Origin of the sequence: Kitasatospora sp. NPDC101447, from assembly GCF_044767225.1 — a bacterium.
Lineage (GTDB): Bacteria > Actinomycetota > Actinomycetes > Streptomycetales > Streptomycetaceae > Kitasatospora.
The window spans coordinates 374,963-430,291 of record NZ_JBIWNL010000005.1; the positions used below are offsets into that span (position 1 = coordinate 374,963).

Consider the following 55,329-nt stretch of genomic DNA (forward strand, 5'->3'; position numbering starts at 1 on the left):
GGCCAGGGGCTGAGCAGCGGGTCGGCCGCCAGCCACGGACGGTCGGTGAGGACGTGGCCGCGGACGTCGTCCACCGGCGGCAGGCCGACGGCCGCCCGGTGGGTGTCGATCGCCTCGCCGAACAGCGCGTTCAGGTCTTCCGCGTTCTGGTCCCAGAGCACCCGGTTGTCGGTCGTGTCCGGCGGGAGCGGCCGGCCCGGCCACGCGAGCGGCGGGTGGTGCGGCGACGGCAGATAGCTCGGGAAGAAGGCGACGAACAGGTAGGGGATGCCCAGTTCCTCGGCCGCCGACCGGGCGGCGGCGGCTGCCGGGATCAGACCGGTCGCCACCACTGCGTCGCATCCCTCGGCTGCCGCGACGACGGATTCGTACGTGGCGGCGACCATCCGGGCCGCGCGCTCGGACAGGCTCTCCGCCGGGGGCTTCGCCGTGCCGGTCACCGCCTTGGTCGCCGTCTCGCGCAGCGACCGGCCGAGCGGCACCAGGGGGATGCCGACGCCGGCCGACAGTTCCGCGAAGTCGGGTGGGGCGCACACCCGTACCTCGGCGCCGAGGTCACGCAGGGCGGTGGCGAGTCCGAGCATCGGCTCGACGTCCCCGCGCGAACCGTACGCCACCAACAACACACGCATGTCCTGACTCCCGATGGTGTCCGTGGATTCGGCCTCGCCCGGCCGGCTGCCGTCCGAGCTGCCGTCCGAGGTCTTGCTGTAGCCGAGGGCCTCGACGATCAGGCCGTCCCGGACGAGGGTGAGCGTCACGCCGCGGACCGTGTCGGCCGGGCCGTCGCCGAAGCGGCAGCGCCAGCGGACGGTCGCCCGCTCACCGGTGACGACGACGGCCTCCGGCTCGTACTGCCTGGTGCGGTCCTCGGCGAGCGCCCTGCACAACTGCAGGCACGCGGCGCGGCCTTCGTAGCGGGCCCCGTCGGGGGCGGGCTGTTTCGTCTCCATCACGCAGTCGTCGGCGAGCAGGTCGACGAGCAGCGAGACGTCGTGGTGGATGAAGGCGCGGTTGAAGCGGTGGACGACGTCGGCCGTGGTGCGGAACGACATGCTGCCTCTTCCCGGGCCGTCAGGCCGGACCGGTGATCGCGTGTTCCGCGGCGCGGCTGACGTGTTCCCACGCCGCCCAGGTGTTCATGCGGGTGCGGGCGATGTCGAAGGCGAGGTCGTAGACCATGCTGCCCAGGAGGAGGCGCAGCGGCGGCTCGTCGCTGTCGACCAGCTCGATCAGCGCGGCCGCGGCGAGCTTCGGATCGCTGTCGACCGAGCCCTCGGCGAACTGCTCGGCCAGCTTCTCCCGGAGCGGCGCGTACGCCTCCAGGGGACTCGTGCTGTGCATCGCGGTGTAGAGGTCGGTCCAGTAGCCGCCGGGCTGGAGGATGCTCACCTTGGCCCCGAAGGAGGCGGCCTCCGCCGCGAGGGCTTCGCTGAGGCCTTCCAGCGCGAACTTGCCGGCGCTGTACAGGCCGGTGCTGGGGAAGCCGCCCAGGGCGGCGATGCTGGAGACCTGCACGAGGTGACCGGAGCCCTGTTCGCGCAGCACGGGCATGACGGCCTGGCTCACCCAGAGCGCGCCGAAGAAGTTGACGTCCAGCTGGGCGCGCGCCTCGGCTTCGGTGAACTCCTCGACCATGCCCATCGAGAGCATTCCGGCGTTGTTGACGACGATGTCGAGCCGTCCGAAGTGGCCGACCGCCGCGGCGACGGCGGCGAACACGGCTTCCCGGTCGGTCACGTCCAGCGTGAGGGGCAGGACCCGGCCGGGGTGGGCGCTCGCGAGCTCGTCCAGCGCGGTCGTGGTGCGGGCGGCGACCACGATGCGGTCGCCGGCCGTCAGGGCCGCCTCGGCGAAGGCGCGGCCGAGACCGCGGCTGGCGCCGGTGATGAACCAGACGCGGCTGGTGGGTCGGGCGGGGGCGTGCACGGTCGGTGCTCCTGTCTTCGGGAGATCGTGAGGGTGTGGGTGGCCGGGCGGACGCGGCACGCTGTTCAGGTGCGCGGTGCGGACGCGGCACGCTGTTCAGGCGCGCCGGGCGGACACGGCACGCTGTTCAGGCGCGCGGTGCGCTCCGGACGGCGAGAACGGTGAGGAGGGCGAAGAGGGCCCCGGCCGTCAGGACGGCGCTCGTGCCGAGGCCGGTGGCGACGACTCCGCCGAGCAGGGCCCCGAGGGCGATGGCCAGGTTGTAGACGGAGGTGTTCAGGGCGGTGGCCGCCTCGGCCGAGTCGGGTGCCGCCTTGAGGATCCACGTCTGGACGCCGACGGGCACGCCGCCGAAGGCCAGCCCCCAGCCCAGCAGCAGCAGGGTCCCGCCGACCGGGGTGCGGCCGGCGAGGGGAAAGACCGCGAGGACCGCGGTGAGCAGGACGCTGAGGGTGACGATGGTCGCGCGGACGTTCCGCTCCGCGGCCGCGCCGGCGAGGAAGTTGCCGAGGATGCCGGCGACGCCGAAGCCGAGCAGGAGCGGGCCGATCGCGCCCTCGCCGATCCCCGAGACGGTCCGCAGGACCGGGCTGACGAAGGTGAAGGCGGCGAAGTGGCCGCCGACCAGGAGGAACGTGGCGATGACGCCGGCGCGTACGACGGGGTGGCGGAACTGCTGCGGCAGGGTGCGCAGCTGGACGACCTGTCGGGCGGGCATCGAAGGCAGCAGGAAGAGCAGGCCCACCAGCACGAGGAGGCCCAGTGCGCCCGCGGCCACGAACGCGGTGCGCCAGTCCGCGAGACCGCCGATCAGCGTCCCGGCCGGTACGCCGAGGACGTTGGCCGCCGTTGCGCCGCCGAAGACCACCGACATGGCCCGGGGGACGAACCGGTCCGGCACCAGCCGCACGGCGAGGCCGGCGGCGAGCGACCAGAAGCCGCCGATGCTGATCCCAATGAGGAAGCGCGCGCCCAGCAGGACGGTGAAGTCGGGTGCCACGGCCGACAGTCCGTTGGCCAGGACCATCAGGGTGATCAGGCCGATCAGCGCGACCCGCCGGTCGAGCCGTCCGATCGCCACCGGGAGCAGCGGCGCCGTGACGGAGGCGACCAGGCCGGGGACGGTCACCATCAGGCCCGCGGTGCCCTCGGAGACGTGGAGGTCTCCTCCGACGAGGGGAAGCAGCCCCACCGGCAGTGACTCGACCGTCACCAGCGCGAACGTCCCGACCGCCATGGTGACGACGGCGAGCCAGCTCGTGAGAGGCACCCGGTCGCCGCCTGACGTGGTGGGTGACTTCTCGGTGTCGACGATGGTCATGGCACTCCGGTCCGGTAGGGGTTGGGGTCTGCTGACGATCCTTCAGTCGACCGTCGAAGCCATCAACGTCCAAGATCAGTAAGATCCGATAAATCGTGCTTATGACGGGGGGTTCGACAGCATGGAGATGCGCGAGATCGAGATATTCCTGACATTGGCGGAGGAGCTGCACTTCGGCAGAGCAGCCGCCCGGCTGCACCTCACCCAGGCGCGGGTCAGCCAGGTGATCGCCCGTCAGGAGCGGCAGATCGGCGGTCTGCTGTTCGACCGCTCCAACCGCCGTCAGGTCCGCCTGACCCCGCTCGGCCGGCAGCTGTGCGCCGATCTGCGGCCGGTCCACACGCACCTGCGGGACAGCCTCGAACGTGCCCGGTTGGCCGCCCGCGGCAAGACCGCACGTCTGCGGGTCGGCATGATGCCCTTCAACGTGCCCGACCTGCACCACTACTGGGAGGGGTTCCGCTCCCGCCACCCCGAGTGGGAGCTGCAGATCCGCAGGGCGCCGTACGTCGAACCGTTCGAGCGGCTCCGCGACGGCGACATGGACGTCTTCGTCACCTGGCTACCGGTGAACGAGCCCGATCTCACCACGGGCCCGGTCCTCTTCCACGACCCTCGTGTGCTGGCCGTCGCCGCGGACCACGAACTCGCCGGACGACCCCAGATCTCGGTCGAGGCGCTGGGGGACTTCGGCCATGCCATGCCCCCCGCGATGCCCGACTTCTGGGAGGACGGCTACCTCTCGTTCTACACGCCCCGGGGCAAGGAGATCGAACGCATCGAGTCGGCCACCAACGCCGACGAGCTGATCCATCTCGTCATCACCGGCGAGATCGTCCACCCCTTCCCGTCCCACGTCACCCGCTACTGGTCCATGTCCCATGTGCAGTTCGTCCCCATTCCCGAGATGGGGACGATTCCCTACGGTCTGGTGTGGCGCCGCGACACCGAGAACGAGCTCATCCGGGCCCTCGCCCGGACCGTCCGCGACATCGGCGCGCTGCACTTCTGAGCGCACCTGTGCGCGTCCGAGCGCATCCGAGCGCAGGCCGACGCCGGCTGCCGGTGCTCCGGCAGCGGTCCGGTGTGGTGCCGCGGACAGGATCCGCAGGACACGCCGCGGGTGCCGGCGCCCCCTGGGGAGCCGGCACCCGGGGTCGGGTCGGCGTCAGTAGACGAGGATGTCCCAGTGGCTGCCCTCGTTGCAGTACAGGTTGCCCGAGGCGGCCTTCCACTGCGGGTAGCCGTCGCCGCGGTAGCCGATGTAGGTGAAGCTGTTCTGGATGTAGCCGTCGATGCAGGAGCTGCGGGAGATGTCGACCTTGTAGCCGTTGTAGTGGCTGTAGGTGCCGGAGGCGTGGCCCACCTCGGTCCCGCCCGTGATGTTGATGGCGCAGCCGCTGGCCTGCTTGAGGGTGATGACGGTGCTCACCGTGCCCGAGTTGATCTGCTCGAACGAGGTGCAGGTGGAGTTGGACCTGGTGGTGCAGCCACCGCTGGAGCTCCAGGTGATGCCGGCGTTCCTGAACTGGGCGGCGGCCGTCGCCTGCGACAGCTTGGTGCCGCTGGCGCCGGCCGTGGGCGCCGAGAGGGCGAGGCCGGCCAGGGCCAGGACGACGACGGTGGCGGCGGTGCGTGGCTTCATCTGCATCTCCCGGTGAGTTGGTGTTCCTCCGACTCGACCTCCGCCCTCCTGCTGCGCCCCGGTGGGCGGGCGGGAGGGCGGGAGGTCCGGTGCCGGGCCCACGGAACCGGCCCGGACGAAAGGGTCGTACGCAGTGCTGTGACGCGGCAGTGCTCCGGCGCGAGCGCCGGCATCGCACCAGGATGGCCCACCGCTGTCTATGCGAGTAGACCCCGGTCTGTGAATTTCGCGTGACGGGGAGCGGCCGTCGATGCATCATGACGGAATCCGTTGGCCGGGGCTTCGCCATTGACATGTCTCATAGCGGTTTCTGAAGCCGCCAGGTCACTGCCGCAGGGGTGAGCGGGCCCAAGCCACGCGGTAATTGGTCATTTATGATCTTCTTTCGGAAATATTGAAATGTCAGCAGCCAATTGCGGATATAGGTAAGCGCCCGGAGTCCTGATGCGCTGGGGTGGAGCAGCACCGCCGGTACGGCAAGGCAAGGGAGCAGGCGTGGGCGACGTGGTGGGCCGGAGACCGGACGAGGACACGGCTGCGGGCCAGGGGACGGGCTGCCGGGGTGTCACGACGGCCGCGGGGACGGCTGTCGGGACGGCTGTCGGGACGGTGGAGGAACGCTTCCGTTCCTTGTTGGAGGCGGCGCCGGACGCGATGGTGATCACCGACGACGCGGGGACCATCACCCTGGTCAACGCCCAGACGGAGGCGCTGTTCGGGTACCCGCGCAAGGAACTGCTCGGACGCTCCGTGGAGTTGCTGGTACCCACCCGCTTCCGGGACCAGCACCACCGGCACCGCGACGAGTACGCCGCGAACCGGCAGGTCCGCCCGATGGGCGCAGGACTGGAACTGCACGGCCTGCGCAAGGACGGCACCGAGTTCCCCGTCGAGATCAGCCTCAGCCCCCTGGAGACCGCGGACGGCCTGCTCTTCTCCGCCGCCGTACGCGACGTCAGCGACCGCAAGGCCGCCGAAGCCCGCTTCCGTGCACTGCTGGAGGCGGCGCCGGACGCGATGGTGATCACCGACGACGCGGGAACCATCACCCTGGTCAACGCCCAGACGGAGGCCCTGTTCGGATACCCGCGCAAGGAACTGCTCGGACGCTCCGTGGAGTTGCTGGTACCCACCCGCTTCCGGGACCAGCACCACCGGCACCGCGACGAGTACGCCGCGAACCGGCAGGTCCGCCCGATGGGCGCAGGACTGGAACTGCACGGCCTGCGCAAGGACGGCACCGAGTTCCCCGTCGAGATCAGCCTCAGCCCCCTGGAGACCGCGGACGGCCTGCTCTTCTCCGCCGCCGTACGCGACGTCAGCGACCGCAAGGCCGCCGAAGCCCGCATCAACGAGCTCGCCGCGCTGGTCGAGTCCTCCCAGGACGCCATCCTCGCCAAGACCCTCGACGGCCGCATCACCTACTGGAACGCCGCCGCCCACTCCCTGTACGGCTACACGGCCGCCGAGGCGCTCGGCCGCCATGTGGCCATGCTGGCCACGCCCGAGCACCGGGAGGAGATCACGGCGCTGCTGAAGCGGCTGGGGGACGGCGAGAAGGTCGAGCACTTCGAGACGCTGCGGGTCACCCGCAGCGGCCGGCTGATCGACGTGGACGTGACCCTGTGGCCCACCCGGACCGCCGACGGCACGGTGACCGGCGCCTGCGCCATCGTCCGCGACATCAGCGACCGGAAACGGGCGGAGGCGGAACTCACCGCCCTGTACGAACAGCAACGGCACATCGCCCTCACCCTGCAGCGCAGCCTGATGGGCACCCCACCCGCCATCCCGGGCCTGGCCACCGCCAGCCGCTACCTGCCCGCCACCCAGGGCGCCGGGGTCGGCGGCGACTGGTTCGACCTCATCCCCCTGGGCGCCGGCCGCGTCGGCGTCCTGATCGGCGACGTCATGGGCCGCGGGCTGGAGGCGGCCGCTGTCATGGGGCAACTGCGCTCCGCCGCCCACGCGCTGGCCAAGACCGGCATGGAACCCCGCCAGCTGATGCAGGCCCTGGACGCGGCCGTCACCGACCTGGAGCTGCCCGACCAGCTGGTCACCTGCTGCTACCTCGTCATCGCCCCGGACACCGGCGAGGTGACGATCTGCTCGGCCGGGCACCTGCCCGTCCTCCTCGCCGCCCCCCACGAGACCATCCGGGCACTGCCGGCCCCGGTGAGCGCCCCGCTGGGCGTCGGCGGCATTCCCCACCAGCAGGCCTGTCTGGCCGTACCGCCCGGCGCCACCCTGCTGCTCTACACCGACGGCCTGGTCGAGATCCCCGGCGGCGACATCGAGGCCCAGATCACCGAGCTGGTCGCGACCGTCGGCCGCGCCTTCACCGGCAACGGCGGACTGGAAGCCGTCGCCGACCGCGTCCTGTCCGCCGTGCTGCCCGACACCGACGGCCACTACGACGACGTCACCCTCCTCCTGCTGCAGCTGCCCGCCGCCCCGCTGGCCACCGCCACCACCGACCTGCCCACCGTTCCGTCCTCCGTCGGCGAGGCCCGCGTCTTCCTCACCAAGACGCTCACCACGTGGGGCTGCGCCGAACGGACCGACGACGCCTGCCTGTTGCTGTCCGAGATCCTCACCAACTCCGTCCAGCACGGCCAGGGGCCGATCGAACTGCTGCTGCGCCGCACCAGCACCGAACTCACCGTCGAGATCGGCGACCGCAGCTCCCAGCTGCCCCACCCCCGCCTCGCCACCAGCGACGAGGAGTCCGGCCGGGGGCTCATCATCGTCGACGCCCTGGCCGACGGCTGGGGCGTCCGCCCCAGCGGCAGCGGCAAGACCATCTGGTTCACCCTCCAGCTCTGAGCGGCCCGCCGGAGGTGCGCGCGCGACCGCCGCGCGGGCATAGGCATTGGGTCCGTGACCGCCACGCGGCCATAGCAGCAGGTCCGCGGCCGCCTGCCGCATCGCGCCATCCTGTTCGTGTAGCGATCGTCACAAGGGGTGCGTCAACGCCGCAGGCCTTGCGGCGCGGTGGCCGCCCGGGCGTAGGATCTTCGGTTTCCGCACACGGGACTCGCCCCGAACCGAAGCTCTGACTTCTGTAGAAGATGCAACATCTTTCACACGACCGGCTTGAAACGATCACTTTCCGCCCCCAGGCCGATCACACATCCGAGCTGTTCGCTCACGACTGGTAGGAATGATTCCGAGCGGGCCGATCGCCACCGGACCGTCCTGACCGGCGCCGACGACGCGTCCGGCAGTCGACGCTGCCGACCGGTCCGCCAAAACGGGGGCACTGAAAGTTCTTCACATTTTCCACCTGGGGGGCACAGCCATGTCCGAAGACACCACCACCGAGATCACCCGCCGGCGGATGCTGCAAGGCGCCGTCGTCGCGACGGCCGTCGCCGCCGGCGCGGTCGCCCTGGGCCTCACCGGCCCCGCCGTCGCACCCGCCAACGGCGCCGACACGGAGGGCGGCGACAGCTTCGACGAGGTCTTCCGCGGCCGCCGCATCCAGGGCATGCCGATGTCCGGCGACGGCCACCACGCGATGAGCGGCTACATGGTGCTGATCGACGGCCGCGAACTGCACATGATGCGCAACGCGGACGGCACCTGGATCAGCGTCATCAACCACTACCAGACCTTCACCACGCCGCGGGCGCTGGTCCGGGCCGCCGTCGACTCCCTGAACGGCGCCGACCTGGCCCCGCTCGCCGCCTGACTCCCGACCGCCATCCGGCCTCCGCACCGACCACCCTCGAAGGAAGAACCATGGCAGTCCGCAAGAGCCAGTCGACCCTGACGCCCGCCGAGAAGCGCGCCTTCGTCAACGCCGTCCTGGAACTCAAGCGCCGAGGTGCGTACGACGCGTTCGTCAGCACCCACAACGACTTCATCATGAGCGACACCGACTCCACCGAGCGCACCGGCCACCGCTCGCCCTCCTTCCTGCCCTGGCACCGCAGCTTCCTGCTGCGCTTCGAGCGCGCCCTGCAGGAGATCGACGCCACCGTCACGCTCCCGTACTGGGACTGGACCACCGACCGCACCCCGAACTCCTCGCTCTGGGGAGCGGACTTCCTCGGCGGTGACGGCACCGGCACCGGCGGCCGGGTGGCCACCGGCCCGTTCGCGCAGGGCTCCGGCAACTGGACGCTCACCGTCCGGCCCGACAGCCGCAACTACCTGATCCGCCGGCTGGGCCAGGGCGGCCAGGACCTGCCGACCCGGGCCGACGTGGACGCCGTGCTGGCGATCGCCACGTACGACGCCGCGCCGTTCAACAGCGCCAGCGCGGGCTTCCGCAACAGCCTGGAGGGCTGGGCGGGCGTCAACGTGCACAACCGGGTGCACGTCTGGGTCGGCGGCACCATGAGCACCGGCATGTCGCCCAACGACCCGGTGTTCTGGATGCACCACTGCATGATCGACCGCCTGTGGGCCGCCTGGCAGAGCCGCCACCCGGGCCAGGGCTACCAGCCGGTCCGCAGCACCAGGAATGTGGTCGCCCTGAACGACACCATGAAGCCGTGGAAGGACGTCACCCCGGCCGACCTGCTGGACCACACCAAGTTCTACACGTACGACAACGCGTACTGATCCGGCCGGTACGGCGTCGGGGGCCGGAGCAGTGCACACTGCTCCGGCCCCCGGCGCCGCCTCGGCCTCGGTGTCCACCCGGGCGAGCAAGGATCCGGCACCAGCCCGCCGTTGCACTCAGGCGACCGGCAGTTCGTCGTTCTCCCGCCGGGAGGCTGTGCCGAGCACGGTGCGTGCGACGTCTTCCAGGGATCCGAGCAGCGGGTTGGGGTCGTCAGCGCGCGTGACGAGCACGACCTCGCAGGGATCGATGTCGACGACGGGCACCATGACGAGGTCCTCGCGCGCAGCGGCGCGTCGGTCGCCGGCGGGGAAGATCGCGACACAGTGGCCGGTGGCGACGAGTTCCAGCTTGTCCTCGTAGCTGTCGTCGTTCGCGGGCGCGGGTGGTGCCGGGCGGTCGCCGACCGGCCTGGGCGTGCTCCAGAGAACCGGGGTGCTGACGCAGGCCACCAGTTCCTCGTCCGACAGAGCCCGCAGGCTGACGGGTTTTCCGTCCGCCAGGTGATGACTCGCCGGCATGACGAGCACCCGCGACTCCTCGTGGAGCCTGGTCACCCGGAAACCGTCCGCGGGAAAGGGCAGGGGTCCGTAGGCGACGAGGGCGTCGAGCCGCCCCTCGGCGAGGGCGTCCGTGTCCCGCCAGTCGAGGTGCCGGGTGCGCACCCGGCCGTCGGGGTGCCGGCGGCGCAGTTCCTGCACACAGGCGGTGATGACCAGCCCTTCGGCGTAGCCGACGGTGATACCGGGGGACCGGCCGGCGGCTCTGGCCGCGTCGGCGGCGTACTCGGCTTCCTGGAGCAGTGTCCGGGCCCGGGGAAGGTAGGCCTGACCGGCGTCGGTGAGGCTGCTGCCCTGCGGCGAGCGGTCGAAGAGCCGGACACCGAGCTGAGCTTCCAGCCGCTGGATCTGACGGCTCAACGACGGCTGCGCCACGTGCAGCTTGGTGGCGGCGCGGCCGAAGTTGCCGTACTCCGCCACGACCGTGAAGTAGCGCACGAGCCGCAGATCGACGTCCATGCGCCCAGGGTACGTGGCGTGCCGCCATGCGCCCGGGGCATGACGGCATGCGGAACAGGTCTTGGACACGGTGTGCGGGTGGACATTTGGCTGGAGGGCATGACCACTTATGACGGCAAGAAGATCGTGATCACGGGCGGAAGCAACGGCATCGGCCTGGCCGCGGCCCGGTTGTTCGCGGACGGTGGGGCGCACGTCCTGATCACCGGCCGCACCAGGTCCTCCCTTGACGCCGCCGTGGAGCAGTTGGGGAAGAAGGCGATCGCCGTCCGCAGCGACGCCGCGTCCCTGAAGGACATCGAGGCGCTGGCCGACACGGTCCGGGAGCGGTTCGGCACGGTGGACGCGCTGTTCGTCAACGCCGGCGTCACCGCGTCCGCGCCGTTCGACTCGACGACGGAGGAGATGTACGACGAGCTGTTCGGCATCAACGCCAAGGGCCCGTACTTCACCGTGCAGGCGTTGGCGCCGCTGATGCGCGAGGGAAGCGGCGTGGTCCTCACCACGTCGGTGGTGAACGTCCTGGGCCTCGACGCGCTCAGTGTCTACTCGGCGAGCAAGGCAGCCCTGCGGTCGATGACCCGCACCCTGGCCCGCGAGCTGCTCCCGCGCAAGGTGCGCGTCAACGCCGTGAGCCCCGGCCCGATCGACTCGGGCATCCTGGACCGCTCCTCGCTGCCCGCCGACGTGGTCGAGGCGACGAAGGACGGCTTCCGGAGCACCATCCCGATGCAGCGGCTGGGGACTCCCGAGGAAGTGGCCGCCGCGGTCGCGTACCTGGCGTTCGGTGCGACCTTCTCGACGGGAACGGAGTTCCCCGTCGACGGCGGGGCTTCGCAGCTCTAGGTGTACTGACCGCACAGGTTAGCCGGGGTGTCGGGGCGCGGCGGAGAGCGGGCGCCCGCCCCGGCGGGCGCCCCGTCTCCCGGTGTTCGGGGCTGGCTGACGACCGGGGCTGCGGGTCCGCCCCGGGGCCGGGTTCAGGGTCGGCCGGTGGTGGATGCGCGGATGTTCAGGGCCCAGTCGTGGCGGCGTACGACGCCGGGCTGTGCCGTCCCGGCCAGCAGGTCGCTGAGCAGGGCCGCGCAGGCGCGCCCGTACTCCGCGGCCCGCAGGTCGACGGCCGTAACCGGGGGGCTCGAACCGCGCGCTGCCGCGCCGTCGACGCAGACGGCCACCAGCAGGTCGGTCCCCGGCTGCAGGCCCGCGTGGGCCGCGGCCGCGAGGACGCCGGGCACCGCGCCGTCGGGGGCGCACACCACCGCGTCCAGGCCCGGGACGGTGGCGATCAGGTCCGCGGTGGCGGCCTCGGCCTCGGCCGGTGTGGCCGCGAACGGTACCGTCCGCACGACCACGTCGACGCCTTCGCGTCGGCTCCAGTCGCCGGCTGCGGCCCGCAGGGCTGCCGCCCAGTCGGAGCCGGGGCCGGGGGCCAGCAGGGCCGGGCGGCGGGCTCTCCGCTCGGCGAGGTGGTCCAGCAGCGCGGCCAGCGAGGCGGCGTTGTCGCAGACGACGGCACCGCTCGGCGCGACTCCCCCGCCGAGGTAGCGCTCGCCGGTGACCACCGGCACGCCCGCGTCCAGCAGGTCCGGGACGGACGGGTCGTCGACCTCGGGGTCGATCACCAGCAGGCCGTCCACCCGGGCGGCGAGTCCCCCGCCGGACGCCGTGCCGGGCGCCAGCAGGACGAGGTCCAGGCCGTCCTCCCTGGCCCGTTCGACCGCGCCGAACGCCAGGTTCATGTAGTAGTCCAGGCGGGTGGCGGTGCGCGGCAGGTGGAGGCCGATCGCGCCGGTGCTGGAGCGGCGCAGGCTGCGCGCCGCGGTGTTCGGCCGGTAGCCGAGTTCCCGGGCCACGTCCAGGATGCGTTCGCGCGTGGTGCCGGACACCCGGCCGGAGCCGCCGAGCGCGTTGGAGGCGGTGCTCTTGGACACTCCGGCCGCCCGGGCCACATCGATCAGGGTCACGGGGCGGCTGGTCACAGCCCGGAAGTCTAGACGCAGCCCTGCGCCGATCTCCTGTTCCGGTCCGCCGCTCCCTTGCTGGAACGTTCCAGCACTGCGTAAGGTGCCCGTACCGGAACGTGCTGGAACGTTCCAGCACACGGCTGCCGACCTCGTGCAGGACGGCTCGCACGACCGCCCCGCCCCGCCCCGCCCCGCCCCGCCCCGCCCCGACCCGACCGACCAGGAGACACCCGCATGACGCGCGGATTCGATGTTGTGGAGACCGGTATCGCCGAGCTGCGCGCGGCGCTGGAGAAGGGCGAGACCACCGCGGTCGGCCTGCTCGACGCCTACCTCGCGCGGATCGACGCGTACGACCGGCCCGGCACCCCCACCGCACTCAACGCGATGGTCGTGATGAACCCGGACGCCCGCGCCGAGGCGGAGGCCTCCGACGCCCGCCGTGCGCGCGGCGAGACGCTCGGCCCGCTCGACGGCATCCCGTACACCGCGAAGGACAGCTACCTCGCGAAGGGGCTGACGGCGGCGGCCGGCTCGCCCGCCTTCGAGCACCTCGTCGCCCAGCGCGACGCCTTCGCCATCGAACGGCTGCGCGCGGGCGGGGCCGTCCTCATCGGCCTGACCAACATGCCCCCGATGGCCAACGGCGGCATGCAGCGCGGCGTGTACGGCCGCGCGGAGAGCCCGTACAGCGCCGACTGGCTCACCAGCGCCTACGGCTCCGGCTCCTCCAACGGCTCGGGCACCGCGACGGCGGCGTCCTTCGGCGCGTTCGGCCTCGGCGAGGAGACCTGGTCCTCGGGCCGGGCGCCCGCGTCGAACAACGCGCTGTGCGCCTACACGCCCAGCCGCGGCGTCATCTCGGTGCGCGGCAACTGGCCGCTGGTGCCGACCATGGACGTCGTCGTCCCGCACACCCGCACCATGGCCGACCTGTTCGAGCTGCTCGACGTCATCGTGGCCGACGACCCGGAGACGCGCGGTGACCTCTGGCGCGCGCAGCCGTGGGTGCCGCTGCCCGCGGCGTCCCGGGTGCGCCCCGCCTCCTACCCGGCGCTCGCGCCCGCCGACGCACCGGCCGCACGCGCCTCGCTCGCCGGCAAGCGCGTCGGCGTCCCGCGGATGTACATCAACGCCGACCCGGACGCCGGAACGAACCCCGAGGGCGGCATCGGCGGCCAGACCGGCCGGCCGATCGACACCCGCCCCTCGGTGATCGCCCTGTGGGAGGCCGCCCGCCGCGACCTGGAGGCGGCCGGCGCCGAGGTCGTCGAGGTCGACTTCCCCGTCGTGTCGAACTACGAGTCCGACCGCCCCGGCGCGCCCTCGCTGTTCACCCGCGGCCTGGTCGGCCGCGACTTCCTCACCGTCGAGATCGAGGACCTGTCGGCCTGGGCGTGGGACGACTTCCTGAGCGCCAACGGCGACCCGCGGCTCGCCGGCCTGGCCGAGGTCGACGGTGCCCGCATCTTCCCGAAGCAGGAAGGCGAACTCCCGGACCGCTACGCCGGCTTCGACGACTCGATCGGCGACTACCCGCGCTTCGTGCGCGAGCGCCCGTACGCGTCCTTCACCGACATGCCGCACCTCGAAGAGGGGCTGCGCGGGCTGGAGGAGACGCGCCGGGTCGACCTGGAGGAGTGGATGGACGGACTGCGCCTGGACGCGGTGGTGTTCCCCAGCGTCGCCGACGTCGGTCCGGCCGACATGGACGTGAACGAGGCCTCCGCCGACCTCGGCTGGCGCAACGGCGTGTGGGTCGCGAACGGCAACCTGGTGCCCCGTCACCTCGGCATCCCGACCGTGACCGTGCCCATGGGCACCATGACCGACACCGCCATGCCCGTCGGGCTGACCTTCGCGGGCCGCGCCTACGACGACAACGCCCTGCTGACCCTCGCCGCGGCCTTCGAGGCGACGGGCAGCCGGCGCACGGTCCCGTCGCGCACGCCGCGACTGTCCGCGCAGTGACGCGCCGGGGGGGGGGGGGGGGGGGGGGGGGGGGGGGGGGGGGGCGCGGGGGGGGGCGGGGGGGGGCCGGCCGGCCGCGGGTGGTGCGGTGTGGGGGTCAGTCGGTGACGGCCGCGGTCGCGGACCGGCCGGGGGCGAGGGTGACGGTGGCGTAGGTGTAGGTGACGCCGTCGACGACCTCGGTGCGGGCGTCCCGCGGCTTGCCGTCGACGGTGAGGTGCGCGTGCCGGCCCCGGAAGCGGGCCTCCCAAGTGAGCGTCTTCGCACCGGTGTTGGTGACGGTGCTGGCGCGTTCGCCGTCGTGGCGGACGGTCACCGTGCCGTCGCCGACCGGGATGCCGGCGATCTGCAGCCAGCCCGTCGGGGCGGGCAGCCGGGAGGTGGTGGCGAGGGTGCCGGCGGCCGCGTCCGGTTCGACGCCGAGCAGGCCCTGGACGGTCTGGGCGAGCAGGGTGAACGGGACCTCGGGGTAGTCGCCGTTGAGCATCCGCCCGCTCGCGTGCTGCTCGCCGGCGTTCTCGTAGACGTAGCGCATCCACTTCCAGGCGGTGGCGCCGTCGTTGCCGGCGAAGAAGGCGTCCGGCAGGTAGGTGTAGGCCTCCAGGTTGGCCGAGCGCTCGGGGCCGGAGTCGGCGGCGTCGATGGCGGCGAGGAGGCCGTCCCGGCGCGGCCCGGGGTCGAGCAGCTGCTTGACCGGCATCAGCACGCTCGCCTCGTAGCCCCAGCCGGTGATCGGCGTGCCGGTGGTGTCGTAGCCGTGCACCACCTCGCCGGGCCGGCCGGGGTCCACGCTCCAGGTGGTGTTGACGTACGTGCGCAGTGCCTCGGCGGCCCGGCGGTACCCGTCGGCCGAGGCGGCGTCGCCCCGGGCGTCGGCGAGCGTGGCGGCGGCGAGGTAGGCCTGGTACTGGGCGCCCAGCGCGTCGCCGGCCTCGGCGTAGGTGCCGGTGGCGTTCTCGGCGTAGCCGGCGGTGCCGGCGAAGATGCTGCGGCTGGTGGCCTGCGGGATCGGCAGGCCGCCGTTGTCGATCGGGCCGGGGTGGCGGGCGATGAACGGGCCCAGGGTGTTGCGGACGTAGGTGCCGAGCGTCGCGTCGTCGGCGTAGTCGCGGTCGCCGGTCCAGCGGTAGGCCTCGCCGGCCTTCTGGACCAGCTCGAACGGCGCGGGCAGCTCGCGGACGAAGCTGTTCGGGCTCCGGTAGTCGATGGCGCCGTACGTCCGGGCGTCGAAGTCGAGCGCCCAGACCGGGTACAGCCCGTTGACCTCGGTGGCGGAGGCGGCGAAGCCGCGCAGCATGGTCTTGTTCTCGGCGTCGAGGCCCAGCAGGTGCGCACCGACCAGCTGGTGGGCGAAGTCCCGGCTGTAGAAGGCGGAGCGGAAGGGGTAGCCGGCCCAGTAGGTGGCGTCGTAGGTGGTGCTGCCGGTGCCGCCGGGGTGGTTCTCGTCCATGTCGAGGACGCCGGTGGCGCCGGACTGCTGCACCCAGCTGTTGGCCTTGGTCTTGGCCCAGTCGAACAGCGCGACGACCTCGGGGTCGGAGGAGCTGGCGACCGGGTCGTTCGGGGCGGACGGGGCGACGGCGGCGTCGTCGACGTTGACCCAACCGGTCGGCGAGGAGCCGATGGTGAGGTCGATGCGGTCGCCGGCGGCGACCCGGATCCGGGGGAGGCTGTACTTGGCGTAGGTGGGCTGCTCGGGGAGGGTGAGCGAGCGCACGACGGCGCCGTTGACGCGGACCGCGAGGGTGCCGCCGGCGCCGCCGGTCGCGATCCAGGCGGAGAGGTCGTAGCCGCCGGCGGTGACGGCGGTCGTCCGGTGGGTGACGGAGTAGCCGGAGCCGGCGTCGAGGTAGGCGAGGCGGGTGCCGCCGTGCGGGTTGTTGGTGGCGATGCCGGTGTGCTCGGTGAGGGTCCAGCCGTCGGCGCCCTGCTCGAAGCCGGGGTTGGCGAGCGCGAGGGGCTCGGTGCGGGTGAGGGTCCAGCGGTGGGCCGGGCGGGTGTCGCAGCGGCCGCGCGCCGCGGCCCGTCCGGTCCCCGGCGCGGGGCCGGTCCCGGCGTCCTGTCCGGCGCTGAGGCAGGAGCCGGTGCCGCGCGCGGCGAGGGTGTACGTGCCCTGCGGTCCGCGGGAGACGGTGAAGCGCTCGGCGTCGGGGGAGGTGCCGCAGTCGGCGGTGGCGGGCGGGCGGCCCGGGCCGTCGAGGGTGAGGCAGCGGCCGGTCGCGGCGTTGACGATCAGGAACTCGCCCCCGGTGCCGCGCAGTTGCCAGCGCTGGCTGAGCAGCCGTTGGCAGTGGGCGCCGACGACCGGCACCGGGCCGGGGCCGGACTGCGCGAACTGCGGGCCGAGGCAGCTGCCGTCCAGGGCGGAGCCGAGGACGTAGCTGCCGCCGTCCACGAGCGGCGCCCGGTCGGGCGCCTGGTCGCCCGCGAACGCGGGTGGGCCGCCGAGGGCCTGGGCGGCGAGGACGGCCAGCAGCAGAAGACCGGACGGTAAGGCGCAGGTGCGGGCACGGGGCGGCATGGCGGGTCCTCTTCCGTCGGGTGGGTTGACTGCCAGGCGTTTGAACGTTCAAATCGATGCGCAACAGGTCGCATGTGATGGGTGACATTTCACATGTTCAGACAAGCCCGCGTCAACGGCCCGGACAGCACCGGCTGCGCGGCGCGGCGACGGCCCCTGCCCGACGGGGGTGGGCAGGGGCCGTCGCCCGGCACGCGGTCCGGGCTCAGCGTCCGAGGGCGGCGAGCGTGTCGTCCAGCGTGGGGCCGCCGGGGCGCGGGCGGTTGCGCGGGAGCCTGGCGAGCACCGAGCCCATGGCGCAGGTGTTCGTCAGCGCGGAGAAGGCCAGCCCGGCGCCGACGGCCGCGGAGACCCAGCGGGCGCGCGGCAGCACGAGGTCGACCAGCAGCCCGGCGAGAACCAACGATCCTGCCACCAGCCGTATCTGACGGTCCATCGCCCAGGTCCTACGGGCGCCGGGCGCCTTGTCCAGCGCCTGCCCGGCGCCGGACCAGGCGTTGGTGCCGCCGGACAGGGTGAGGGTCGGGATGCCGGCGTCGGCCAGCCGGCGGCAGGCCTGCTCGGCGCGCGGCCCGGCGGCGCAGACGACGGCGAGTTCGTGCTGCTCGGCGGCGTCGCGCAGCGCGGGCAGGGCGCGGTCCAGCCGGTCGAGCGGGATGTTCAGCGCGCCGGGGATGTGGCCGGCGGCGTACTCGCCGGGGGAGCGGACGTCGATGAGGGTGAGCTGCCCGAGGCGGGGCTTGAGCTGCTCGACGGTCAGCGGCGTGGTCATGGGGGTCCTTTCGGGCGGGGGTGGGTCGCGGCCCGGGGTGGGTCGCGGGGGGAGGGGAGGGGGAGGGAGGAAGGGGGGCGATGCCCGACTCGGTGGGGGTGCCCCGGTTCCGCGGGGCGATCAGCTCAGTGAGGTGATCAGCATCAGCGCCGCGACGCCGAGCAGGGCGACGGCGAAGGCCTTCTGCAGGGTGCGCCCGCTGAGCTTGTCGGCGAGCCGCTTGCCGTCCCAGGCGCCGAGGATCGCGGCCCCGGTGAAGGGCGCGGCCACGGCCCAGTCGATGGCGCCGGTCGCGCCGAGGCGGGGCAGCAGGGCGGCGAGGGAGTTGGCGCTGATGACCAGCAGGCTGGTGCCGACCGCGTCGGCCATGGTGAGGGCGAGCACCGAGACCAGGGCGGGGACGGCCAGGAATCCGCCGCCGACACCGAGCAGGCCGGTGACGGCGCCGAGCCCGGCACCCGCCGCCGTCGAGCGTCCGGGCGTTGCGGCGGAACGTTCCTGCGCGTCCGGCTTGGCCGGCTTCAGCATCCGCCAGGCCGCGAGCGCCGCCAGTACCGCGAAGGCACCGGTCAGCAGCGCGCCCGGCAGGTGTGCGGACAACGCCCCGGCGGCGGCCGCCACGGGCAGTCCGGCGGCGGCGAACAGTGCGCCGGTGCGCCAGCGGACCCGCCCCGCCCGGGCGTGGGCGAGCAGCCCGGTCAGCGAGGTCGCGGCGACGATCACCAGGGCGGCCGTGGTGGCCAGCGCCGGGCTGAAGCCCAGCAGGTAGACCAGGGCGGGCACGGCGAGCATGCTGCCGCCCCCGCCGAGCCCGCCCAGCGCGAGCCCGACCACGGCGCCGGCGGCCAGCGCCAGCAGCAGCGAGGTCATGCCACCCGCCCGGCTTCGCCGTCCGGGGTGGTGACCGGCAGCCCGGCCAGGGCCCAGGCGTGCATGCCGCCCGTGACGTTCAGCGCCCGGACGCCGCGCTGCGCGAGCAGTTCCACCGCGTGCCGGGAGCGGTGCCCGGAGCGGCAGAGGGCGAGCACCGTACGGCCGGTGGCCGCCGGCGGCAGCGGGGCGCCCGCCGCCAGGGCGATCAGCGGCTGGTGCAGCGCGCCCGGGGCGTGGCCGGCGGCGAACTCGTCGGCCTCCCGGACGTCGAGCAGGACGGCGTCGCCGGTGCGGGCGAGCTCCCGGGCCTGGACGGGGGTGGCCCGGTCGGTGTCCGGGTGGGGTGCGGGGTGCCCGAGGGCGGGCGGCAGTTGAGGCAAGGGAGTCTCCAGTGGTGCGGGCCGGACGGCACGTGGGTCCGGGCGGAGCGGGGGGTGTCGCGGCCGCCCGTGCGGGCCGTACGGCCCGGTGCGGCGGCGGTGTCGGCGCTTCCCCGGCCCCGCCCGTACCTGGTTTCGGTGGCGGCGGCCGGTCCCCCTCGACGCCACCATAGTACCCCCGGGGGTATTATCGAAACTGTTCGGCGATACCCCCGCCGGTATCGGCCTCATGGCCGCCGCATGCCGGAAGGAATACCGAGGGGGGTATCGCGACCACTGTCCCGGCGCCCGACGCCTCCAGGAGGGCCACCCGTCGAACGCGTGGCCGGCTTGTCAGACCCGACGAGGAGACACCCCGTGATCTTCAGCCAGTACTACCTCGACTGCCTCTCCCAGGCGTCCTACCTGATCGCCGACGAGACCACCCGCCAGGCCGTGATCGTCGACCCCCGCCGGGACGTCGACGAGTACCTCGCCGACGCCAGGGCGCGCGGCCTGACCGTCGTCGGCGTGATCAACACCCACTTCCACGCCGACTTCCTGGCCGGCCACCTCGAACTCGCCGCCCGCACCGGCGCCTGGATCGGCTACGGCCGGCGGGCCGAGACCGAGTACCCCATCCGCCCTCTCGCCGACGGCGAACGCATCCCCCTCGGCGACGTCACCCTGCAGATCATGGAGACCCCCGGGCACACCCCCGAGTCGATCAGCATCCTCGTCCACGAGTACGCCACCGACGAAGTCCCGTACGGCGTCCTCACCGGAGACGCCCTCTTCATCGGCGACGTCGGCCGTCCCGATCTGCTCGCCTCCGCCGGCGTCACCGCCGAGGAGCTCGGCGCCATGCTCTACGACAGCGTCCACCGCAAGCTGATGGCCCTGCCCGACGAGGTCCGCGTCTTCCCCGCGCACGGCGCCGGATCCGCCTGCGGGAAGAGCCTCTCCACCGAGAAGCAGTCCACCATCGGCGCACAGCGCCTGACCAACTACGCCTGTCAGCCCATGGACGAGGACGCCTTCGTCCGCATCGTCGCCGCCGGTCAGCCCGCCGCCCCCGCCTACTTCGGCCACGACGCCGCCCTCAACCGGCAGGACCGCCCGCTGCTCGACCGGACGAACGCCGAGCGCCCCCTGTGCCCCGAAGGCTTCAGGGAGGTCCGCGCCGCGGGCGCCGTCGTCCTCGACGCCCGCAGCCCCCAGGACTTCGGTGCGGGGCACCTCCGCGGCGCCGTCAACGTCCCGATCGACGGCCGCTTCGCCGAACAGGCCGGCACCGTCCTGACCCCCGACTCCACCATCGCGATCATCGCGCCGCAGGACCGCGAGGACGAGGTCGTCACCCGCCTCGCCCGCATCGGCTTCGACCGCATCGCCGGCTACCTGCGCAACCCCGGCACCGCCCTGCCCGCCCTCGCCGACGAGGTCACCCCCGCCAGCCGCCTCACCGCCGACCAGCTCCGGACCGCACTCGCCGGCGCGCAGCCCCCCACCGTCCTGGACGTGCGCAGCTGCAGCGAACGCGCATCAGGAGCCATCGAAGGGTCCCTGCACATCACCCTGGCCGACCTCCCCCGCCGCCTGGACGAGATCCCCACCGGCCGCCCCCTGGTCGTCCACTGCGCCGGCGGCCACCGCTCCTCCATCGCCGCCAGCCTGCTGCGCCACCACGGCCGCGCCGACACCTCCGACCTCATCGGCGGCTACCACGCCTGGGACGCTCTCACCCACCCCGCCCGGGGCTGAACCCGGCGGCCGTCCCGGCCCGCGGCGTGCCCGGGGCCGTTCGGGTGCCGGGGGCCGGGTGCCGGGTACCGGGTGTTGGGCGGTGGGCGATGGGCGGTGGGCGATGGGCGGTGGGCGAACCGCCGAACCGCCGAACCGCCGAACCGCCGTCACGATGCGGGCTGTTCGTCTCCGTCTCCGAAGGCCTGTTCGACCCACACCGTCTTTCCGGTGGTGGCGAACCGGACGCCCCAGCGGTCCGCGAGCTGCGACACGATGTAGAGCCCGCGGCCGCACTCGTCCGTGGTCCGGGCGTGGCGGAGGTGGGGGCTGGTGTCCGCGCCGTCGCTGACCTCGACGCTCAGGCTGTCGGCATGGATCAGGCGCAGGCGGCACGGCGGATCGCCGTAGCGGACCACATTGGTCACCAGCTCGCTCACCACGAGCTCGGTGGCGTACACGGCCTCCTCGGGCAGCCCCCAACGCCCCAGCTGCGCCCGCACCAGCGAACGGGCCCGGGCGGGGGCTTGCTCGTCGGCGTCCAGGACCCATTCCACGGCGGCGTCGCGGGCCAGTCCGGCGGCCCGGCCCAGGAGCAGGACCACCGCCCCCGCCTGCCCGGCGTCGCCCGACGCGAGCAGGACTTCGTCGCACTGGTCGCGCAGCGGGCGGCCGCCGGGCACGAGGCGGGCGTGCAGGCCCCGGGCGCCGAGGGCGGCGTACAGGGCCGGTGTGGTGAGCGCCAGCACGGTGCCGTCGGGGACGGACATCCGGCTCGCGGCGAAGGGGGCGGTCTCGGAGGTTCCCAGGGTGGGTCCCTCCGGGAGGTCCGCCTCGGTGAGGGCCCCGTCGGGGGAGACGAGGACCAGGCCGGGGTTGCCGGCGCGGGCCGCGGTGAGGCTGCCGGAAGCCGGGTCGTAGACCGCGCAGAGACAGCTCGCCGTCAGCGCCCGGTCCCGCAGCGGGTCGGTGGCCGGCAGCGCGCGGCGTTCCGCGGCCAGCTGCCGCGTGGTCTCGTCCAGGCGGGCCAGCAGCTCGTCCGGTTCGAGGTCGAGGGAGGCCAGGCAGCGCAGCGCGGTGCGCAACTGGCCCATCGTCGCGGCGGTGTGGATCCCGTCGCCGCGGACCTCGCCGTCGCCGTCGCCGTCGCGGTGGACGTCGTCGTCGCCATGGACCTCGCCGACGACGAGCGCGGTGCGGGCGCCCGGCAGGGGGATGACGTCGTACCAGCCACCGCCGGCCCGATGCGTCGGCAGGTGCCCCTGCGCGATCTCCAGGCCGGCGACGGACTGCGGTGCCCGCGGCAGGAACCGTCGCTGCACCGTGGCGGCGACCGCGTGCTCGCGGGTGTAGCGGCGCGAGTTGTCCAGGCACAGCGCGACGTAGTCGGTGACCGTCGCGGCCAGTGCCGCGTCCTCGTCGGTGAACGCGGGGGAGCCCTCGCACCGGTACAGGGTCAGCAGGCCCAGGAGCGTGCCCCGCAGGATGAAGGGCGCCACCAGTACGGCGACGGGCGTCGCCCCGCGCAGCGCCGCGGCGTGGTCGGCGGTGGCGTGCAGCCAGGCGTCCCCGCCGGCCGGCCTGACCGTGACCGGCCTGCCCCGCGTCAGCGCCAGCCCGAAGGGTGACGCCGCGTCCGGCACGTGCGAGGACCCGAGCGGCCCGCCCGAGCGGTCGCTGCCGCGAGGTCTCACCGCCAGGCAGTGCAGGGCCACGAACCCCGGCGGCGGGAAGAGCGGGGGATCGTCGCCGGTCATCAGCGCGTCGACGACCTCCACGACCGCCGCATCGGCCATGCCGGCCGCAAGGACGTCGGCCAGTTCCCGGCAGATGTCGACGGCCTCCAGCGAGGCACCCACCTGCGCCCGGATCGCGCCCAGGACCTGCGCGCCCGCCTCCGCGACCGCCAGTTCCGTCACGTCCACCACGGTCGCGGCCAGCCCGTAGAGCGTCCCCGCCTGCGACCGCAGCCGGAAGAGCGACACCGAGTACGTACGCGTCGGCGCCGGGGGCGGGTCGACGAAAGCGCGGATGCGCCGTTCCAACGCGGGCCGCCCGTCCGTGAGCACCGAGCGTGCCAGGGCCTCCACGGCGTCCGGGTCCTCCAGCGGGAACACGTCCCGGAGCGGGAGACCGACCAGGTCCCGGACATCGCGCCCCCGCATGGCAGCAGTCGCCGGATTGCTCCGCACCAGCCGCAGGTCGGCGTCGAAGATGTGCAGTCCCAGCGGAGACCTGCTGAGCAGAGCCTCCAGCGTCAGCCCCTCCGCCGGGTTCTCCGCGGCGCTCACCGGCCGGACCGCTCCGTCGTCCCCGCCGCAGGGCGGAGGGACCGGTCGCCCCGTGGACGGTCCAGCACAGAAGAGCACCCGACGGCCTCACGCTCGGTCATGGTCACCATGATCCCCGATCCGTGGTCCGCCGACGACATTTCGGACACCAGCGTGCCACCGTCGGGGGACGTCACCGGCAGGGCCGGGGCCCGGCGGTCTCCCCGCCCTCGTGCCGGCCGCCGTCAGCGGTTGCGGAACTCCGGCGGGCGGGATTCGGTGGAATCCCGGCGAAGGAAGCGGCGCGACCGGCTCTCGGCGCCTGCGCCCGCTCGACCCTCTCTTCGTGAATCCCGCGGTCCCACCGGCGGGACCGACCTCCCAGATCCAGGAGACCGATCATGCCCTTCGTCAACGTCGGCCAGGAGAACTCCGCTCCGATCGACCTGTACTACGAGGACCACGGCGCGGGCCGGCCCGTCGTGCTCATCCACGGCTTCCCGCTCAGCGGCCGTGCCTGGGAGCGCCAGGAGCGTGCACTGCTGGCCGCCGGGCACCGGGTGATCACCTACGACCGGCGCGGCTTCGGGCGCTCCGGCCAGCCGACGACCGGGTACGACTACGACACCTTCGCCGCCGATCTGGACAAGCTGCTGACCGCGCTCGACCTGCGGGACGCCGACCTGGTCGGCCACTCCATGGGCGGCGGCGAGATCGCCCGCTACCTCGGCAACCACGGCTCCGGGCGGATCCGCCGCGCGGTCATCGTCTCCGGCGTGCCGCCGTACCTGCTGAAGACCGACGAGACGCCCCAGGGAGTCCCCCAGCAGGTGTTCGACGACATCGCGGCCGGGCTCGCCGCCGACCGCCAGGCGTACTTCACCGAGTGGAACAAGAACTTCTACAACCTCGACCTGACGCTCGGAAGCCGGATCAGCCCCGAGGCGGTGCAGGACGCCTGGAACACCGCCGTCGGCGCCTCCCCGGCGGGGACGATCGCCTGCGTGGCCACCTGGCACACCGACTTCCGTGCCGACCTGCCCAAGATCGACATCCCGGTGCTGATCCTGCACGGCACCGCGGACCGCATCCTGCCGATCGACGCGTGCGGCCCGCGCAGCCACGAGCTGATCAAGGACAGCCGGTACGTGACGATCGAGGGTGCCGACCACGGCCTGTGCTGGACGTACGCCGACGAGGTCAACGAGCACCTGCTCGCCTTCCTGGCGTGACCGGCTCGCGCCCCGTTGCCCGGCCGGCCCGCGTTCTGCCGGCCCGCGTCCTGCCGGCCGGGGCCCGGACCGCCTCCGCGGGGCTCGCGCAGCGGAAGTCCCACGACCGGGAGATGATCGGCAGGACCGGGAGACCGCCGCTGGCGAAAGCGGCAAGAGCCACGACCACAGGAGGACGGCCCGTGATTCCCGAGAGCGCCTTCGACGCACTCGTCCCGCCCAGCGGCACCGGCTGCGTCGAATGCGACGAGGCCGGCGGCTGGTGGGTCCATCTGCGACGCTGCGCCCTGTGCGGGCACATCGGCTGCTGTGACGACTCGCTCGCCAAGCACGCCACCGCCCACGCCAGAGCCAGCGGCCACCCGGTCATCCGAAGCTTCGAGCCGGGGGAGACGTGGTTCTGGAACTACGACACGTCCGAGTACTTCGAGACCGGGCCCGAGCTGGCACCGTCACACAGCCACCCGGCCGACCAGCCGGTGCCCGGCCCCGCCGGCCGGGTCCCCGCCGACTGGGCCGACCTGCTCGGCGCCTCCTGACCGGCGCCGCCGCGCCGCCACGGCACCCCGCTGGTGGTGGACGCCGAGGCCGGCACTCCCCTCCAGGACGTCTTCCGGCGGCTCGCCCCCGTCCACCGGTCGCTGCTGTTCGCCGTCGGGACGGAACTGCGCGCCCGACTCCCCGCCGACCTGCCGCTGTTGCTCCGACTCGACGCATGGAACCAGCCCGACGACTTCGGGGAGACGCCGCCCAGCGGGCCCGAGACCTTCCGCCTCCTCGCCGAGGTCCTGGATTCCGGCGACCCGACCCGCTACCGCTCGACCCTCGCCCCCGACACCCACTGGTCGCACTGGCCCGACGCGGGGACGCAGTAGTCCCGGGGCCGGGCGTCGGGGCGGTCCCGGAGCATGCCGGGGCCGCCTTCGGTGCGGTTCCGGCGCGGGGCGCAGGATCGGCGGGCGAAGTAATTGAACGCGTTCAGAACTCTGGGCTACGCTGGTCCGCGGAGATGAGGGGGGAACGCATGAAGATCGTCATTCCCGGCGGATCCGGCGCGCTCGGCGCGCTGCTCGACCGCAGCCTGACCGCCGCCGGACACCGGGTGGTCACCCTGAGCCGCAGGCCCGTCGGACCCCGGCAGGTCGGCTGGGACGGGCGCACGCTCGGCGCCTGGGCGGAGGAGGTCGACGGCAGCGACGTCGTGGTCAACCTCGCCGGGCGCAGCGTCAACTGCCGCTACACGGAAGAGAACCGGCGCGAGATGATGGACTCCCGGGTCCTCTCCACCCGCGCCGTCGGCCAGGCGATCGCCGCCGCCCGGCGCCCGCCCGCGGTCTGGCTGCAGATGAGCACCGCCACCGTCTACGCCCACCGCCACGACGCCCCGAACGGCGAGCACGACGGCCTGATCGGTGGCGCCGAACCCGACGCCCCGGCCTCCTGGCGGTACAGCATCGACATCGCCCGCGCCTGGGAGGACACCCAGAGCGAGGCCGACACCCCGGCCACCCGCAAGCTCGCCCTGCGCACCGCCGTCGTCCTCGGCCCGGAACGCGGCGGCGCCCTCGATTCGCTCTCCTGGCTGGCCCGCCTCGGCGCCGGCGGCGCGATCGCGGGCGGCGCGCAGTACGTCTCCTGGATCCACGAACGCGACTTCGCCCGCGCCGTGGACTTCCTGATCGCGCACGAGGAGCTGACCGGCCCGGTCAACCTCGCCGCGCCGAACCCGCTGCCCCAGCGCGAGTTCATGCGCGACCTGCGCACCGCCTGGGGCATGCCGCTGGCCCTGCCCGCCGCGCGCTGGATGGCCGAGATCGGCGCCTTCGCCCTGCGCTCGGAGACCGAACTGCTGCTGAAGAGCCGCCGGGTCGTCCCGACCCGCCTGCTCGACGCGGGTTTCGACTTCGCGTACCCGAGCTGGCCCGCCGCCGCGCGGGACCTGGTCCGGCGCCTGCGCGGGCGGTGACGGGCGGCGCACGCACGGTCGGTTCGTCACGGGCCCGTCACAGCTCCGGCGGCCCGCTTGTCCGGGCCGCGCGTCGGCCGCGAGGCTGGGAGCACGCGCGGGGAAGGGGGCGGGATGACGACGGTACGGCTGGCGTTCATGCGACGCCGGGTGGAGGCCATCGGGGTCGGCTGTCTGCTCGCCCTGATCGCGGTGATCGTGCTCAGCGGGACCGGCGCCACGGGTGTGGGGCCGACCCTGCTGATCGGCGCCGCGATCGCCGCCGCCGCGGCCGTCGGCGGGCCGCGCACGTTCTGGCTGCGGGAGGAGGAGACCGGCCTCACCGTGGTCCGCCTGCTCGTGCCCAAGCACTACACCTGGTCGCAGATCGGCGGCATCGCCATGGACTTCGCCGAGGAGCCCGAGACCAGTGCCCACCAGGTCCGGCTCCGGCTGCGCCTGGTCGACCCGCCGGGCCGGTCCTGCGGCCCGTTCCTCGGCGAACTCACGATCACGGACGACGACCGGCCGCGCGGAGTCGAACCGCGCGCCCTCGCCGAGCTGTTCGCCCTCTTCGGCCGGCACGGACTGCCCGTCGACCGCCCGGAGTTCGCGAACGCCGTGCTCTCCGCCCACGCACTCCCGCCGCTCCCGCCCCCGGCCGTACCGACCGCGCCGGACGGGCCGGCCGCCGCGAAGGAGTAGCGCCACCTCGGCGGACCGCCGGGCCAGGCTCGACGCCTCACCGGCCCCGGCGGCAGGACCCCGACGGCGTCGGCAGCCGTGTGGAAGGCGCGGACGCGGTAGGGCGAGGCGCCGTTCCACTCCAGGAGGAAGGCGATCCGCCGCAGCGCCTCCGTCGGGTCCACCGCCGCGACCGCCTCAGGGCGCCGCGAGGGTGAGCGCCGCGAGCTCGTCGACCACGGCGGTCAGCCGGCCGTGGCGGCGCAGGGCGCGCCGCTGGCGGTCGGCCCCGGTGCCCCGCCGGTGGATCCGGCCGAGCGCGGTCTCGACCGCGGTCAGGTCTCCGGCGGCGGCCAGGCCGGGGGCGGCCCGTTCCAGCAGACGGTCGGCCAGTGCGGCCATCGGGGTGAGCCGTCCGGTGAGCGGGTCGATGCCGTCCCCGGCCAGGCCGGTGCGGGCGGCCTGCCAGTGGGCGTCGCGGACCAGGCCGGCCGGGCACGCCGGAGCGGGTCGGCCCTCGTCGATCTCGTCGAGGAGGACGGTGGTGAGCCCGCGCAGCAGCGCCGCCAGCAGCAGGACGGTTCGCAGGTCGGCGTTGACGTCGGCGACCCGCACCTCCAGCGTCGGGACGTGCTCCGACGGCCGGGCGTACCAGTACACCATCCGCCGGTCGAGCAGCACCCCGGAACGCACCAGGGCGGCCACCACGGACTCGTACTGCTCCTCGTCCAGCACCGGGGCCGGGCCGACGGTGGGCCAGCGCGCCCAGCGGACGGAGCGCCAGCTCGCGAAGCCGCTGTCCCGGCCCTCCGCGAACGGGGAGTTGACCGTGAGTGCCTGGACGACCGGCAGCCAGGGACGCAGGTGGTTGGCCAGCGCCAGCGCCCGTCCGCGGCTCACCGTCCCCACGTGGACGTGGCAGCCGCACAGCGCGCCGCCGTAGCCGTCGACCACGCTCCGGTAGCGGGCCGCCATCTCCCGGTAGCGCGGATCGTCGGTGACCCGGCCCGGCCGGGGGTTGCTCAGCACCGGTGTGCCCGAGGCCACCAGGAGGCACCCCGCCTCGGCGGCCGCGGCGGCGACCACCGCGCGCAGGTGGACCAGGTCGGCGGCCAGCTCGTCGAGCCGGGTGGCGGGCCGGGTGCACACCTCGACCTGGACGGGGAAGAACTCGGCCTGCACCTGTTCGCCCAGCTCGCCCGCGGCGTCCGCGATGACCTGCGGCGCGCGTTCGGCGGGCAGCCGGGTGCGCCGGTCGACCAGCAGGAACTCCTCCTCCACCCCGACGGTGGGCAGGGCGCGCGGCGGCGCCGCCCCGGGCGCAGCGGCCGTCCGCTGCGCCGGGGCGGGCGTGGTGACGGCCGGGCCCGGGACGTGCTTCGGTCCGGGCCCGGCCCCGGCCGTGGCCGGGGGGCCCGGAGGCTGGTGGATCCGCATGACGGGCGTCTTGCCGGGCCGGTGGCGCCGAAACGTCACAGGCGACGGATCTTCGGTGGCGGCCGTCCCGGGACGCCCTGCCGCGCCCCGGGACGGCGCCGGTCAGTGGCCGAGGGCGTGTGCCAGTTCGCGTTTGTTCATCTTCGAACGGCCCTTGACGTTGCGGTGCTTGGCCTCGTTGTACAGCTGGTCGTAGGTCGGCCCCTGGGCGCCGCTGTGCGAGCGCTTCCCGCCGCGGTGGCCGGAGGAGACGTCCTCCGTCGAGGTGCGGCCGGCCGTCTCCGACTCGCCGTGCCGGGCCCGCTCCTTGTTGACCGTCCGGGCGGCGATCTCCTCGGCCCGCTTCTCGCTCTCGCCGCGGTCGAGCGCGCTCTCCTTGATGTGCTCGTACTGGCGCTCCCGCTTGGGGCTGGATCCTCGGGGCATGACGCCCCTCCTCTCGTGACCGTCGGTGTGCCCGCGCCTACCCGGACAAATCAGAAGAAAACGAACCAAACATGAATTCACTGTCGTATGTCGGGTAGAACACCCATGCAGCGGCCGGGACCGGATCCGGCCGCCCCGGCACCCGCCCGGGTGCCACCGGGACCGCGCTTGAAGAAGCCGGGCACAGGTCCTGGGGGAAGAAGCCCCGAAGGCGCGCGGGTTCGCACCGCACGCGCCACCGGGCGACCCCGTTGCCCAGGAGACATCAAGTGTCCATCCGACTGCAGACATCCCACCCGGATGTCGTCACCCGCCCTGACCAGCCCCCCGACATCCCGCCCGACATCCCGCCCAGGCCCACCACCGCTGAGCTGCGGGCGATGGGCAAGACCGAGGCCCGCGAACTCAGCGACGCGCTGTTCGAGCGCCTGGCCGGCCTCGCCCGCGAGAGCCACGCCTACAGCTACGTCCGCGGCACGATCATCGAACTCAACATGCCGCTGGTGCGCTTCATCGCCGCCCGCTTCCGGCACCGCGCCGAGGACATGGACGACATCCTGCAGGTCGGCACCATCGGCCTGATCAAGGCCGTCGACGGCTACGACCCGCAACGCGGCGTCGAGTTCATCACCTACGCGATCCCCACCATCACCGGCGAGATCAAGCGGTTCTTCCGCGACACCTCCTGGCCGGTGCGCGTGTCGCGCAGCATGCAGGAGCTGTACCTCACCGTCGCCCGCGGCTCCGACCGGCTGGAACAGGAACTCGGCCGGCTGCCGGAACCCGAGGAGCTCGCCGAGGGCCTGCACCTCACCGTCGAACAGGCCACCGAGGGCCTGATGGCGGGCCGGGTCTACCGCCCCAACTCCCTGGACGCCCTGCGCGAGCAGGACACCGACGACACCGGCAGCGCCCTGCTCGACCGGCTCGGCGGCTGCGACCCCGGCATCGAACTCGCCGACTTCCGCACCGCCGTCCGCCCGCTGCTCGCCGAACTGCCGCACCGGGAACAGACCGTCCTCAAGCTCAGGTTCTGGGACGGCTGCACCCAGTCCCAGATCGCCGACCGGATCGGCGTCTCCCAGATGCACGTCTCCCGGCTGCTCACCGCGACGCTGAACCGCCTGCGCGAGCAGCTCGACGACCTCGACGCGCCCGGCTGGGACGACGGCCCCGAGAAACCGGCCTGAGCCCGTCGACCGCCGCACCACCCCCGGACGGCAGGCGGACAGGCGGACGGGCGGCACGGCGCGGACGGGTACGGGCAGGGCGAGGAGGCCGAGGGCATGGACGGGCGGCTGCGGGACGGAGTGGACCGGCGGGCCGGGCTGGCGACGGGCGCCCCGCCCTCCCCGCGCGGCCCGCTGTCCGCGGCGGTGCTCGGCCTGGCGGCCGCCGGGCCGCCCGGCGCCGGACGCCTGCTCGCGCCGCCCGGCCCCTTCACCCACCCCTGGAGCGAGGACCACCAGCTCGCGCTGTACCTCTGCTACGAACTCCACGACCGGGGCCTTCCCGGCGTCGCCGACGGGTGGGAGTGGGAGCCCGAACTGCTGTCACTGCGACGGTCGTTGGAGCGCCCGTTCCTCGCCGAGGTCCGCGCCGAGGCGGAGCCCGTCGCACCCCTGGGGGAGGCCCTGGAGCGCCTGCTCACGGAGCCCCCGGACGGCACCGGGCCCTCGCACTTCCTGCTGGCCGAGGGCGAACTCGGGCACGCCCGCGAATACCTGGTGCACCGGTCGCTCTACCACCTCAAGGAGGCGGACCCGCAGCTGTGGATGCTGCCGAGGATCCACGGTCCCGCGCAGGCGGCGCTGATGGCGATCCTCTTCGACGAGTACGGCGCCGGACGGCCGGAACGGGCCCACGCCGAACTGTTCGCCCGGATGATGACCGCCTTCGGCCTGGAGCCCGGCTACCGGCACTACCTGGACCTGGTCCCCGCGCCCGGCCTGGCAGTGGTCAACCTGATGATGCTCTTCGGCCTGCACCGGGAACTGCGCTGCGCGGCGGTCGGGCAGTTCGCGACCATCGAGATCACCTCCTCGCCCGGCTCGGCCCGCCTGGCGTCGGCGCTGGAGCGACTCGGCGGAGGCCCGGACGGCACCCTCTTCTACCGCGAGCACGTCGAGGCGGACGCCGTCCACGAGCAGCTGGTGCGACGCGGGGTCATCGAGGAACTGATCGCCGCCGAGCCGGCCGCGGCACGGGACGTGGCGTTCGGCATCGCCGCCACCGAGGTCGTCGACGGCCGCTTCGCGGACCACCTGCTCGGCTGCTGGCGCGCCGGGCGGACCTCCCTGCGCTCACCCCTGCCCGACGGCGCGGTCTGAGCCGCGTCCGGCACCGCCCGCCGGGCGTCCCGGCTCGCCTGCCGGACGTCCCGCACCGCCCGCCGCGCGTCCCGCCTCGCTTGCCGGGCGTCCCGGCTCCGAGCCCCGTCCGGGCCGACCGCGACGGCGGTGGCTGGTGTCGCAGAACGGGTACGTCCGGCTCCGGCGGCACGCGCACAGCGCCACCACCGGGCGCTCGGAGACCCGTACCGTCCCGTCCGGCAGGACCACCTCCACCGGCCCCTCGACCAGCAGCGGACCACCCGGAACGACGACCACCCTGGTCGGCCCCCGGTCAGCCGTCGCGGACACCGCGCACCACCACCAGCTCCTCCTCGCGCTCGCCCGGCCGGATCAGCCCGCGCCGCTCGAACAGGGCGGCCCGCGCGGTCATCACCGGTCCGAACGCCTGCCGCCGCCGGGCCGCGACCTCCACCCGCAGCCCCGCCCCGCGCAGCAGCGCCAGGGTGGCGGGGACGTCGGCGAGCGCGGACTGCACCAGCAGCAGCACCCCGCCGGCGGCGAGCAGACCGGGGGCCGTCCGGCAGATTCGGTCCAGGACGAGCCGGCCGTCCGGCCCGGCGTCCCAGGCCAGGGCGGCGCCGCGGCCGCCGGCTCCCGCGGCGGGATCGACCGGGACGTACGGAGGGTTCGCCGTGATCAGGTCGAAGCGCCCGCCGGCCACCGGGGCCAGCAGGTCGCCCCGGTGCAGGCGGATCCGGCGACGGTGCAGCCGGGCGTTGACCCAGGCGGTGGCCACGGCGCGGGCGGACACGTCGACCGCGGTCACCCGGGCCCCGGTCCGCGCCGCGACGAGCGCGACCGCCCCCGTGCCGGTGCAGAGGTCGAGCACCCGGCCGGAGGCGTCCAGACGCTCCCGGCGCACACACGAGGCCAGCAACCGGGTGTCCCCCTGCGGGCGGTACACCCCGGGCGGTCGGAGCAGCAGCCGCACCTGGCTGCGGGCCGCCGGGGCGGCCGGGCGCCGGACGCGGACGTGCCCGGCGACGACGGCCGCCACCCGGATCCCGGGGCGCCACCTGCCCTCCGGTGCGTCGGCGCGAGGCGGGAGATCGGGGACAGCGGCGGTCATGGCTCCTCCTGTGGTGCTCCCGGGCGGCTGCCCCCGGCCGTCGGGGTGAAACGCCGTCCGGTGCCGACCGGTCGGGGCGGCGCCCCCGGGAACGGCCCTGGTGACGGCCCTGGTGACAGCGGGTCAGCCGGCCCCGGGCAGCCGCACCTCCAGGTGGCCCGAGAGCACCCGGGTCTCCAGCACCGGCTGCGGCGCGGTGGCCGGGCCGTGCACCACCTGGCCGTCGAGCAGCCGGAACTCGCTGCCGTGCCACGGGCAGCGCAGGCAACCGTCGGCGACGGTGCCCTCGGACAACGGCCCGGACAGGTGCGCGCAGCGCTCGGCCAGGACGTGACAGAGCTCGCCGTCCCGGACGACGACCACGGACAGCTCGCCGGCCGTCCGGCGCACGGCCCGGTCGGGCGGGAAGTCCTCCACGGCGCCGAGGCCGACCCAGTCGGCCGGGGCCAGCCGGGGCACGGCCGCGGCCCGGTCCGGCCCGGCGGCCAGCCGGTAGGACAGGTGCCCGCCGAGCGCCGCCCCGGCCGAGACCGCGGTCAGCCCGGCGAGGCCGAGCAGCCGGCCCCGGGCGCGGTGCCCCCGGCAACGGGCCAGCAGCGACCCCGCGTACAGCAACACACCGGTGGTGTTGGAGAGCGCGTGCACCAGACCGGTGCGGCGGCGCGGCGGATCGAGCCGGGCCCAGTCCACCCAGCCGGCGAGCGCCGCGGGCCCGGCGGCCAGCAGCCCGGCCGCCACCAGGGTGTCGGCCGACCGGCGGCCGCCCGGGGTGAGGTCCAGCAGGGCGGCGGACGTCCAGCAGCCCAGCGGGAACTGGACCAGCGCCGGGTGGAGCGGGTGGCCGAGCCACACGCCGTGCAGGGTGTCCCGGTACGGCCCGAGCGGGAGGGCCTCCACCGCGCGGGCGAGCTTCCCGGCCGGGGCGTCCAGGACGTCCCAGTGCTCCGGCGTCTCCAGCGCGCGGCGCAGCCGGCGGGACCAGGGGTGGGTGTGCAGGGGTGAGATGTCCATACCGGGCGGCTAGCCGGGTACCGCCCGGTCAAACCCGCTGCGGGGGGTGTGACGCGGCGGTCCGGGTAGGCGTGCGGAGGTGCGCAGCGCCCGGGGCCGGGCCGGCCCGACCGTCGCCCCGATGCCGGTCGCACCCGTCCTGGCCCCGCCGCGGTTACGCCGGCACCGTCGGGGCAGACGCGCGGGCGGCCGGGAAACACCCGGCCGGTTCCCAGCGAGGAGGCCCGCATGAGCATGGTGAAGGAGTCGGTCGACGTCGAGGTCCCGCTGCACACCGCCTACAACCAGTGGACCCAGTTCGAGGAGTTCCCGCGCTTCATGGAGGGCGTCGAGTCGGTGACCCAGCTGGACGAGCGCCACAACCACTGGCGCACCAGTATCGGCGGCATCACCCGTGAGTTCGACACCGAGATCGTCGACCAGCTGCCGGACGAGCGGATCGCCTGGCGGACCACGGACGGCGAGGTGGACCAGAAGGGCGTGGTGACCTTCCAGCGGCTCACCGAAGGACGCACCCGGGTCAACATGGCCATCGACTACCGGCCGGACGGCATGGTCGAGAAGGCCGGTGACGCGATGGGCATGGTCGACCGGCGGGTGAAGGGCGACCTGAAGCGGTTCAAGGAGTTCATCGAGCACCGAGGCATGGAGCAGGGCGGCTGGCGCGGGCGGATCAATCCGCGCTGAGCCCGTTCCGACAGGTCCGGCGGTTCCGGCCCCTCCCGGGGCGGGAACCGCCGGACGTGTGCGAGGGATGTGCGCGAACCGGTGTATGCGAGCCGGTGTGTGGGGCCGTGCGGGACGGGCCGACGGTGGCGGTCCTGCGCGCCGACGGGTTGGCCCCGGTCCGGCGGGGTAGGCGCGCGGCATGGAGGACCTCGGACCCCCGGCGGGCGACCAGGCCGGGAACGACGCGGAACCGCTCGACCTGTGCGACCAGTGCGGACGGGCCGTCCCCGACGCCGACCTGCTCGGCGCCCTGGTGCCGGACTCCTCGGCGCTGCACGCCAGCGACCCCGACCTGGACGGCAAGCGGGTGCTGCTGGCCTGCTCCGTCGATCACCTGGCCACCCTGATCGAGGAGTACCGGCGCCGCCGGTTCGTCCCCGAGGAGCAGTGGGCCGGCAAGGTCAGCCGAGCGCTCGCCGACGTCGACGAGCCCGTCCCGCTCAGCGTGGTCGCCCGCATGACCGGCCTGTCCGAGCACCAGGCGGTCCAGGGCGTGGAGTGGCACAACGCCCGCGCCCGGGAGTGGCGCGAGCGCTACGGGGGCGGGGACCGGGACGGAGATGGGGACGGGGACAGGGACGGGGACGAACACTGACCGGTGGTCACCGGCTGCTCGATCAGCCCGGCGAACCCGCCCCGCGCAGGCGGCGCTCGCACCGGCGCAGCTCCTCCGGCGCGCTGCCGGCCCGCAGGGCGGGGAACAACTGCTCCTCCTCGCCGCGCAGGTGGGCCCGGACCACCACGATCAGGACGGACACCGCATGGCACCGTTCGGTGGGGGTGAGGCGGCCGTCGTCCGCCCGGTCGAGCAACCGGCGGATCGCCTCGTGGGTGCGGACCGCGGCGTCCGCGAGCGCCGCACCCGTCGGCAGGGACCGACGCGCCAGCGGGTACAGGTGCTGCTCCTCGGACGCCAGATGGGGGTCGACGATCCGCCGCAGCGAGTCCAGCAGGCGCAGCGCCTCGTCGTCGGTGCCGCGGCGGGTGGCGATCCGGTCCAGCTGCCGCAGCAGCGCGTCGATGGCCCGGTGCTCGGCGCACAACCTGTTCGGGAAGTCCTCGGCACCGTTCATGGTGGTCTCCGTCCGACTGCGGGAGGCGGTTGAACCCGGACGCCTGCCCGGTCCGCTCGGGGCCAACCGCCGTACGGTGCCCGGATTGCGATCGGCCGACAGCTCGGCCGGTCGTCGCAGGTCGTCACGGACCGGGCCCGCCGCTCCCATCGCGCATCGCTCGCCCCGCCTCGGTGACGTTGGCCGTCCCGGTGGTCGTTCCGGAACCGGGACGTACCGGGCAGGTGCCCACGACCGGCCCCGCCACACCCGTCGCACGGCGGCGTTTGGCAGCGGTCCGCCCGGGGACACGCCGGGGCGGCGGGGAACAGCGCCGAAGAAGGAGGCGAGCGATGTCCAACGATGCCATCGTCCTGCTGCGCGAGGACCACAAGGAAGTCCGCCGTCTGTTCCGCGAGTACCGGGGGCTCGTCGAAGGCGACGGCGAAGGCGGCGCGCAGGCGCGTCGCGAGAAGGTCGAACGGATCGTGGAGGAGCTGACCGTCCACACCTACCTGGAGGACGAACTCTTCTACCCCAGGATCCGCCGGGAGGTGCCCGGACTCGCCGAGGCCATGGACCGCGCCAAGGAGGAGCACCACGTCGCCGACCTGCTCTGCGAGGAGCTGAGCCGGATGACCCCCGCCGACGAGGGCTACGACGCCAAGACCGCCGTCCTGATCGACGCCGTCGAGCGGCACATCGAACAGGAGGAGGGCGACTGGTTCCCGGAGGTCCGCTCCGCCCTCGGCCGCAAGGAACTGCAGGAGATCGGCGAACGGATGCAGGCCGTGCGGGAGACCGCGCCGCGCCGGCCGACCGGCGGCGGGGTGCTGCACCGGATCGCCTCCGCTCTGGAGGGCCGACCGGCCCGAGTCCAGGAAGGGTCGACCCGAGTCCAGGAAGGCCCGAGCCCAGGAAGGGGTACCACCCGTGAACCACGACGAAGACCTGCTGGAACAGCTCGTCGCCGACCACCGGTCGATGCTGGTCCACTTCAGCGAACTCAGCGGCATCCCCAGCGGGGACCGCCAGCGCAAGCGCCTCGCCGCCCTGGTGACCGACCAACTGGTCCGCCACACCAGGGCCGAGGAGGAGCACCTCTACCCGCTCGTCCGCGACCGGCTGCCCGACGGGCCCGCCGTGGTCGAACGCGAACTCGCCGACCACCGCGGGGTCGAGGCCCTGCTGGTCGAACTCCGCCGGACGCACGTCACGTCGCCGACCTTCGACCGCCTGGTCGCCCGGCTGACGGAGGAGGTCACCCGGCACGCCGGCGACGAGGAGGCACGGCTCTTCCCCGCGGTCCGTGCGGTGACCACCGATGCCGAGTTGCACGAGCTGGCGGCCCTGGCCCGCGAGACCAAGGCCTCCTCGACTGGTCGGCCCCGCTACCAGCGGCCGTCCGAACGCCCCGCGGACCACCTGCCGCCCCCCGAACGCTCGCTCACCGAGCGGGTGCGCGAACTCCTGACGCCGGGCGGGCCGCACTGACGGACGAGCCCTCCGGGCCGACCGGGCACCTCCGGCCGGACACCGGGCGGGAGCGGGCGGGAGCGGCGCCCGGCTCGGCGCTGCTCACCGCCCGTCGGGCTGTCGGGCTTCACCGTCCGTCGGGCTTCGCGGGGCCGTGGCGCCGGTCGTCGCTGCGCCCGGACCCACCCCCGTCCCCGGGGCCATCGTCCTCCCCGGCCTCGTCCGCGTCCTCGAAGGAGACGTCCACGCGCTGCTCGGGGCGGCGTTCCTCCTGTCGGGCGACGGAGGACAGCACCTTCTGGTCGGCGTCCGTGAGCGGTGGCTGCAGCAGGCTGCGCGGCCACAGCCGGCGGGCGAGCACCACATTGGTCTCGGCCGCGTACACGGTGATCTGCGCGGCCAGGTAGATCCAGAAGAGCAGGCCGATCACGGTCGCGAAGAAGCCGTAGACCTGGCTCGCGTGGCGCAGCTCGTGGGCGACCAGCAGGGCGCCGAACGCCTGCAGCACGGTGAACAGCGGACCGGCGATCGCGCAGCCGGGCCACAGGGCGCGGGTGGGGATCTCGCGGGGGGTGAGCACCCGGAAGCAGGCCAGGCACAGCGCGGTGTTCAGCAGCGCCGAGACGACCAGGCCGCCGATCCGGGCCGGGGTGCCGCCCAGGGTGGTGCCGACCAGTGAGGCGGCGGCGGTGCCCAGGACCAGTCCGGCGCCGAGGACCGCGAACAGCAGCAGGCTGCGGGCCAGTCGCGGCCAGTAGCCGGGGCGCTGGACGCCGGGGACGTTCCAGACCTCGGCCATGGCGTGCTGGAGGACCTGGGCGATGCCGAGCGCCCCGTACAGCATGCCGAGCGCCCCGATGAGCAGGGCCAGGCCGCTGCCCTGCAGGGAGTGCACGTTCTGGCGCAGCTGGTCGCCGATGATCGGGAAGTCGGCGAGCGCGGAGTCCACCACCGAGCGCTGGGCGCCGGGGTGGCCGTGCAGGACGAAGCCGAGGACGGTGCTGAGCAGGAGGAGCAGCGGGATCAGGGCGACGAAGCCGTAGTAGGTGATCAGGGCGGACAGCAGCCCGCCGCGGTCGTCCCCGTACTTGCGCACCACGCCGACCACCACGCCGGTGGGCCGGTGGCGCTGCTGGAAGCCGTCCATGCCCCGCAGGGTCCGTTCGATGGGGTTCACACGGCGGCGTCTGCCCCGGTCGGGCGGTCCGACACCCGGCGGCGACGCCTGTTCCGACCGGTGCGCGCGAGGGGGCTCAGGAGGCTGCCAGGGCGCGCTCGCACTCGCGGCAGCGGCGGTCGGCCAGTTCGGGCGGGTACCAGGGGTCACCGGGGCGCGCGGGGGCGTAGTGGCTGTGCTCCATGGAGCGGGTGTCGCGTTGACACAGCGTGGTGGGCTGGGGGTCCTCGGGGACGTCGGGGTCGGCACCGGCGGCGTGGACGGCCAGTACTCCCGGTCCGACGCCCTCGGCGCCGAGGACCTGCTCGGACTCCAGCTCGAACAGCACGATGATCGAAGCCATGTCTCCGACGGTGCGCCGGGGCGGACCGCTCCGCACTCCGGGCCGGTCACGCGTGGGACGGGTCGCGCGGACGTCCGGCCGCCGCCGTCGCCGCGCCGTGGGCCCGCCCGACGACGACCCGGTGCGGGCGTGCAGCACCCGGCTGTTCCTGGGTAGGCGCAGGGCCGACGGGAGGTGTGACGTGGTGAGCGGCGACGACGCCGGGCTGGGCGGCGTGCTGGCACGGCTGCTGGCCCGGACCCGGGCGAGCGGGCCGGCGGACCTGCCCGACCTGGTGCGGGCGGCGGCCCGCGAGCTGGGCGCGGACGGGGCGTGGGTGTTCCTGGCCGACGTCCAGCAGCGCCACCTCGTCCCGCTGCCCGGCCCCGAGGACGGTGACCCCTTCGACCCGGTCGACGTCGAGGGGACGCTCGGTGGCCGCGCCTACCGGTTGCAGCAGACCCAGCTGTCCTCCGCGTCGCCCGGCGTCGGCTGGTTCCCGCTGGTCGACGGGGTCGAACGGATCGGCGTGCTGCGGATCGAGGACGGGGCACGGGGCGGGGACTCGACCGGGCGCTACGAGGCGCTGGCGGCGCTGGTCGCCCTGCTGGTGGTGTCGAAGAGCGCGTACAGCGACGTCGTCGTCGGCGTCGGACGGCGGCAGCCGATGAGTCTGCAGGCCGAGCTGCTGTGGGCCTTCCTGCCGCCGCGGACCATCGGCACCCGGCACGTCACGTCCAGCGCCGTCCTGGAACCGGCCTACGACGTGGGCGGCGACGCCTTCGACCACTCGGTGGCGGGTGGTCGCCTGCACGTCTCCGTGTTCGACGCGATGGGGCACGACCTCGCCTCCGGCGGTGCCAGCTCGGTCGCCCTGGCGGCCTGCCGCTCCACCCGGAGGTCCGGCGGCGGCCTGGCCGACATCGTCCGGGCCATCGACGACGCGCTGGCCCGGTGGATCCCGGACCGGCTGCTGACCGCGGTCGTCGCCGACCTCGACACGTTCACCGGCGAGCTGTCCTGGGTCAACTGCGGGCACCCGCCGCCGCTGCTGATCCGGGACGGCCACGTCCTGACGGACGCCCTGAGTCGGCGGCCCGAGCTGCCGCTCGGCCTCGGCTTCCACCGGCACGGGCCGCAGCCCGTCCACCACGAGCGGCTGCAGCCCGGCGACCGGCTGCTGGTGTACACCGACGGGGTCACCGAGGCCCGCTCGACCTCCGGCGAGCTGTTCGGCGAGCTCCGGCTGACCGACTCCCTCGTTCAGCACATGACCGGCGGGGACCCGGCCCCGGAGGCCCTGCGTCGTCTGATCCACGCCCTGGTCACGCACCAGGACCACGAACTGCGCGACGACGCCACCATCCTGCTGGCGGAGTGGCACCCGGACCGGCCCGGGAACTGAGGCGGGAACGGGGCGGTAAGGGGCAGTAGGGGGCGGCCGGGGACCACCGGACTACCGCAGCAGTCGGTCCAGCACCCGGCCGAAGACCAGGCGTCCGGTGGCGGCGACGACCGGATCGGCGAACCGCGGCACACCGGAGATCCGCAGTTCCTCCGCCCACACCGCCACGCTGCCGCCGCCCACCGCCCGGACCCGCAGCACCACCCCGCCGCGCACCGGGCGGCCGCGCTTGGCCAGCCGGCACAGCCCGTCACGTCCGGGCCCGGGCGGGACCAGCTCGACGATCTCCATCGGGTCGTCGAACCGCAGCGGCCCGACGGCCGTCCTGGCCAGGACGACGTCACCCACCTCCCGGCCGGTGCCCCGGGCGACGCCGACCCGGGTGAACGGCACCCGCTCCCCGTGCCGGGGCCAGGCGGTCAGCCGCTCCCAGCAGACCGCCGGGGGCAGCGGCGTGCGGCGGGTCAGGACGAAACGGGCCATGCGGCCCACCGTAGCGCCGCGGCCGGCCGCCGGAGGCCCGCACCGGGCGCGTCGGCCCGCGCACGATGTCCCGCTCACGACGGCCCGCGCCCGTCGGCCTAGGCCCGGTCGCCCAGCAGCGCCGCCACCGCCGCCAGATCGGCCTCCTCGTCGACCAGCACCACCACCGGCGGGTGCGGTGGGGCGCCCAGCCGGGCGATCTCGTAGGCGGTGACGCCGAGCCCCGGCGGGGCGACCAGGACGACCGGGGCGCGGGACTCCAGCAGCGGGCCGAGCACCGGGCGGTAGGCGGCGGGCGGCGGGTCCTCCCCGACCGGGCGCAGCACGCCGAGGCCCTGCGGGCCGGGCCAGCCGCGGGCGGCGCCGGCCAGCCGGATCTGCGGGGCGCCGGGCGGGGGCAGCAGCAGGACCCAGCCCGCGTCCGGGAGGCCGGCCCGGTGCAGGACGTCCAGCCGCACCGCGGGGCCGTCGGGCGCGGGCGCGTCGGCGGCGTCCGGATCGGCGCCGCCGCCGGCCTCGCCGGCCTCGCCGGCCTCGCCGGAGAGCCGGGGCGCGGGCTGTCCGGCGAGCGTGGTGCGCAGCACCTCGGTGGTGCTCAGCCCGCTCGGCAGGTCCGGGAAGGCGCGCAGCAGGTGGGCGCTCTGGCTGAGGAGTTCGACGGCGTCCTGGTCGGCGAGCAGGGTGCGGTCGTGGGTCGCGGTGAGGACGAGCCCGCCGGTGGTGTCGTAGTGGGCGGCGAGGGTGATCGGGTACGAGGTGAAGGTGCCGGCCGGCACCGGGCTCTCCACGTGGATGCCGTGCGCGGCCAGGTCGGTCTCCAGCCGCAGGTGGTGCGCGGCGGTCGGCTGGTGCTCCAGGACGACCAGGCTGTTGGGCCGCCGTCCGCGCGGGCCGGCCGTCCAGCGGTGCGCCTGGCCGGGGGAGACCCACTCGTACGCGGCGAGGTCGAGCACCCCGTCGCGCAGGGCGGTGAGCAGCTGCGGCACGGTGGTGCCCGGGTGCAGCCGGACGGAGATCGGCAGCGGGTTGCGCAGTGCGCCGGGGAGCCGGTCGATGCCGTCCAGCGGGATGCCCCGGCCGGAGACGGTCACCGCGAAGCCGACCCGCACCGAGCGGGCCGGTCGGCGGGGCCGGTCGGACTGCGCGGCGCGGTACAGCAGCAGCGCCCAGGCGGCCTGCAGCGCGCTGCTCTCGCCGGCGCCCCAGGCCGCCGCCCAGCCGCGCAGCCGGACCGCCTCGTACGGGGTGAGCCGGCGCCGGGCCCGGCCGCTGCCGTGCCGGCGCGGGTCGGGGGCGAGCGGCAGGACGGCCGTGGCGCCGGGGCGGGTGGACCAGAACTGCTGGGCCGCGTCGGTGCCCTGGGCCTGCAGCCAGCGGGCGTGGTCGCGGACGTCGGGGCGGCGTTCGCCGCCGGGCAGGACGCCGCCGGTCAGGTAGGCGCGGTAGAAGGACTGCAGCAGCAGGCGCACGCTCCAGCCGTCCAGCATCGCGTGGTGGTAGCTGAGCAGCACCCGGGTGGCGGGCCCCTCGTCGGCGTCCGGCGGGGCGTCGAGCAGGGTGGCGCGCAGCAGGGCGGGGCGGCGCAGGTCGAAGCCGCGGCGGCGGTCGGCGGCGAGCAGTTCCTCCCAGTCGGCGGTGCCGTGCGGGTGCCGGGTGACCTCGGGGACGGCGCGTTCGTGCAGCACCATCCAGGGCTCGGTGTCGCCGCCCTCGTCCCAGTCGAAGGCCGCGCGCAGCACCGTCTCGTGGTCGATGACGGACTGCCAGGCGGCGGTGAAGCGCTCGGTGTCCAGCGGGCCGTGCCAGTGCCAGGACAGCTGCTCGACGTGCCGTCCGTCGTGGTCCGGCTGCCCGAGGACCTGGCGCAGCAGCTCCCGCTGCAGCGCGCTGGTGGGTACGGTGACGGGCTCCGGCGGGTGCGCCAGGGCCTCGCGCAGCTCCTGCAGCAGGGCGAGGGCGCGCCCGGGCGGGCCGGGCGCGAGGCCGACGAAGAGCCTCGGCTCGCGGGCGCCGTCCCGGTCCTCGACGAGCACCGCCCGCAGCCGGGGCCCGGTGGCCAGGCTGTGCCCGAGCTCGGCGAGCACCCGGTCGAGGCCTTCCGGGCCGTCGGCCGTGCGCTGCCACAGCAGTTCCTCGCCGGCGTCCGGCCGGACGGCCCGCAGTGCGGCGCGCAGCACGTCCGGCCGGTACGCCCGGTACAGCTCGACCAGCAGGAACTCCTTGGCCCGCGCGGGCCGGGCGGCGGCCTTCCGGGGCCGGGCCGCGGTCCGGGCCAGTGCGGCGCTGACCGCCCCCGCGTCGAGGCGTCTCGGCGGGCGGGCGGCGGGCAGGCAGGGCTCGGGCGCGGGGGCGCCGGACACCAGCAAGGTGACGGGTGCGCTGGAGAACTGACGGTTCGTCATCACTGATCAGCGGGCACCGGAGCCCGAGTCCTTCCCGTGGGCCGGCCAGGATCGCGCCGGGGTTACTGGGTGGCGAGTCCGCCGCAGACGTTGAGTGCCTGGGCGGTGATGCTGGCGGCGGTCGGGGTGGTGAGGTAGCCGGCCAGCGAGGCGACCTCCTCGGGGGTGGTGTAGCGGCCGAGCGGGATGTGCGTCTGGAAGTGCTGGTGGATGGTCTCGGGCGTGGTGTTGTAGGCGGTCGCGTACTCGTGGTGGATCCGGGTGGTGTGCGGGGTCTGGACGTAGCCGGGGCAGATGGCGTTGACGGTGGTGCCGGTGGGTGCCAGCTCCTTGGCCAGCGCCCGGGTGAAGCCGATCACGGCGTGCTTGCTCGCGGTGTACGGCGCGCCCAGGGTGACGGCCTGCTTCCCGGCCGTGGAGGCGATGTTGATGATGCGCGGGTTCGCGGTGCTGGTGATGTGGCCCTGCCGGAGGGTTTCCCGGGTGACCAGGAAGACGGCGTTCAGGTTGGTGTCGATGACGTCGTACCACAGGTCGTCGGTGGTGGTCGCGGTCGGTCCGCCGCCGGTGCGTCCGGCGTTGTTGACCAGCACGGTGATCGGACCGTGCTCGGCGACCGCGTGCCGGATCAGCTCGGCGACCTGGGCGGGGTCGCGGACGTCGCAGGTGCGGCCGTCGGCCTGGTGGCCCTCGCCGCGCAGGGTGACCAGCGCCTGGTCGATGTCCGGGGCGGTGCGGGCGCAGATGAAGACACGGTGGCCGCGGCTGCCGAGTTCGCGGGCGATGGCCAGGCCGATGCCGCGGGTACCGCCGGTGATCAGGGCGAGGGGTTGCTCGGGTGCGGTGGTCATGACGCGTCCTGTGGGTGAGGGCTGGGAGAGGTCTGCGGGGACGGCCGTACGGACGGGGCTCAGGCCGAGTACAGGTTGTAGGTGGTCGGGTGGGCGGTGGTGGGCGTGTTGAGGGTCGGGTCGAGGGTGAGGATGGCGTGCTGCAGGTGCTGCAGGTGCGGGGAGGGCTGGATGCCGAGTTCGGTGGTCAGCCGGTGCCGCAGGTGGTGGTAGGTGGTGAGGGCGTTGGTCTGCCGGCCGGCCCGGTAGAGCGCGACCATGGCCTGGGCGTGCAGGCCCTCGTGGTGCGGGTGCTGGTGGGTCAGGTGGGTGAGTTCGGGGATCAGTTCGTTGTGCCGGCCGAGCCGCAGGTCGGTGTCGATCCGCCGTTCCAGGGTGATCAGCCGGCTCTCCTCCAGGCGCATGATCTCGATGGTGAGGATGGGGCCGGGCCGTACGTCGACCAGGGCGGGGCCGTGCCAGAGCGCGAGGGCCTGGCGGAAGTTGGTGGCGGCCTGGTGGTCGTGGCCGTGGTTGAAGGCGTGCTGGCCCTGGGTGATCAGCAGGTTGTAGGTGTGGACGTCCAGGCTGTCCGGGTGCGCGGTGAGCTGGTAGCCGCCGTGGCGGGTGGTGAGGATGTCCTTGGCGGTGGTGTCCGGGGTCGGGCCGAGGGCCTGGGTGATGCGGCGGCGCAGCTGCAGGATGTACGTCTGCATGGTGGTGAGCGCCTGTCTGGGCGGGTCGTCGCCCCAGATCTCCTCGATGAGGGTGGCCGTGGGCAGGATCCGGTTCGGGTAGAGCGCGAGCAGCGCGAGGATCTGGCGCTGCTTGGCGGCGGAGGGGACGACGGATATGCCGTTGAGGTCGGCGGTGAGGGGGCCGAGGACTCTGAGCTGCATGGCGGTTCCCCTTTCGTGCGCGGGACGGTTGTCGGGCGCGTGACGTGTGCTCGGGAGCGGATCGGTCGGCCGTGCGTGGGGCGGTGGGTCGGGCGATGTGTCGTGCTGGTGTTCGAAAGCAGGGGATGGTGGGGGGTTGCGTCGCACCTTAGTTGCGCCGGGAGGCGGGGGTCGGATTCCTCAAGTGCCCGTCGAGCGCGGTTCCGGGCGCTCTGGTGGGGCTCTCCGGGCACGACGGGGCGGCGGGGGGGGGGCCCGGGGGGGGGGGCCCCGGGGGGCGCCCCCCCGGGGGGGGGGGGGGGGCCGGGCCGGGGGGGGCCGCCCCCCCGCCGCGGGGCGGGAACGGGTGCGTTCAGCCGCGGGTGGCGCCGCTCCGGGCGCTGTTCGGTGCGCCGTCCGGTGCGCCGTGGGGCGTGCCGTGGGGCGTGCCGTTCGCGGGCGTGGCGGCCGGCGCCGGGAGGTGCGCCTGCCGGTCCGGCGGGTAGAACTGCCGGGCCCAGTGCCGCATCGCGCCGATCGGCCCGTCCCCGGCGGCGAGCCGGGGCGGCGACTGGTACCGCTTGGTGGACCAGATCGGGAAGTCGGCCGAGGTGAACTCCAGGTTGCGCCTGAACATCGGCCCCGCCAGCACCGCGGTCACCGCGCGGCTGACCGTCCGGGCGACGGCCGGCGGCAGCCCGGCCGGCTCCCGCATGACGAAGCGTCCGGCCTGCCGCAGCTGCATCCGGCCGGGGGAGACCTGGGTGGCCATCACCAGCGAGCAGATCTCCAGGCCGAGCGAGGGCGTGCGCACATCGGTGTGCAGCGCGGTCAGCCCGTACCCGTCCACCTCCACGTCGACCTGCCGCATGCCGAGCAGCGGGAAGGTCTCCCGTACCCGCATCGAGACGTGGAAGCGGGGGCCGTCGAACTCCACCGGTGCCGCCAGCTCGCCCTGCGGCCAGCCGTGCAGGGTGACGAAGTGGCCCAGGTCGAAGGAGTTCTCCATGACGTCCTGGGCGTGGCCGGGCATCTCGAAGGAGGCGTACCGCAGCGGCTGCCGGCCGTCGCCGAGCCGGTGCCAGGACGGGATCTCCCAGTCCGGTTCCCGGCCGTCGTGGTGGCGCCAGACGAAGACGGCCTCGTTCACCTCCCGCACGGGCAGGTGCGCCAGGGCGGCCTTCGGCGGCGGGGTGCCGTAGCCGGTCCGCACGCAGCGGCCGTCGGGGTCGAAGGCGAACCGGTGGAAGGGGCAGACCAGGTCGTCGCCCTCGACCGCCGCGAGGCCGAGGTGGGCGCCCAGGTGCGGGCAGTACGGGCGGATCGCGCGCAGGCGGCCGTTGCGCAGCCGGTACAGCACGACGTCCTCGCCGGCGAGTCGGCGGGTGAGCACGGTGCCCGGCCGGAGTTCGGCGGAGAAGGCGAGTGCGGACCACCCGTCGGGGTAGGGCAGGGCCGGTGGCAGGGCGACGTCGGCGGCCGTGGGGCGGTCGCTGACGGGGTGGACGTGCGGGTGGGACACGCGCATGAACTCTCCTGTCGGGTCCGTCCGGCGCCGCCCCTCCCAGGCGATGAGCGCTCGAACGACATGCATTTCAGATGCTAGCCAGGGGTGGTGTGTGTCCGCACGACAACCTCCGTGCGGCAGTGGAAGTCTGATGATCAGTCAGTCGTGCATGGTCAAAGCTTGGCAAATTCCGGTCGCTCCTCTGGATGTGCCATTGCACATGTCACATCATGCTCCCCATGAGAAAACCCCTCGCCCTGCTCGCGGCCCTCACGGCCGTCGCCGCCCTCGGCGGAACCTCCGCCTCCGCCGCCGGACCCGACGCCACCGACCTGGCCGACACCGGCCAGGGTGCGCTGGTCTGGAGCTCCTGCAACGACGCCACCACCCCCGCGCTGCAGTGCGCGATGCTCGACGTGCCGGTGGACTACGCCGACCCGCACGGGCGGAAGATCGCCGTCAAGCTGAACCGCCTCCCGGCCACCGCGCCCCGGGAGAAGCAGCAGGGGCCGATCCTGCTCAACCCCGGCGGCCCCGGTGACTCCGGGCTCTGGATGCCGGTGTCCATCGCCTCCAAGCTCCCGGCGGACGTCGCCTCGACCTACGACTGGATCGGCTTCGACCCGCGCGGCACCAACGGCAGCGACCCCCATGTGGTCTGCGACGCCCACTACTTCGACGCCGAGCGCCCCGACTACCAGGTGAGCCAGGGCACGTCGAAGGCGTGGCTGAAGAAGGCGGCCGGCTACGCCGCCGACTGCGCGGCGGACTGGTCCTGGCTGCTGCCGCACATGACCACCGTCGACAACGCCCGCGACATGGACAGCATCCGCCGGGCGCTCGGCGTCCCGAAGATCAACTTCTACGGCGGCTCCTGGGGAACCTCGCTGGGTTCCACCTACGGCCAGCTGTTCCCCTCGCACGTGCGCCGGATGGTGCTGGACAGCATCGTCGGACCGACCATCAGCTGGTACGACCACAACATCCTGCAGGACAAGGAACACCAGCGCCGCTTCGAGGCCTTCGCGGCCTGGACCGCCAAGGCCGACTCCGTCTACCACCTGGGCACCGACGCCGCCGCCGTCGAGCGGGCGTACGGCCAGGTCGAGGACGCCCTGCGCAAGGACCCGGTGGAGGCCGCCCCCGCGCCCGGCCGGATCGGCCCCGCCGAGTTCGAGGACACCTTCTACGGCGGCGGCTACAACTTCCTGCGCTGGCCCCGGATGGCGACCGTGCTCTCCGCCTACCTCACCCAGCACGACACCCGTCCGCTGGCCATCGCGTACAACCGGTACGCCGCCCCGGGCGCCGACGACGGCACCTTCCCGGCGTACAACGCGGCGCAGTGCACCGAGAACGCCTGGCCGCGCGACTGGGAGGTCTGGAAGAAGGACCAGGCGAAGGTGAACGCCGTCGCGCCCTTCTACACCTACAACAACATGTGGTACAACGCCGCGTGCATGTTCTGGCCGTACCAGGGCAACCCGGCGGGCCGGCTGAAGATCACCGGCAAGGGCCTGCCCCCCGTCCTGCTCTTCCAGGCCACCGAGGACGCCGCCACGCCGTACGAGGGCGGGCTCGCCATGCACGACGCGCTGCCCGGCTCCAAGCTGGTCGTCCAGAACGGCGGCAGCTTCCACGAGATCCTCTTCCACGGCAACGCCTGCCTGGACGACACCTTCACCGCCTACCTGCGCGACGGCAGCCTGCCCCAGGGCAAGGGACGGATCGCCAAGACCTGTGCGCCCGAGGCCGATCCGGACCCGGTGTACGTGACGCCGCCCCCGGCCGCCGCCAAGGCCGCGCCCGCGACCGCCCCGGTCACCGGCCTGGCGCCGACCGACCCGGAGGCCGTGCACGGCGTCCTGCGGTAACGACGCCGAAGCCGGGTGGCCCGTTCGACCGCGGGCTACCCGGCAGTCACATCCGCGGCGTATGGTCGGTCCCCGTCAATTCCGCGCCACCCTCACCTCACCCGGGATGACCATGAAGAGACTCGGAACGCGCCTGCTCGCCGCGGCCGCGTGCCTGCCCCTGCTCGCCGCCGTGCCGGCGGGCGCCGCCGCCGCCGCGCCCCGAGGAGGAGCCGCCGCCCAGGCCGGCGCGCAGACCGCCCAGGCAGGTGCGCAGGCCGCCCAGGCAGGTGTGCAGACCGGCCCCGAACTGGCCGCGTCCTGGACCGGACCGCTCAGCACCCGCGGGCGCTACATCGTCGACGCGAACGGCGCCCGCTTCAAGCTGAAGTCCGCCAACTGGGCCGGAGCCCAGGGCACCTGGGAGGGCAGCGGGAGCACCGACGACCCCGCGAACAACCAGGCCGGGCAGGTCTCGCACAACATCCCGCTGGGCCTGGACCGGGTGCCGCTGGAACGCCTCATGGCCGACTTCCACGGCCTCGGCCTCAACAGCATCCGGCTGCCGTTCGCGAACGCGATGATCCACGACACCGCCGCCGTACCGGACTCCGCCGTCGCCGCCAACCCCCAGCTGCGCGGCCGCACCCCGCTGCAGGTGTACGACGCCGTGGTCGCCGCGCTCACCGCCGACGGCTTCGCGGTCGTCCTCAACAACCACACCACCGGCTACCGCTTCTGCTGCGGCCTGGACGGCAACGAGCGCTGGAACAGCGGGCAGTCGACCCAGGCGTGGGAGGACGACTGGGTGTTCCTGGTGAACCGCTACCGGGCGAACAAGCGGGTGGTGGGCGCCGACCTGCGCAACGAGGTCCGCCGCGACACCTGGGACGACCCCAACTGGGGCATGGGCGACGCCCACGACGAGTACGCCGCCTTCGAGGAGGCCGGCAACCGGATCCTGCAGGCCGACCCGGACATGCTCGTCATCATGGAGGGCATCAACTGGTACGGCATCCCCGCCGCGATCTTCAGCCACGGGCGTCCGATGCTCACCCCGGTGCGCAACCTCTCCAACACCCTGATCGACTCGGGCAAGTTGGTGTACTCCGCGCACTTCTACGCCTACACCGGCCCGGCCAACACCGGCGCGGGCAGCGGCCCGGGAGCCACCGGCGACCCCCGCTACGAGGACTTCACCCCCGAGCAGCTGGCCCAGGTCGTCGACGACGAGGCGCTGTTCGTCACCCAGGCCGGGCAGCACTTCACCGCACCGGTGTGGATCAGCGAGTTCGGCGCGGGCGGACGCGGCTCCACCGACGCCAAGGAACAGGCCTGGCTGCACACCTTCACCGACCTCCTGGCCGCCCGTGACGCCGACTTCGCCATCTGGCCGCTCGTCGGCTGGGCCGACACCGCCGGCCGCCCGCTGGACACCTGGGCGCTGCTCTCCTACGACCCGGCGGGCAAGCGGACCGGCCTGACCGACCCCGGCGACTGGCGGGCCGCCGACTGGACCAAGCTGGTCGGCGCCCCGGCACTGACCGGCCCGGTGGCGCCGGTGAACCACTGGAACGTGCTCGACCTCGACCACGGCGACCAGAACGTCTCCCGCCGGATGGCCGGGGTGGACTGGAGCAGTGGCAACCGCAAGGGCAACTGCCCGGACGGCCAACGCCTGGTCGCCCTCGGCCGCAGCGACAGCCGGGGCCTGTGCACCGACGCCGGCGAGCCCGCGACGGGCACCGGCGACTGGGTCACCGTCACCGACGAACGGTACGTCACCGGCGGCGACTGGGCGTCCGGCTACAACAAGCTCCAGTGCCCCGACCGCACCTTCGCCGTCGGCTACAGCGTGCACAGCGACGCCATGTCCGCCCTGCTGTGCGCACCCGCGGCCGGCCCGCTGCCCACCACCGGCCGCGACGTCTGGTTCGACCACGGCGACAACCGCCCCGCCACCGGCGGCTCGGTCGCGAGCGACTGGGCACCGGGCCACTACAAGGGCCAGTGCGCGGACAACGAGTACGTCGCCGGCGTCGCCTACACCTGGAAGTGGCTCCACTACGGCGTGCCGGACGCGCTGCTCTGCCGCCCCCTCGCCTGAGCGCCGCCGCCCGTCCGCGGGATCCCCGCCGCTGCCGGCCCGAGGCGTACGCGCCCCGGGCCGGCACCGGCCCCCGGCGGACGGGCGGTCAGTCTGCCGCGGGCGGCCGCATCGGCCGGTTCACGCCCGCCACTCCTCGGCCAGCAGCCCGAGCACCACCTGGTCCACGAACTCCCCGCACGCCCACGCCGCGCCGCGCAGCCGCCCCTCCGCGGTGAAACCGGCCCCGGTCGCGGCCCTGATCATCGGCGTGTTGTCCGCGAGCGTCTCCAACTGCAGCCGGTGCAGGCCGAGCACCACGAACCCGTACCGGCACAGCACCCGGACGACGTCCGTCGCGAACCCGCGGCCGCGGTGGCCCGGGCGCAGGGCGAGGCCCAGGTGGGCGCTGCGGTTGTGGGCGTCGATGCCCCACAGGAGGGCCTCCCCGGCCAGCTCCCCGGAGGCCGTGTCGACCACGGAGAAGCACGCCGCCTCGTCGGACGGCCCGGTGACGGCGTACGGCGACTGCGCCGATCCCGGCGGGAGGGGCCGCCAGGGGCGGGAGTCGGCCCGCGAACGGGTCGCCACGTCGTCGTGGAGCTCGGTCTGGAGCACCGGGACGTCGGCCTCGTGCCGGGCCCGGAGGGTGATGTGAGTGCCCTGTAGCATGTCACATTGTTAACACCGTCGCCCGGTCCGCGGCCACCGGTTTTCCACGGGCGGACAGGACGGAACGGGGGACGGAGGTCGCCGCCTCCCTCCCGGGAGGGAGAAGCCGACCCTCGGGGGCGGGATCCGCGCAGGCCGCGGCCCCGGTTGACTGGTGATCAACGACGACCGGGGGGAAGACCCATGATGCGCAGGCGAATCGGACGGATGGTGGCTCAGGCCGCGGCGGTGGCGATGCTGGCCGGAACGGCTGCGGTGCCCGCCGCGGCGGCCGGGGCCGGACCGGCCGACATCCGGACGGCCATCGAGGCCGTGCCCGGCCTGAGGATCGTGGAGGAGAAGCCCGCCGCACCCGGCTTCCGCTTCTTCGTCCTGACGCTGCACCAGCCCGCCGACCACGCCCACCCCGAGCGGGGCGGCTTCGACCAGCGGCTCACCCTGCTGCACCGCGGCACCGACCGCCCCACGGTGCTCTACACCAGCGGCTACGACGTCTCCACCGCCCAGTACCGCTCGGAGCCGGCCGAGCTGCTGGACGGCAACCAGGTGAGCACCGAGCAGCGCTTCTTCGGCACCTCCCGGCCCGACCCCGCCGACTGGGACGACCTCGACATCCGGCAGGCCGCCGCCGACCACCACCACGTGATCGAGGCGCTGCGCGCCGTCTACCGGGCACCGTGGATCTCCACCGGCGGCAGCAAGGGCGGCATGACCACCGTCTACCACCGCCGCTTCTACCCGCAGGACGTCGCCGGCTCGGTCGCCTACTCGGCGCCGAACAACGTCGACGACCGCGAGGACTCCGCCTACCTGGACTTCCTGCGCACCGTCGGCACCCCCGAGTGCCGCACCGCCCTGCAGGCCGCGCAGCGTGCCCTGCTGGAGCGCCGCACCGCCCTCGTCGCCCGGTACCAGGCCTGGGCGGACTCCCGGGGCGACGGCTTCCGGCTCGTCGGGAGCGCCGACAAGGCCTTCGAGATCGCCGTCCTGCGCGCGCCGTTCATGTTCTGGCAGGGCCGCGGCCAGGCCGCCTGCCCGGCGGTGCCGCCCGCGGACGCCTCCGACGACGCCCTGTACGGCTGGCTCTCCGACGTCGCCCAACTGCCCGTCTACGCCGACGCGGTGGCCGGGAAGTTCGTCCCGTACTTCTACCAGCTGGGCACCCAGCTCGGCTACTTCCCGGTCGAGACGGCCCACCTGGCCGGCCTGCTGCGCTACCCCGGCGCCACCGAGCCGCGCACCTTTGTCCCGCAGGACCTCCCGATGCGCTACCGGCCGCAGGCGATGCGCGACGTCGACCGCTGGGTCCGCACCCGCGGCGAGCACCTGATGTTCGTCAACGGCGCCGCCGACCCGTCCGTCGCCGAACCGTTCCGCCTCGGCGACGGCTCGCGGGACTCCTACCTCTTCGAGGTGCCGGGCGGCACGCACTCGGTGCGGATCGCCCAGCTGCCCGCCGCCGACGCCGCGGCGGCGACCGCCGCGCTGCGCCGCTGGGCGGGGGTGTAGCACGGCGGAGGAGCGGCGCGGCAGCCGAACGGCCCCCGCCCCCGGTTCGACCGGGGACGGGGGCCGCAGTGTGCCGGTGCGGGTGACCGGGCGGGCCTACCTGGCCAGGCCGTAGCCGCCGACGGCGGCGTAGACGGTATCGGCGACGTGGCGGGGGGAGGAGTCGGTGGTGGTGGTCACGGGCGGCTCGTTGCCGTTCTGGTCGCGCAGGTTGAGGGTGGTCGAGCCGCCGCCGTCCAGGTTGACCGCGTCGACCAGGTTGAGCGCCTTGAGCAGCTGGGCGAACTCGCTGCGGGTGGCTCCGGACGCGAGGGGCGCCGGGCCGCCCTTCTGCCCCTCGACGGTGACGAAGAAGAGGTGGCCGAAGCCGTCCGCCCCGCCGGCGGTGCGCCAGGCCCGGGCGGTGTCGTCGGCCGGCTGGTAGACGACCGAGGCGTCGCGGATCAGGACGTCGCCGGCGGGGGTCGCGTACAGCGCCGGGTCGATCGGCTGCTCCACGGCGCCGGCCGGGGCGCGGCCGAACCAGGTGTCGGCGAGGGTGTCGCCGAAGCGGGTGTCGGTGATCACCGTGTGCAGGGTGACCGGCTTGCCGGCGCAGGCGTTGTCCCAGAGCCAGGTCGCGCCGTCGCCGGTGCCCTCCAGGGCCCGCCCGCCGGGCGGCACGTCGTGGCCGCCGCGCGGGGCGTCGGAGACGATGCCGCCGGGCGCGGCGCCGGGGCGGAAGCAGCCGGTGGCCACGCCCGCCGCGTTGAACAGCACCTCGACGCCCGGGTCGTCGTCGGTGGTCGTGTCGGTCTGCTTGAGTACGTCGGGAGCCGGCGTCCTCGCCCCGAACTCGGGGGTGAACTCGACGATCTCCGACGGATCGAAGCAGACACCGCCGACGACCGTCACGTCCGTGTTGGCGGGGTCGGTGTTGCGCAGGCAGTGACCGGCCCGGCCGGGGAGCCGGTTGACGCCGTCGACCTTGCGGCTGACGGCGCCGTCGTCGGAGAGCTGCACGCTGAGCCCGGTGGCGAGCTCGGTGATGTACGGGCGGCCGTTCTGCAGCATCAGCACGGAGTTGGCCGGGCGCAGCCCGACGGCCTTGCCGGTGACGGTGTCGTAGACGTAGCGGCCTCCGCCGGCCTCGCTGAGCAGCCGCCCGTTCTTCAGCGAGGTGCCGCCGAGGTCGCCGAGGAAGATCCGGTTCGCCGGGTCCAGGACCACGCCGTCGTCGAAGTAGCCGCCGTTGACCCCGAGGTAGGGGCGCCGGCTGCTCACCCCGGTGGTCTGCTCCAGCATCTCCTGGACGGTCTGCGTGGTGTACATGCCCTGGCCGATCGAGCCGTCGAAGGTGATCGGCGCCCGGCTCGGGTCGATGTCCATGACGTTGACCGTCCACGTCCGGTCGGCGTCCTGGTAGACGGTGCGGGTGATCCCGGGGAACGGCGTGGTGGCGGAGGCCTGGGCGAGGGTGATGCCGCCGACGACGATGCCGGTGTCCGCCGCGCCGGCCAGGCCGCTGCCCGGGACGGCGAGGACGGAGGCGGCCAGGCCGAGGGCGGTGGCGGTCCGCAGCGCGGTGGCGCGCCGCACGAGGGTGTGCTTCATGTGGGGCTCCCGGGTCAGCAGAAGTCGGTGGCGGGGCGGCCGCCGGCGGCGGTGACCAGACGGTCGGAGCTGAGCGTCCCGGCGTACGGCGCGGGGACGAAGGTGCTGTCGCCGCTGAGCACGACGAAGGCCCGGTAGGTGGAGCCGTTGGCGCTCCAGGAGCCGGTGAGCCCGTTCTCGGGGTAGAAGCAGGCGTGCTTGGCGGTGTGGTTGAAGACCGAGACCGTCCGGTCGTTCCACCCGGCGCCGTAGTCGCGGACCTCGTCCTCGGTGAAAGAGGTCATCGCGCCGCGGCCGCTCTCCTCCGCGAACAGGCAGAGCCGCCCGGTCTCGCAGCGCTCGTAGCCGGTGAAGCAGCCGGCCTTGGACTTGGCGCCCTTGAAGGAGGTGACCTTGCCGTCCAGGTGGGTGCCGAGCTCGGCGAGGGTGGCCTGGCCGCCGGGGCGGACGGCCTGGACGGTGCCGCCGTAGCCGGCGTCGGCGTAGAGGCAGGCCCAGTAGGGGGACCGGTTGTCCACCGAGCGGGCGCGGTCGTTCCAGGCGGGGTCGACGCCTTGGACGGGGACCCGGGGGTCGTTGGCGAGTTCGGCGCCCTGGCCGCCGTCCTGGTCGTAGAGGCAGAAGCCGCCGGCGGCGCAGTGGCTGGTCCAGCTCGCTGCGGTGGCCCGGGCGCCGGGCAGGACGGCGAGCACGAGCGCCACGAGCAGCATGCCCATGACGGCGCGCGGAAGGTGTTGCCTCACGGCGGAGTTCTCCTCGGTGGAAGTGGCGGGTGGTCCGAGCCGGGCTCGGGACGCCGTGGTTCGGGATCGACCGACCTCGTGAATGCGGACACCGAATCCGGCTCGCGGAGAGGTCCATCGAACAGCGAAACCGATCGGGATGCAGGCGGAATCGAAAACATCCGGCCCGGTCGGGCGTCGGATCCGCACCGGAACTCCCGAGCGTGCCGCCGTGCGCACCCTGTGAAGGCCGCTTCCCCGGCGTCAGGGCAGAACTGTAAGGGCGTCAGGTCGCCGCGCTGCGCCGCCGCCCGGCCCAGCCGGCTGTCTCACGGCTGTCTCACGCTCCTGACGTGCAGCTGTGTCGACGGTCGAGGAGGTGAAGTGGAGACGCGGTAGCGCCCCTCGACGGGCGGTCCGGCGGTCCGGGGCCCGGGTTGCGCGTGCGGGTGACCGGAGGCTGCTTCGGGTGCGATGGGCCGACCGCCCCCTTTCCCGGGAGGGGCGACACGATGCCGGGGAGGGGCGACACGATGCCCGGGAATCGATCGGGACGCGTCCCGCGCCGAGCGCGGGAACGGCACCGCCGTCGGCGCGCCGTCCTGGCCATGTCGTACGCGCCACGGAAAACCGATTTCGTGTTCGGCGGACTGTCGCATAGAGTGGTCTCACCGACGCGGGGTGGAGCAGCTCGGTAGCTCGCTGGGCTCATAACCCAGAGGTCGCAGGTTCAAATCCTGTCCCCGCTACTACCAGGGCCGGGGTCGACGCTTGAGGGCGTCGGCCCCGGCCTTTTTCGTTCGGCCGCGGCGCCGTCGCGCCGCCCGCCCTCTCGCCCGGTCCGGCCCGTCCCCTTGCCCAGTCCGGCCCGACCCCTTGCTCGTCCCGCCGGTGACCCTGCCGTCCCGCCGGTGCCCGCCCCGCCGGTGCGCGGCCGCTTTTCGCGGATTCCGCCGGCCGGCCATTCCGCCCGGAATTCGCGGCCGTTCCCGAATGCGGTCGAGGAGGGGTCGAGGGGTGCTGGAAAGCGCTTTCCGGCAGTGGTGGGGTGTGTTGTGGTGGGTGACCGGGGGCCGTGGCCGCGGGCAGGACAGCAGCCGTGGGTGGGCGGAGCGCCGCTGGTGAGCGGTGTAGACGCTCGCGCATGGAGCTGAGTGCGGTGGCTATGGTTCGCCCGACCCGGGGGGATTTGAATGGTGCCATGACGACGAACCGATCGGCGCAAGCGAAGCCGACGGCTGGTCGGACTCCTGTGATTCCTCCGTGTCTTCGAATGAGGGTGATCGTGATGGCTGGTGTGGTGGATCTTTCGACGGATGCCGGTGTCGTGCTGGTGGTCGGTGGTACCGGGAAGACGGGTCGGCGGGTGGCGGACCGGCTGGCTGCGCGTGGGTACGGGGTGCGGGTGGGTTCGCGGTCGGGTGCGGTGCCGTTCGACTGGCATGACGAGGGGACGTGGGAGGCGGCGCTGGAGGGTGTGAGCGCGGCGTATCTGACGTATTACCCGGATCT

Annotated in this window: 48 protein-coding genes, 1 tRNA gene and 4 pseudogenes (1 of these 53 running past the window's edge); 24 read left to right on the forward strand and 29 right to left on the reverse strand. The window is 74.0% G+C overall.

The features are described from left to right. The 4 genes and pseudogenes from ACIRST_RS10650 to ACIRST_RS10665 all read right to left on the reverse strand — a co-directional run. Positions 1–632, reverse strand: the 5' portion of a protein-coding gene (locus ACIRST_RS10650) for a glycosyltransferase (protein ID WP_402801660.1). It extends 598 nt beyond the left edge of the window; only the first 632 of its 1,230 coding nucleotides appear in the window; the start codon lies at positions 630–632; its stop codon lies off the left edge, out of view. Positions 633–734: 102 nt separating this feature from the next. Next, positions 735–1,055 (reverse strand): annotated as a pseudogene (locus ACIRST_RS10655) (nuclear transport factor 2 family protein); the annotation flags it as partial. Positions 1,056–1,074: 19 nt separating this feature from the next. Beyond that, entirely contained in the window at positions 1,075–1,929 is an 855-nt protein-coding gene (locus tag ACIRST_RS10660; protein WP_402801555.1) for an SDR family NAD(P)-dependent oxidoreductase, read from the reverse strand. 127 nt (positions 1,930–2,056) lie between these two features. Further along, positions 2,057–3,250, reverse strand: a complete 1,194-nt coding sequence (locus ACIRST_RS10665; protein WP_402801558.1) for an MFS transporter — start codon at positions 3,248–3,250, stop codon at positions 2,057–2,059. A 121-nt stretch (positions 3,251–3,371) separates the two neighbouring features. Here ACIRST_RS10665 and ACIRST_RS10670 point away from each other — a divergent pair, with 121 nt between their 5' ends. After that, the gene (locus ACIRST_RS10670; RefSeq protein WP_402801560.1) at positions 3,372–4,262 is read left to right on the forward strand and encodes a LysR family transcriptional regulator; all 891 of its coding nucleotides are present in this window, start codon (positions 3,372–3,374) and stop codon (positions 4,260–4,262) included. 156 nt (positions 4,263–4,418) lie between these two features. On the opposite strand, the gene ACIRST_RS10675 is transcribed toward ACIRST_RS10670, so the two are convergent. After that, the gene (locus ACIRST_RS10675) at positions 4,419–4,901 is read right to left on the reverse strand and encodes a hypothetical protein (RefSeq protein ID WP_402801562.1); all 483 of its coding nucleotides are present in this window, start codon (positions 4,899–4,901) and stop codon (positions 4,419–4,421) included. A gap of 603 nt (positions 4,902–5,504) precedes the next feature. On the opposite strand from ACIRST_RS10675, the gene ACIRST_RS10680 reads away from it, so the two are divergent. From ACIRST_RS10680 to ACIRST_RS10690, 3 genes are all read left to right on the forward strand, one after another. After that, positions 5,505–7,721, forward strand: coding sequence for a PAS domain S-box protein (locus ACIRST_RS10680; protein ID WP_350520840.1), 2,217 nt, complete (start codon positions 5,505–5,507; stop codon positions 7,719–7,721). A 475-nt stretch (positions 7,722–8,196) separates the two neighbouring features. Beyond that, a complete protein-coding gene (locus ACIRST_RS10685) occupies positions 8,197–8,589 on the forward strand; it encodes a tyrosinase cofactor (protein WP_396548208.1) in 393 nt (130 codons plus the stop codon). Positions 8,590–8,639: 50 nt separating this feature from the next. Continuing rightward, positions 8,640–9,467, forward strand: coding sequence for a tyrosinase family protein (locus ACIRST_RS10690; protein ID WP_350520784.1), 828 nt, complete (start codon positions 8,640–8,642; stop codon positions 9,465–9,467). A gap of 117 nt (positions 9,468–9,584) precedes the next feature. Here the strand turns inward: ACIRST_RS10690 and ACIRST_RS10695 are convergent, their stop codons facing one another. Beyond that, complete coding sequence (locus tag ACIRST_RS10695; protein WP_402801565.1) at positions 9,585–10,487, reverse strand: LysR family transcriptional regulator; 903 nt, start codon at positions 10,485–10,487, stop codon at positions 9,585–9,587. A 99-nt stretch (positions 10,488–10,586) separates the two neighbouring features. On the opposite strand from ACIRST_RS10695, the gene ACIRST_RS10700 reads away from it, so the two are divergent. Then, positions 10,587–11,333, forward strand: coding sequence for an SDR family oxidoreductase (locus ACIRST_RS10700; protein WP_350520786.1), 747 nt, complete (start codon positions 10,587–10,589; stop codon positions 11,331–11,333). Between the two features lie 134 nt (positions 11,334–11,467). Here the strand turns inward: ACIRST_RS10700 and ACIRST_RS10705 are convergent, their stop codons facing one another. Continuing rightward, complete coding sequence (locus ACIRST_RS10705) at positions 11,468–12,469, reverse strand: LacI family DNA-binding transcriptional regulator (protein ID WP_402801567.1); 1,002 nt, start codon at positions 12,467–12,469, stop codon at positions 11,468–11,470. 219 nt (positions 12,470–12,688) lie between these two features. On the opposite strand from ACIRST_RS10705, the gene ACIRST_RS10710 reads away from it, so the two are divergent. Further along, positions 12,689–14,425, forward strand: a complete 1,737-nt coding sequence (locus ACIRST_RS10710) for an amidase (RefSeq protein WP_402801569.1) — start codon at positions 12,689–12,691, stop codon at positions 14,423–14,425. A gap of 97 nt (positions 14,426–14,522) precedes the next feature. Here ACIRST_RS10710 and ACIRST_RS10715 read toward each other — a convergent pair whose 3' ends face one another. The 4 genes from ACIRST_RS10715 to ACIRST_RS10730 all read right to left on the reverse strand — a co-directional run bounded on the left by ACIRST_RS10715 (position 14,523) and on the right by ACIRST_RS10730 (position 18,971). Then, a complete protein-coding gene (locus ACIRST_RS10715; protein ID WP_402801571.1) occupies positions 14,523–16,946 on the reverse strand; it encodes an RICIN domain-containing protein in 2,424 nt (807 codons plus the stop codon). Between the two features lie 205 nt (positions 16,947–17,151). Next, positions 17,152–17,718 (reverse strand): rhodanese-like domain-containing protein, encoded by a 567-nt coding sequence (locus ACIRST_RS10720; RefSeq protein WP_402801573.1) that lies wholly within the window; start codon positions 17,716–17,718, stop codon positions 17,152–17,154. A 120-nt stretch (positions 17,719–17,838) separates the two neighbouring features. Then, entirely contained in the window at positions 17,839–18,588 is a 750-nt protein-coding gene (locus ACIRST_RS10725; protein WP_402801576.1) for a sulfite exporter TauE/SafE family protein, read from the reverse strand. Then, positions 18,585–18,971, reverse strand: a complete 387-nt coding sequence (locus ACIRST_RS10730) for a rhodanese-like domain-containing protein (RefSeq protein ID WP_402801579.1) — start codon at positions 18,969–18,971, stop codon at positions 18,585–18,587. The genes ACIRST_RS10725 and ACIRST_RS10730 overlap by 4 nt, the downstream gene beginning before the upstream one ends. Before the next feature lie 357 nt (positions 18,972–19,328). Between ACIRST_RS10730 and ACIRST_RS10735 the strand changes: the two genes are divergently transcribed. Next, complete coding sequence (locus ACIRST_RS10735) at positions 19,329–20,714, forward strand: rhodanese-like domain-containing protein (protein ID WP_402801581.1); 1,386 nt, start codon at positions 19,329–19,331, stop codon at positions 20,712–20,714. A 149-nt stretch (positions 20,715–20,863) separates the two neighbouring features. On the opposite strand, the gene ACIRST_RS10740 is transcribed toward ACIRST_RS10735, so the two are convergent. Next, positions 20,864–22,984, reverse strand: coding sequence for a SpoIIE family protein phosphatase (locus tag ACIRST_RS10740; RefSeq protein WP_402801583.1), 2,121 nt, complete (start codon positions 22,982–22,984; stop codon positions 20,864–20,866). A gap of 380 nt (positions 22,985–23,364) precedes the next feature. Between ACIRST_RS10740 and ACIRST_RS10745 the strand changes: the two genes are divergently transcribed. The 5 genes from ACIRST_RS10745 (at position 23,365) to ACIRST_RS10765 (ending at position 26,845) form a co-directional block, all read left to right on the forward strand. Continuing rightward, positions 23,365–24,195 (forward strand): alpha/beta fold hydrolase, encoded by an 831-nt coding sequence (locus ACIRST_RS10745; protein ID WP_402801585.1) that lies wholly within the window; start codon positions 23,365–23,367, stop codon positions 24,193–24,195. 182 nt (positions 24,196–24,377) lie between these two features. Then, positions 24,378–24,734: a UBP-type zinc finger domain-containing protein gene (locus ACIRST_RS10750; protein ID WP_350523066.1), complete on the forward strand. Its 357-nt coding sequence runs from the start codon at positions 24,378–24,380 to the stop codon at positions 24,732–24,734. Positions 24,735–24,770: 36 nt separating this feature from the next. After that, a complete protein-coding gene (locus ACIRST_RS10755; protein ID WP_402801588.1) occupies positions 24,771–25,070 on the forward strand; it encodes a DUF7003 family protein in 300 nt (99 codons plus the stop codon). 149 nt (positions 25,071–25,219) lie between these two features. Further along, a complete protein-coding gene (locus tag ACIRST_RS10760; protein WP_402801590.1) occupies positions 25,220–26,161 on the forward strand; it encodes a TIGR01777 family oxidoreductase in 942 nt (313 codons plus the stop codon). A 114-nt stretch (positions 26,162–26,275) separates the two neighbouring features. After that, positions 26,276–26,845 carry a hypothetical protein gene (locus tag ACIRST_RS10765; protein ID WP_402801662.1) on the forward strand — a complete coding sequence of 190 codons (570 nt, stop codon included), beginning with the start codon at positions 26,276–26,278 and terminating at the stop codon, positions 26,843–26,845. 50 nt (positions 26,846–26,895) lie between these two features. Here ACIRST_RS10765 and ACIRST_RS10770 read toward each other — a convergent pair. From ACIRST_RS10770 to ACIRST_RS10780, 3 genes and pseudogenes are all read right to left on the reverse strand, one after another. Next, positions 26,896–27,009: pseudogene (locus ACIRST_RS10770) on the reverse strand (PHP domain-containing protein); the annotation flags it as partial. A 13-nt stretch (positions 27,010–27,022) separates the two neighbouring features. Continuing rightward, positions 27,023–28,261: a glutamate--cysteine ligase gene (locus ACIRST_RS10775; protein ID WP_402801591.1), complete on the reverse strand. Its 1,239-nt coding sequence runs from the start codon at positions 28,259–28,261 to the stop codon at positions 27,023–27,025. A 102-nt stretch (positions 28,262–28,363) separates the two neighbouring features. Continuing rightward, positions 28,364–28,687, reverse strand: a complete 324-nt coding sequence (locus ACIRST_RS10780) for a plasmid stabilization protein (RefSeq protein ID WP_402801593.1) — start codon at positions 28,685–28,687, stop codon at positions 28,364–28,366. 269 nt (positions 28,688–28,956) lie between these two features. Here ACIRST_RS10780 and ACIRST_RS10785 point away from each other — a divergent pair, with 269 nt between their 5' ends. Continuing rightward, a complete protein-coding gene (locus ACIRST_RS10785; protein WP_350523061.1) occupies positions 28,957–29,877 on the forward strand; it encodes a SigB/SigF/SigG family RNA polymerase sigma factor in 921 nt (306 codons plus the stop codon). 96 nt (positions 29,878–29,973) lie between these two features. Then, positions 29,974–31,017 carry an iron-containing redox enzyme family protein gene (locus tag ACIRST_RS10790; RefSeq protein WP_402801595.1) on the forward strand — a complete coding sequence of 348 codons (1,044 nt, stop codon included), beginning with the start codon at positions 29,974–29,976 and terminating at the stop codon, positions 31,015–31,017. Here the strand turns inward: ACIRST_RS10790 and ACIRST_RS10795 are convergent. The 3 genes from ACIRST_RS10795 to ACIRST_RS10805 form a co-directional block, all read right to left on the reverse strand. Continuing rightward, on the reverse strand, positions 30,991–31,329 hold the full coding sequence (locus ACIRST_RS10795) for a CDGSH iron-sulfur domain-containing protein (protein ID WP_402801598.1): 339 nt from the start codon (positions 31,327–31,329) through the stop codon (positions 30,991–30,993). The two genes, ACIRST_RS10790 and ACIRST_RS10795, sit on opposite strands and share 27 nt — an antisense overlap. After that, entirely contained in the window at positions 31,313–32,110 is a 798-nt protein-coding gene (locus ACIRST_RS10800) for a HemK2/MTQ2 family protein methyltransferase (RefSeq protein WP_402801599.1), read from the reverse strand. The genes ACIRST_RS10795 and ACIRST_RS10800 overlap by 17 nt, the downstream gene beginning before the upstream one ends. Positions 32,111–32,233: 123 nt before the next feature. Then, complete coding sequence (locus tag ACIRST_RS10805) at positions 32,234–33,121, reverse strand: Rieske (2Fe-2S) protein (protein ID WP_350523058.1); 888 nt, start codon at positions 33,119–33,121, stop codon at positions 32,234–32,236. A gap of 228 nt (positions 33,122–33,349) precedes the next feature. On the opposite strand from ACIRST_RS10805, the gene ACIRST_RS10810 reads away from it, so the two are divergent. Both ACIRST_RS10810 and ACIRST_RS10815 read left to right on the forward strand, forming a co-directional pair. Continuing rightward, positions 33,350–33,808 (forward strand): SRPBCC family protein, encoded by a 459-nt coding sequence (locus tag ACIRST_RS10810; protein WP_350523057.1) that lies wholly within the window; start codon positions 33,350–33,352, stop codon positions 33,806–33,808. Between the two features lie 181 nt (positions 33,809–33,989). Then, on the forward strand, positions 33,990–34,445 hold the full coding sequence (locus ACIRST_RS10815) for a hypothetical protein (protein ID WP_402801602.1): 456 nt from the start codon (positions 33,990–33,992) through the stop codon (positions 34,443–34,445). 22 nt (positions 34,446–34,467) lie between these two features. Here ACIRST_RS10815 and ACIRST_RS10820 read toward each other — a convergent pair whose 3' ends face one another. Then, positions 34,468–34,923: a hemerythrin domain-containing protein gene (locus ACIRST_RS10820; protein ID WP_402801603.1), complete on the reverse strand. Its 456-nt coding sequence runs from the start codon at positions 34,921–34,923 to the stop codon at positions 34,468–34,470. 332 nt (positions 34,924–35,255) lie between these two features. Between ACIRST_RS10820 and ACIRST_RS10825 the strand changes: the two are divergent. Together ACIRST_RS10825 and ACIRST_RS10830 are read left to right on the forward strand one after the other, a co-directional pair. After that, a pseudogene (locus ACIRST_RS10825) lies at positions 35,256–35,624 on the forward strand (hemerythrin domain-containing protein); the annotation flags it as partial. Positions 35,625–35,835: 211 nt separating this feature from the next. After that, positions 35,836–36,396: a hemerythrin domain-containing protein gene (locus ACIRST_RS10830; protein ID WP_402801606.1), complete on the forward strand. Its 561-nt coding sequence runs from the start codon at positions 35,836–35,838 to the stop codon at positions 36,394–36,396. A gap of 109 nt (positions 36,397–36,505) precedes the next feature. Here the strand turns inward: ACIRST_RS10830 and ACIRST_RS10835 are convergent, their stop codons facing one another. Further along, positions 36,506–37,555: a YihY/virulence factor BrkB family protein gene (locus ACIRST_RS10835; protein ID WP_402801608.1), complete on the reverse strand. Its 1,050-nt coding sequence runs from the start codon at positions 37,553–37,555 to the stop codon at positions 36,506–36,508. 76 nt (positions 37,556–37,631) lie between these two features. Then, complete coding sequence (locus tag ACIRST_RS10840; RefSeq protein WP_350523051.1) at positions 37,632–37,898, reverse strand: hypothetical protein; 267 nt, start codon at positions 37,896–37,898, stop codon at positions 37,632–37,634. A 184-nt stretch (positions 37,899–38,082) separates the two neighbouring features. Between ACIRST_RS10840 and ACIRST_RS10845 the strand changes: the two genes are divergently transcribed. Further along, complete coding sequence (locus tag ACIRST_RS10845) at positions 38,083–39,282, forward strand: PP2C family protein-serine/threonine phosphatase (protein WP_402801611.1); 1,200 nt, start codon at positions 38,083–38,085, stop codon at positions 39,280–39,282. Positions 39,283–39,333: 51 nt separating this feature from the next. On the opposite strand, the gene ACIRST_RS10850 is transcribed toward ACIRST_RS10845, so the two are convergent. From ACIRST_RS10850 to ACIRST_RS10870, 5 genes are all read right to left on the reverse strand, one after another. Further along, positions 39,334–39,765, reverse strand: a complete 432-nt coding sequence (locus ACIRST_RS10850) for an SRPBCC family protein (protein WP_402801613.1) — start codon at positions 39,763–39,765, stop codon at positions 39,334–39,336. Positions 39,766–39,863: 98 nt separating this feature from the next. Next, positions 39,864–42,167: a condensation domain-containing protein gene (locus ACIRST_RS10855; protein ID WP_402801616.1), complete on the reverse strand. Its 2,304-nt coding sequence runs from the start codon at positions 42,165–42,167 to the stop codon at positions 39,864–39,866. 62 nt (positions 42,168–42,229) lie between these two features. Then, positions 42,230–43,018, reverse strand: coding sequence for an SDR family NAD(P)-dependent oxidoreductase (locus ACIRST_RS10860; RefSeq protein WP_402801618.1), 789 nt, complete (start codon positions 43,016–43,018; stop codon positions 42,230–42,232). Positions 43,019–43,077: 59 nt separating this feature from the next. Then, entirely contained in the window at positions 43,078–43,896 is an 819-nt protein-coding gene (locus tag ACIRST_RS10865; protein ID WP_402801621.1) for a BTAD domain-containing putative transcriptional regulator, read from the reverse strand. Positions 43,897–44,248: 352 nt separating this feature from the next. Next, positions 44,249–45,403, reverse strand: coding sequence for a Rieske 2Fe-2S domain-containing protein (locus ACIRST_RS10870; protein WP_402801623.1), 1,155 nt, complete (start codon positions 45,401–45,403; stop codon positions 44,249–44,251). Between the two features lie 218 nt (positions 45,404–45,621). Between ACIRST_RS10870 and ACIRST_RS10875 the strand changes: the two genes are divergently transcribed. Beyond that, positions 45,622–47,256, forward strand: a complete 1,635-nt coding sequence (locus tag ACIRST_RS10875) for an alpha/beta hydrolase (RefSeq protein WP_402801625.1) — start codon at positions 45,622–45,624, stop codon at positions 47,254–47,256. A gap of 106 nt (positions 47,257–47,362) precedes the next feature. Then, a complete protein-coding gene (locus tag ACIRST_RS10880; RefSeq protein WP_402801628.1) occupies positions 47,363–49,342 on the forward strand; it encodes a glycoside hydrolase family 5 protein in 1,980 nt (659 codons plus the stop codon). Between the two features lie 120 nt (positions 49,343–49,462). On the opposite strand, the gene ACIRST_RS10885 is transcribed toward ACIRST_RS10880, so the two are convergent. Further along, the gene (locus tag ACIRST_RS10885; protein WP_350523042.1) at positions 49,463–49,993 is read right to left on the reverse strand and encodes a GNAT family protein; all 531 of its coding nucleotides are present in this window, start codon (positions 49,991–49,993) and stop codon (positions 49,463–49,465) included. A 207-nt stretch (positions 49,994–50,200) separates the two neighbouring features. Between ACIRST_RS10885 and ACIRST_RS10890 the strand changes: the two genes are divergently transcribed. Beyond that, positions 50,201–51,502 (forward strand): S28 family serine protease, encoded by a 1,302-nt coding sequence (locus tag ACIRST_RS10890; RefSeq protein ID WP_402801631.1) that lies wholly within the window; start codon positions 50,201–50,203, stop codon positions 51,500–51,502. Positions 51,503–51,598: 96 nt separating this feature from the next. Here the strand turns inward: ACIRST_RS10890 and ACIRST_RS10895 are convergent, their stop codons facing one another. After that, positions 51,599–53,095, reverse strand: coding sequence for a phosphodiester glycosidase family protein (locus tag ACIRST_RS10895; protein ID WP_402801633.1), 1,497 nt, complete (start codon positions 53,093–53,095; stop codon positions 51,599–51,601). Positions 53,096–53,109: 14 nt separating this feature from the next. Further along, positions 53,110–53,838, reverse strand: a complete 729-nt coding sequence (locus tag ACIRST_RS10900) for a peptidase inhibitor family I36 protein (protein ID WP_402801635.1) — start codon at positions 53,836–53,838, stop codon at positions 53,110–53,112. Between the two features lie 654 nt (positions 53,839–54,492). Here ACIRST_RS10900 and ACIRST_RS10905 point away from each other — a divergent pair. Beyond that, positions 54,493–54,566, forward strand: a tRNA-Met gene (locus tag ACIRST_RS10905). A gap of 539 nt (positions 54,567–55,105) precedes the next feature. Further along, a pseudogene (locus ACIRST_RS10910) lies at positions 55,106–55,329 on the forward strand (NmrA family transcriptional regulator); the annotation flags it as partial.

Excerpts from the sequence above, each read along its gene's own strand:
- ACIRST_RS10865 (WP_402801621.1), bottom strand. The coding sequence starts at position 43,896 with ATGCAGCTCAGAGTCCTCGGCCCCCTCACCGCCGACCTCAACGGCATA.
- ACIRST_RS10860 (WP_402801618.1), bottom strand. The coding sequence starts at position 43,018 with ATGACCACCGCACCCGAGCAACCCCTCGCCCTGATCACCGGCGGTACC.
- ACIRST_RS10855 (WP_402801616.1), bottom strand. The coding sequence starts at position 42,167 with ATGACGAACCGTCAGTTCTCCAGCGCACCCGTCACCTTGCTGGTGTCC.
- ACIRST_RS10665 (WP_402801558.1), bottom strand. The coding sequence starts at position 3,250 with ATGACCATCGTCGACACCGAGAAGTCACCCACCACGTCAGGCGGCGAC.
- ACIRST_RS10675 (WP_402801562.1), bottom strand. The coding sequence starts at position 4,901 with ATGCAGATGAAGCCACGCACCGCCGCCACCGTCGTCGTCCTGGCCCTG.
- ACIRST_RS10765 (WP_402801662.1), top strand. The coding sequence starts at position 26,276 with ATGACGACGGTACGGCTGGCGTTCATGCGACGCCGGGTGGAGGCCATC.
- ACIRST_RS10745 (WP_402801585.1), top strand. The coding sequence starts at position 23,365 with ATGCCCTTCGTCAACGTCGGCCAGGAGAACTCCGCTCCGATCGACCTG.
- ACIRST_RS10805 (WP_350523058.1), bottom strand. The coding sequence starts at position 33,121 with ATGGACATCTCACCCCTGCACACCCACCCCTGGTCCCGCCGGCTGCGC.
- ACIRST_RS10720 (WP_402801573.1), bottom strand. The coding sequence starts at position 17,718 with ATGACCACGCCGCTGACCGTCGAGCAGCTCAAGCCCCGCCTCGGGCAG.
- ACIRST_RS10685 (WP_396548208.1), top strand. The coding sequence starts at position 8,197 with ATGTCCGAAGACACCACCACCGAGATCACCCGCCGGCGGATGCTGCAA.
- ACIRST_RS10790 (WP_402801595.1), top strand. The coding sequence starts at position 29,974 with ATGGACGGGCGGCTGCGGGACGGAGTGGACCGGCGGGCCGGGCTGGCG.
- ACIRST_RS10760 (WP_402801590.1), top strand. The coding sequence starts at position 25,220 with ATGAAGATCGTCATTCCCGGCGGATCCGGCGCGCTCGGCGCGCTGCTC.
- ACIRST_RS10810 (WP_350523057.1), top strand. The coding sequence starts at position 33,350 with ATGAGCATGGTGAAGGAGTCGGTCGACGTCGAGGTCCCGCTGCACACC.
- ACIRST_RS10850 (WP_402801613.1), bottom strand. The coding sequence starts at position 39,765 with ATGGCCCGTTTCGTCCTGACCCGCCGCACGCCGCTGCCCCCGGCGGTC.
- ACIRST_RS10885 (WP_350523042.1), bottom strand. The coding sequence starts at position 49,993 with ATGCTACAGGGCACTCACATCACCCTCCGGGCCCGGCACGAGGCCGAC.
- ACIRST_RS10710 (WP_402801569.1), top strand. The coding sequence starts at position 12,689 with ATGACGCGCGGATTCGATGTTGTGGAGACCGGTATCGCCGAGCTGCGC.
- ACIRST_RS10775 (WP_402801591.1), bottom strand. The coding sequence starts at position 28,261 with ATGCGGATCCACCAGCCTCCGGGCCCCCCGGCCACGGCCGGGGCCGGG.
- ACIRST_RS10725 (WP_402801576.1), bottom strand. The coding sequence starts at position 18,588 with ATGACCTCGCTGCTGCTGGCGCTGGCCGCCGGCGCCGTGGTCGGGCTC.
- ACIRST_RS10700 (WP_350520786.1), top strand. The coding sequence starts at position 10,587 with ATGACCACTTATGACGGCAAGAAGATCGTGATCACGGGCGGAAGCAAC.
- ACIRST_RS10715 (WP_402801571.1), bottom strand. The coding sequence starts at position 16,946 with ATGCCGCCCCGTGCCCGCACCTGCGCCTTACCGTCCGGTCTTCTGCTG.
- ACIRST_RS10690 (WP_350520784.1), top strand. The coding sequence starts at position 8,640 with ATGGCAGTCCGCAAGAGCCAGTCGACCCTGACGCCCGCCGAGAAGCGC.
- ACIRST_RS10890 (WP_402801631.1), top strand. The coding sequence starts at position 50,201 with ATGGTGGCTCAGGCCGCGGCGGTGGCGATGCTGGCCGGAACGGCTGCG.
- ACIRST_RS10670 (WP_402801560.1), top strand. The coding sequence starts at position 3,372 with ATGGAGATGCGCGAGATCGAGATATTCCTGACATTGGCGGAGGAGCTG.
- ACIRST_RS10875 (WP_402801625.1), top strand. The coding sequence starts at position 45,622 with ATGAGAAAACCCCTCGCCCTGCTCGCGGCCCTCACGGCCGTCGCCGCC.
- ACIRST_RS10870 (WP_402801623.1), bottom strand. The coding sequence starts at position 45,403 with ATGCGCGTGTCCCACCCGCACGTCCACCCCGTCAGCGACCGCCCCACG.
- ACIRST_RS10820 (WP_402801603.1), bottom strand. The coding sequence starts at position 34,923 with ATGAACGGTGCCGAGGACTTCCCGAACAGGTTGTGCGCCGAGCACCGG.
- ACIRST_RS10800 (WP_402801599.1), bottom strand. The coding sequence starts at position 32,110 with ATGACCGCCGCTGTCCCCGATCTCCCGCCTCGCGCCGACGCACCGGAG.
- ACIRST_RS10880 (WP_402801628.1), top strand. The coding sequence starts at position 47,363 with ATGACCATGAAGAGACTCGGAACGCGCCTGCTCGCCGCGGCCGCGTGC.
- ACIRST_RS10780 (WP_402801593.1), bottom strand. The coding sequence starts at position 28,687 with ATGCCCCGAGGATCCAGCCCCAAGCGGGAGCGCCAGTACGAGCACATC.
- ACIRST_RS10695 (WP_402801565.1), bottom strand. The coding sequence starts at position 10,487 with ATGGACGTCGATCTGCGGCTCGTGCGCTACTTCACGGTCGTGGCGGAG.
- ACIRST_RS10840 (WP_350523051.1), bottom strand. The coding sequence starts at position 37,898 with ATGGCTTCGATCATCGTGCTGTTCGAGCTGGAGTCCGAGCAGGTCCTC.
- ACIRST_RS10815 (WP_402801602.1), top strand. The coding sequence starts at position 33,990 with ATGGAGGACCTCGGACCCCCGGCGGGCGACCAGGCCGGGAACGACGCG.
- ACIRST_RS10895 (WP_402801633.1), bottom strand. The coding sequence starts at position 53,095 with ATGAAGCACACCCTCGTGCGGCGCGCCACCGCGCTGCGGACCGCCACC.